Consider the following 53,318-nt stretch of genomic DNA (forward strand, 5'->3'; position numbering starts at 1 on the left):
GACTGCCTTGCCGCGCTGTATGCCCGGCTCGGCGATGAAACCGCCGCCGGGAGGCGTGCGGACACGGAGGCGGCCGCGTGAAGGCGGCGCGACACGACGAAGATCAGACCAGACCCAGGGAGCCCGATAACGTGAGCCAGGCATTCAAGACAAGCATCGACGGCGGCATCGCCGAACTCGTCATCGACAAAGCGCCGGTCAATGCGCTCGACAGCAGCGAGTGGTTCGCGCTGGCGCGGCGCATCGACGAACTCGGCCACGACCCCGAAGTGCGCGTGATCGTGATCCGCGCCGAAGGCCGCGGCTTCTGCGCCGGCGTGGACATCAAGGAACTCGATGCCCACCCCGAGCGCATCGTCGCCGTCAATGGCGGCAACTACGCCACTTTCAAGGCGGTGCACCGCAACCCGGTGCCGGTCATCGTCGCGGTGCACGGTTTCGTGCTCGGCGGCGGCATCGGCATCACCGGCGCGGCCGACATCGTCGTCGCCTCCGACTGCGCCACTTTCGCGCTGCCCGAAGTCGATCGCGGCGCGATGGGTGGCGGCGCCCACCTGCAGCGCCTGTTCCCGGTGCAGAAGGTGCGCTATCTGTTCTTCACCGGCGACAAAATCGGCGCCGCCGAAGCCGAGCGCTACGGCTTCATCGAGCGCGTCGTGCCGAAGGCCGAGCTGCGTAAGGCCGCGCTCGAGATCGCGCGCAAGATCGCCGCCAAGAGCCCGGCCATGATCCGCATCGCCAAGGAGGCGCTGAACGGCATCGAGGACGGCAACCTGGAAGACAAGTACCGCTGGGAACAGGGTTTCACGCTGCAGGCCTACACCAGCCCGGACTCGGCGGAAACCCGCCGTGCCTTCGTCGAGAAACGCGAAGCCCAGTTCTGAGGACACCATGGATCTCGCCTACACCCCCCGGCAGAAAGCCTTCCGCAAGGAAGTGCGCGCCTGGCTCGCGGCCAACCTGCCGCGCGAGCCGCTGGCCAGCTACGACACCCGCGAGGGCTTCGAGCAGCACCGCGAATGGGAGCGCAAGCTGTTCGACGCCCGCCTGTCGATGGTGATCTGGCCCGAGGCGCTCGGCGGCCGCGGCTGCGACCTCATCGAATGGCTGATCTTCGAAGAGGAGTACTACGGTGCCGGCGCGCCGATGCGCGTCAACCAGAACGGCCAGCTGCTGCTCGGCCCGACCCTGATCGAGTTCGGCACCGAGGCGCAGAAGGCGCGCTTCCTGCCGCGCATGGCTTCGAGCGAGGACATGTGGGCGCAGGGTTGGTCCGAGCCCAATGCCGGTTCCGACATGGCGGCGATCACCAGCAAGGCGATCCTGTCGGCCGACGGCAGCCATTACCTGCTCAACGGCCAGAAGACCTGGTCGACACGGGCGAGCTTCGCCGACTGGCTGTTCGGCCTGTTCCGCAGCGACCCGACCTCCAGCCGCCACCACGGCCTGTCCTACCTGGCGGTGCCGCTGGACGCGCCCGGCGTGACGATCCGCCCGATCCAGGCCCTGAACGGCAAGCAGGCCTTCGCCGAGATCTTCTTCGACGACGTCAAGGTGCCGGTAGACAACCGCATCGGCGAGGAAGGCCAGGGCTGGCATGTGGCGATGGCCACTGCCGGCTTCGAGCGCGGCCTGCTGCTGCGCTCGCCGGCACGCTTCCAATACACCGCGCGCAAGCTGGTCGAGCTGTACAAGGCCAACCGCGAAGTGGCCGACCGCGACCCCGCCATCCGCGATGCCGTCATCGAAGCCTGGACCGGCACCGAAGCTTACGCACTGTCGGCCTACCACACCGTCGGCCGCCTGGCGAAGGGCGCGCGCATCGGCGCCGAGGCCAGCACCAACAAGATCTTCTGGTCCGAACTCGACCTGAAGATGCACGAAACCGCGATGCGCATCCTCGGTGCCCGCGGCGAACTGACCGGCGACGCACCGGCGTCCGTCGATGCCGCGCGCTGGCTGGACGGCTTCCTGTTCGCCCAGGCCGGCCCGATCTATGCCGGCACCAACGAGATCCAGCGCAACATCATCGCCGAGCGCATGCTCGGCCTGCCGAAGTAAGAAGAGGCCGGCCATGGACTTCACTTTCACCGACGACCAGCTCACTTTCCGCGAGGCGGTGAGCCGTTTCCTGATGACCGAAGCCGCGCCCGAGATGCTGCGCGAGATCTGGGAGACCGACAGCGGACGTTCTCCCTCCCTGCGCAAGAACATCGCCGAGCAGGGTCTCACCTCGCTGTCGGTGCCCGAGGACTGCGGCGGCCTCGGCATGGACGATGTCGCCTGGGCGCTGATGACGCAGGAACTGGGCTACTACGCCATTCCCGATTCGCTCGCCGATACCGCCTATGTCGCCGCCGGGCTGATCAAGACCTTGGCGGAGGGCGCCGGCGCACGCGGCGAATGGCTCGGACGCATTGCCGAAGGCAGCATCCGCATCGCCGTCGGCCATCCGATCAACCCGCTGGTGGCCGACGCCAGCCCCGCGGACCTGCTGCTGCTCGCCCATGGCGATGAAGTGCATGCGGTGCCGCGCGCCGAAGTCGGGATCGAGGCCAATCCCAGCATCGACCTGTCGCGCCGCCTCGCCCGCGTGAGCTGGGCGCCGGCCGCGGCCACCATGCTCGCCGACGGCGATGCCGGCCGCGCGCTGTGGGCGCAGACGCTGAACCGCGGCACCCTGTCGGTCGCCGGCCAGCTCCTGGGCCTGGCGCAGCGCATGCTCGACCTGTCGGTCGATTACACCGCCCAGCGCAAGCAGTTCGGCAAGCCGATCGGCAGTTTCCAGGCCGTCAAGCACCACCTTGCCGATGTCGCCACCCGCATCGAATTCGCCAAGCCGGTGCTGTACCGCGCCGCCTACGCACTCGCCCGCGACGAAGCCGGCGCCGACGCGCGCGCCTCGCATGCCAAGCTCGCCTGCGGCGAGGCCGCCTGGCTGGCGGCGCGCCATGGCATCCAGGTCCATGGCGCGATGGGCTACACCTGGGAAGTCGATCTGCAGATGTTCATGAAGCGCGCCTGGGCGCTCGATGCATCCTGGGGTGACCGCGGCTTCCACAAGTCCCGCGTCGCCGACGCGATCCTGGCCGACGGCGCCGCTCTCGGCCCGGGCCACACTTTCGAGGAATGAAGATGGCGCAAGCCTACATTGTCGATGCCCTGCGCAGCCCCACCGGCAAGCGCAAGGGCGGCCTGTCCCACGTGCATGCGATCGACCTCGGTGCGCATGTCCTGCGCGCGCTGGTCGAGCGCAACGCGATCCCGGCCGAGGAATACGACGACGTGATCTTCGGCTGCGTCGACACCATCGGCTCGCAGGCGGGCGACATCGCGCGCACCGCCTGGCTGGCCGCCGGTCTGCCGCTGAACGTGCCCGGCACCACGGTGGACCGCCAGTGCGGATCGTCGCAGCAGGCGCTGCATTTCGCTGCCCAGGCGGTGATGAGCGGCACCCAGGACGTGGTCGCGGTCGGCGGCGTGCAGACCATGACGCAGATCCCGATCTCGTCGGCGATGCTCGCCGGCCAGCCGCTCGGCTTTCCCGACCCGTTCTCGGGCAGCAAGGGCTGGAAGGCGCGTTTCGGCGACCAGCCGGTCGACCAGTTCTATTCCGCCCAGCGCATCGCCGACCACTGGCAGCTCAGCCGCCATGACATGGAGGTGTTCGCGCTGGAAAGCCATCGCCGCGCGCTGGCCGCGATCGCCGAAGGCCGCTTCGAGCGCGAGATCGTCGGCCTGGAAGGCGTGGACAAGGACGAGACGCCGCGCCTCACCACGCTGGAGAAGATGGCCGGACTCGAGCCGGTCGGCCCGGCCTATCCGTCGATCACCGCCGCGGTGTCGAGCCAGACCTGCGATGCCTCGGCCGCGCTGCTGGTGGTGTCGGAGGCCGCGCTGAAGCGCTACGGCCTGACGCCGCGCGCCCGCATCCATCATCTGTCGGTGATGGGCGACGACCCCATCTGGCACCTCACCGCGCCGATCCCCGCCACCCGCGCCGCGCTGAAGAAGGCCGGCATGGGCATCGGCGACATCGACGTGGTCGAGATCAACGAGGCCTTCGCCTCGGTCGTCATGGCCTGGCAGAAGGAGCTGGACTGCGACCCGGCGCGCATGAACCCGAACGGCGGCGCCATCGCCCTGGGCCATCCGCTGGGCGCCACCGGCGCGCGCCTGATGACCACCCTGCTGCACGAGCTGGAGCGCAGCGGCGGGCGCTACGGCCTGCAGACCATGTGCGAAGGCGGCGGCCAGGCCAACGTCACCATCATCGAGAAACTGTGAGCGGAGAAGACTGCAATGGGAATGTGTGAAGGACGCACCGTCATCATCACCGGCGCCGGCGGCGGGCTGGGTCGCGCCTATGCGCTGGCCTTCGCCGCCGAGGGCGCGAACGTGGTGGTCAACGACATCCGCAGGGAAGCCGCCGACGCGGTGGCGGCGGAGATCGCCGCCGCGGGCGGCAAGGCCATCGCCAACGCCGACGACATCACCCGCATCGAAACCGCGCAGTGCATCGTCGATGCCGCACTGGCGGCCTTCGGCGAAGTGCATGTGGTGGTGAACAATGCCGGCATCCTGCGCGATCGCATGTTCGTCAGCCTGTCCGAGGACGACTGGGACCAGGTCATGCGGGTGCACCTGAAGGGCCATTTCTGCCTGGCGAACATCCTCGGCAGGCGCTGGCGCGACCAGGCCAAGGCCGGCAACAGGATCGCCGCGCGCATCATCAACACCAGTTCCGGCGCCGGCCTGCAGGGCTCGGTGGGGCAGTCGAACTATTCCGCGGCGAAGGGCGGTATCGCCGCGCTGACCCTGGTGCAGGCGGCCGAGATGGCGCGCTACGGCGTCACCGCCAATGCGCTCGCGCCGTCCGCACGCACTTCGATGACCGAGAGCGCGATGGCCGACGTGGTGAAGAAGCCCGAGGACGGCAGCTTCGACCTGTGGGCGGCGGAGAACGTCGCGCCGCTGGTGGTGTGGCTGGGCAGCGAGCTGTCCGCGCACGTCAGCGGCCAGGTGTTCGAGAGCCAGGGCGGGCGCATCTCGGTGTGCGACGGCTGGCGCACCGGCCCGCAGCAGGACAAGGGCGCGCGCCTGACGCCGCTCGAAGCCGGTGCGATGGTCGACGAACTGATGAAGCAGGCCGTGCCGGCGCAGAAGGTGTGGGGTAGCTGAACATGACCGGGCAGGCGCCGGCGCAGGGGCGCCGTGACTTTCTGAAGGCCGGCGCGGCGCTGGGCGGCGCCGCCGCAAGCGGCCTGGGGCTTGCCGGGGCGGCAGCGGCTGGCGAGGTCGCGGCCTTGCCGCTGCCGGAGTACGAAAGCTGGGATGCGATCGGGATCGCAGGCCTGATCCGGCGCGGCGACATTCGCCCCGGTGAAGTGCTGGAAGCCGCGCTCGCCCGCGTCGAAGCCCGTTCCGCCATCAATGCCGTCGCCGTGCCGCATTACGAACTCGCCCGCGCGCATGCGCGGGCGCTGGACGGCGCCGGCAAGGCCGAGCGCGAAGCGCGTCCGCCGCTGGCCGGCGTGCCCTTCGCGCTGAAGGACCTCGGCGTCGCCCTCGAAGGCACGGTGACCACCAACGGCTGCGCCTTCTTCAAGGATGCGATGGCCGACCACGATTCCACGCTGGTGCAGCGCTATCGGACGGCAGGGCTGAACATCTTCGCCAAGCTCACCAGTCCCGAGTTCGGCCAGACCGCGACCACCGAGTCCCGCCTGTTCGGGCTGACGCGCAATCCCTGGAACCTGGCGTACAGCTCGGGCGGCTCGTCGGGCGGCTCCTCGGCGGCGATCGCCGCCGGCGTGCTGCCCGCAGCGCACGCCAGCGACGGCGGCGGCTCGATCCGCATCCCGGCCTCGCACTGCGGCCTGTTCGGGCTCAAGCCCAGCCGCGGCCTGATCCCGATGGGGCCGCGCGCACTGGAAGGCTGGCTGGGGCTGTCGGCGCACAACGTCATCAGCCGCAGCGTGCGCGATACCGCGCTGCTGATGCAGCTCAGCCAGGGGCCGGAGGCCGGCACGCGCACCGCGCCGTCGGTCACCGACCTGCTCGCCGCGCTGACGCAGGCGCCGCGCGGGCTGCGCATCGGCCTGTTCGAGGCCAACCTGTTCGGCATGGGCGTGCATGCGGAATGCCTGGCGGCGGCGCACAAGGCGGCGACGCTGTGCGCCGGGCTCGGCCACCATGTCGAGCCGCTGTCGCTGGAGGCGCTGCCTTTCCTGGAAATGGCCGGCAGCATGGGCGTGGTCACCGCCAGCGGCATGCTGCACACCGTGCGTGTGCGCGAGAAGGCGCTCGGCCGCGAGGCGCGCGAGGACGAATTCGAGCCGCTCGACTGGCAGAGCATGCAGAAGGCGAAAAACTACAGCGCCGGGCAGATACTCGGCGCGCGCGCGGTCTTCGACCAGGCCGGCCGCATTCTCGACGAAGTGTTCTCGCGCTACGACCTGATCCTGTCGCCGACCACCGCGGCGCTGCCGCCCAGGCTCGGCGAACTCTCGCTCGACCAGCCTTTCGACGACTTTGCCCGGCGTGCGGTGCTGGCCTCGGCGTTCACGTCGATGTTCAACATCAGCGGCCACCCGGCGATGTCGGTGCCGCTGCACTGGAGCGCCGAAGGCCTGCCGGTGGGCGCGCAGTTCGCCGCGCCTTTCGGCGGCGAGGCAAGGCTGATCGCGCTGGCGGCGCAGCTCGAAGAGGCTGCGCCGTGGGCGGACCGTCGTCCGCCGCCGGTCTGAGACGGCACGATACAAGGCGGCATTCGGGCCGCAAGGAGATCCGATGAACACATCCCCATCCCGCGGCGTTGCCGTCGTCACCGGCGCGAGCCGCGGCGTCGGCCGCGGCATCGCCGAGGCGCTGGGCGCCGCCGGCATGACCGTCTATGTGACCGGGCGCAGCACTGTGGAGGGCAGTGTTCGCCTCGGCGACGAGGTGCTGCACGGCACCATCCACGATGCGGCAGCGGCCGTCACCGCCGCCGGCGGGCAGGGCATCGCGGTGCACTGCGACCACGCCGACGATGCCCAGGTGCAGGCGCTGTTCGAGCGCGTCGGCCGCGAGCAGGGCCGCCTCGACATCCTGGTGAACAACGCCATCCACATCGACGACAGCCTGATCGACCCCGGCCCCTTCTGGACCAAGCCGCTCGCCCAGGCCGGTATCTTCGGCGTCGGCCTGCGCTCGAACTACGTCGCCGCCTGGCATGCCGCGCCGCTGCTGCTGAGGGCGGGGGGAGGGTTGGTCGCCTTCACCTCGTCGTATGGCGCCGGCTGCTACATGCACGGCCCGGCCTACGGCGCGCAGAAGGCCGGCTGTGACAAGATGGCCGCCGACATGGCGGTGGATTTCGAGGGTACGGGCGTGGCGGCGCTGTCGCTGTGGCTCGGCGTGCAGCGCACCGAGCGCACCGAGATCGCCGCCCGCCGCCGCAGCGACGCCTACGGCGACTTCATGGCGCGCAGCGAGAGCCCGCAATTCGTCGGCCGCGTCATCCACGCACTGTGGCGCGATCCCGAACTGGCCGCGCTGTCCGGGCAGACGCAGATCGCCGCCGAACTCGCGCAGCGTTACGGCGTGCGCGACGAGGGCGGGCGCGAACCGCCGAGCTGGCGCAACATCCTCGGCGCGCCGCCGGCCTTTCATCCGGCGCGGGTGAGCTGAAGGGAGCACACGATGGAACTCGAACGACGCATCGCCCGCCTCGAAGCGCTGGAGGCGATCCGCAGCCTCAAGCACCGCTACCTGAATGCCTGCGATCTGAAGGAGGTGGAAAGCATCCGCGACTGCTTCGCCGCCGGCCCCGTCGTCATCGACTACGAGGCGGTCGGCCGCTTCGAGGACCGCGACGCCTTCGTCGCGCTCTACCGGTCGCTCGCCTGCCACCCGCGCGTGCGCGACAGCCACCACGGCGCCAACCCGGAAATCGAGCTGCTCGCCGGCGATCACGCCCGCGGGCGCTGGGCGCTGTCCTATTTCAACCTCGACGCCGAAACCGGCGCGACCCGCCGGCTGGGCGTGATGTACGACGACGAGTACCGCCGCATCGACGGGGCGTGGAAGATCGTGGCGACGCGCTCGCGGATTCTGGCGGTGGAGTGCGGGCGGGATGAAGCCACGCCCCTTCCTGCGGCATAGCCTGTGAGCTGCATCGGCCGCGCTTCGGCGCGCGCCCCGTTCAGCCGCCCGTCCCTCGGCCTCGCCGTGGCGCAGGCTTCCGCTTCGAACTCCTCCGCGCCGGATCAGGCAAGGCCGAGCTTCTGCAGCCAGGCTTCGACTTCATCGCCGCTGCTCATGTCGGCGGCGACGAGGCCGTCGATCATGAAGGTCGGCGTGGCGTGGATGCCGTTCTGGCGGATCTTGATCGTGAGCTGGTCCTCGCTGGCGCATTCGAGCAGAGCGTCGAGCTTGGCGAACGCCCGTGCCGAGAACGGGCAGGTGGGAGAAACGCCAGGTGACCGGCCCGGCGGCAGCTCAGTAGCTCGCCGCCGTCGCGGCCTTTGCCGTGTCCGGCTTGTAGGTCGCGCATAGCTGCGAAGTCGCGGCCGACAGGATCATCGAATCGACGCCCACCGCGACGAAGCGCGCGCCGGCGGCCTGGTAGCGCTGCACCAGCGCGCGGTCGCCGCACAGCACGCCGCCCCAGGTGCCCTGGGCGCTGACCCGGCGCAGCCCGTCCTCGATCATGCGCACGATGTCGGGATGGTCGGCCTCGCCCGGCAGGCCGAAGGAGGCGGCGAGGTCGGCGGCGCCGAAGAAGATGCCATCGACGCCCTCCACCGCGCGGATGGCGTCGAGGTTCTCCAGCCCGGCGCGGGTCTCCACCTGCACCAGCAGGCACATTTCGTCGTTGGCGGTGTGCATGTAATCGCCGATCCGTCCCCAGCGCGAGGCCCGCGCCAGTGCGCTGCCGACGCCGCGTATGCCGTGCGGCGGATAGCGCATCGCCTGCACCAGATGCGCGGCCTGCGCCGCCGACTCCACCATCGGAATCATCAGGGTCTGCACGCCGGTCTCGAGCAGCTGCTTGATCAGTACGTGGTCGCCGTGGGGCGGGCGCACCACAGGGTGCGAGCCGTAGGCGGCGATGACCTGCAGCTGGGCGAGGATGCTGCGCAGGTCGTTGGGGCCGTGCTCGGCATCGATCAGCAGCCAGTCGAAGCCGGCATCGGCGCAGATCTCGGCGCTCAGCGTCTGCGCCAGGCCCAGCCACAGGCCGTATTGCTGTTCGCCGTGCAGCAGGCGCTGCTTGAATTCGTTGTGCGGGATGTTCATGTCGGACTCCGTGCCGTGGGATTTTCGTCGCTTGCTGATACGGATCAGCCTATCAGGTCTTGCTCTCCTGCTTCCACATCTCCGGCCCGGAACCGCGGGGCCCAAGGCCAATACTGCTTGATTGAGCCAATACCGTTCGGGCTGAGCCCTTCGACTGCGCTCAGGACAGGCCCTTCGGCAGGCTCAGAGCGAACGGCGCCAAGGAAACAGCATTGGGCCTAACGCAGGAACGAGATGCTGCGGAGCATCAGGCGGATCAGGTCGGCCTGGCTGGCGATGCCCATCTTGGCGTAGATCTTCTTCGAGTAATTGCGCGCCGCAGTTTCGGCGATTCCCATCTGCTGCGCCGCTTCGGCGATGGTGTTGCCGTAGGCGAGGAACAGGGCCAGCGCCGCTTCCTGCCGGGTGAGGCCGAACAGCAGGCCGATGCGCTTCAGGGACTGGGCGTGGGTGGGGCGGAGGGCCTCGAGGTTTGCCGTGAGGTCCGACAGGTAGATGACGGCGCAGGGAGCCTGTCCTCCGCGGTAATAGTGCAGCAACGGTGCCGGATAGACGAGGAGGGCGATCAGCCGGCTCTGGCAGCCGCCCAGACGCACCAGCTCTCCGCCGTCGCCGGAGCCCGCCTGCAGGCGCGCGGAAATCACCTTGTCGATGGCTTCGCTCAACATCGCCTGGGCCGACCGGTCGCCCAGCCTCAGTTGCCTGCGGACGAGCGCCACGTCCGGGCTCAGCTCGATGATGGAAGATGCCACGCGGTTGATGTGGATGGCTTCGCGCTTGTCGTTGAGCAGGACGCAGCCCAGGGCGAAGTGCTCCACCATGTTCTCGTAGATGGCTTTCTCGGTTTCCTGCCGCTTCAGCTGGGCATAGAGCCCGAGCGCCCGCGTCAGGTGCGGCAGCAAGGCCCGCATCAAGGCAAGGTCGGCCGCGCTGAACGATGGGGCGGGGTGCCGGATGCTCCGGACCACGTCGATCCAGCATTTGATGCCGCCGGGTTCGGCAACGCAGGCCCGCAGGCTCCGGGCGATCTGCAGGTGCTCGAAAAGGACGTGCCGCCTTGAGCCGCCCTGCGAGGGTTTCAGCAGGCCCAGCTGCCCCGGCTCCATGCTGCCGGGCCGGAAGGGGTCGTCCTCCATGAACTCTGCCCGGTAGGTGCTCTCCACCGCAACCCAGTCGACGTCGTCCCCGGGCTCGCAGGCGCCGACGAAGATGTCGTGGCCGCCGTCGTCGGCATGGTGCAGCGTGACGAACACGTTGCGGGCGCCGAGCGCCACCCGCAAGCCTTCGGCAAAGCCCTGCCAGGGCACGGCATCGGAAACGCCTTCGTAGATCAGGCCGGTCAGGGCGGAAAGACTGTCGTTCATTCGTGTTCCCTTGGCGAGGCGGGCAGTTTGCATGAGCGGCAGCGCAATGGCCATGGGGCCGGCAGCGGCCGTCATCGGCATGTCCGGCATGTGCGTGAAATGGATGCCGTGCCCGGTACCAGGTGGTACTTGTCCGGCTTCAGGCGCCTTGGCTAGCATTCCCATCGCCGAATCCAGCCCTTTTCCTCGGAACGAATCTCCGCTCCGGCGCAATGGCATTTGCCTTGCAGCGGAATCCTCTGCAAACGCAATCCGCTGCAGATCCACTTCGCTTTTCCCGAGCCATTCATGCAGGCCGCCAATCGATGACACGCTTCGCCAATTCCAATTCCAACTCCAGTTCCAATTCGAATGGAGCCTGGACGCTGGTTCTGGGGCTGGGAATTGTCATGAGCATCAGCTTCGGCTTCACGCTCAATGCATTCGGTATCTTCACGCTGCCGATCATCGAGATGTTCCAGTGCAGTCACGAACAGGCGGCCCGCATCGCCACGGTATTCATGGTCTCCATGACGCTGGCCATGCCGGCGGCGGGCTGGCTGCTCGATCATGTCGCGCCGCGGCCGGTGATGGCCACCGGCGGCCTGGTCACCGGGCTGGCCTACCTGGCGGCCGCCCACAGCGCCGATCTCGCGTCATTCACTGCCGCCATCGCCCTCTGCGGCGCCGGCGTCGGCGCATCGACCTACGTGCCGTCCTTCATCCTCGTGTCGCACTGGTTTTCGCCGAGACGGCAGGGCCTGGCATTCGGCATCCTGCTCGCCGTGGTCGCCGCCGGAGGCACGGTGCTGCCGATCGGGCTCAATCGCATGGTCGAAGTCCTGGGCTTGCGCGTTGCGATGCAGGCCGGGGCGGTCACCATCCTCGCCGTCTGCGTGCCCCTGCTGCTGGGCCTGGTGCGCATGCCCGCACGGGCATCGGGCGCGGGCGGCGCGGCGGCGGCCGAGACAGGCGGGCGCGGGGCCGGCGAGGTCCTGCGCATGCCGCACTACTGGCTGTGGATCGCAATGTTCCTGCTGGTCACGCTGAGCGGCCTCAGCATCCTGATGGGCCTGGTTCCCTATCTGGTGTCCGTCGGCTACTCGGCTGCGCAGGCTGCCGCGGCCTACGGGGCGATCGCCGCGGCGACGATCGCCGGCAGCCTGTCGTTCGGCGCGCTCAGCACGCGGCAAGGCGCGGGGCGCACCCTGGCGCTCGGCATCGTCATCGGCAGCATCGGCCTGCTGTGCCTGCTGCAGGCATCGCATCCGGGCTTTGGACTGGCGGCGATCGTGCTGTTCGTGCTGGCCTGGGGGACGACATTCAATCTGGTCAACCAGATGTCGCCCACCCTGCTGATGGAATTCGCCGGGCAGCGCAGTTTCGGCAGCCTGCTCGGGATCGGCAACCTGATCTCGGGCCTCGGCGCTGCGCTCGGCCCCATGCTTTTCGGCCATCTGGTCGACACCACGAAAAGCTACCTGCTGCCGGTGTCGCTGTGCGCGGCGCTGATGGCGCTGGCCCTGCTGCCGCTTGCCATGCTGCGCCGCGCGCCGCGCCGGATGCAGCACGGCGTCGCATTCGAGAACCACGGGAAATGAGCACCGGCTGCCTTTTCCGGTGGGGCTGCGGCATTGCCGCTTGCGGGCTTCCCGGTCGTTCACGATCGGCATCGTGAGCGCCGAAACCATTTTTTCCAAAGGTCTCGGTGCGCCTGCCGAGACGCTTTCGTCCGCCAGGGAGGTGGCTAGGACATTCCATGGTCAGGCGCCGGGGAACTGAACAATCAAAAGAACGGTTCAGGAAATGCGAAAACCAAAGGAGCGAACGATGAGAAGGACCAGAGCGCTATTCGTATTGTCGACATCCGTCGGGCTCTTGTGCACGAGTACCAGCGCATTGTCCAGGGTGGATGCCGCCGAGGCCGCGAAGCTCGGCAAGGAACTCACCTGCATTGGGGCCGAGGCCGGCCCGAATGCCGACGGCAGCATTCCCGCATTTTCAGGGAAATGGCTGGGAACGCCGCCGCACGTCCAGTATGAGCCATACACCGGTCAACATCCGGTCGACCCGTATCCCGACGACAAGCCCGTCTTCGAGATCACTTCGGCCAATTTCGACAAGCATGCGGATAAATTGACCGAAGGCCAGCAGGAGATGTTCCGTCGCTATCCCACGTTCAGGATCCCAGTGTACGAGGGCAGGCGCGACTTCAGGTACGACGACAAGGTCTGTGAAGTCGCGCGCAGGAATGCGCTCGAGGCGGAGCTGATCGGGAGCGGCCCGGGATACACCGGCTACCAGGGCACGCCGCCCTTCCCGATTCCCGGGCAGGCCATGGAATTGCTCGTGAACACGACCTTCCCCGCCATCGCCTTCACCGAGGACATCCTGCGCGACATTGCCAACGTGCAGTCGACGGGCGAAGTCTTCTGGGGCCAGCAGCGCAACCTGAACCTTAACGTCGTCACCGAGCCCGAGGAGCTCGGCAAGCCGATGGGGAAGATCATGGCGTATGCGATGACGCTGACGATGCTTCCCGTGCGTGACCGCGGTTCGGTGTCCTCGGCCGTGGAGCCTGTCGACCTGGGCAAGGACAAGCGCCTTGCCTGGAACTACGACTCGGGCACCCGCCGCGTCAGGCAGCTGCCGATATACGGCTACGACATGCCGCTTTCAGGCACTTCCGGGCTGATGACGATCGACCAGGACCGGCTGATGAACGGCGATCCCGGCCGATACGAATGGAAGATGCTGGGCAAGCGGGAGATCTATCTTCCGGCCAACACCTATCGGCTCCATGGCAAGGACGTCAAGTACGCCGATCTGCTGAAGCCCAATCATGCCAACCCGGACTATCTGCGCTACGAGCTGCGCCGCGTCTGGGTGCTCGAGGGGAAGCTGAAGGAAGGTTTCCGCCACGTTTTCGGCAGGCGCGTCCTGTTCCTCGACGAGGATAACTGGCAAGCCTCGGTATCCGACTATTACGACAGCCGGGGCGCGCTCTGGCAGCACGCTTTCATCGCTCACTACTACGCATTCGATCTCAAGGGCTGGCACGCCGGCAACAGCTTCTACCACGACCTGAACACCGGGGGCTACATCGCCCACAACCTTTTCCAGGAACGCCCGATCGGCCCGATCCTGAATGCCGGAAAGATGAACCCGACGATGTTCGGCCCGGAAGCCTTGCGCCAGGTCGGCAACTGAGCAGGAGACCGAAATGAGCAAACAGATGTTCAAGCTGTCCCCCGTCGCCGCCGCAGTCCTGGGCGCCGCCCTTTGTTCGCCCGCAGCCGCCGGCGAGCCCATCGTCTACGACAACGGCGTGAAACTCGACTGGAAGGCGACCGCGACCTATACCCTCGCGACCCGGCTGAAGTCGCCCGATCCGCTGCTGCTGGACGTCGATGGCAACAAGAACTTCGACAAGGGCGCCCTCACCGCCAACCGCCTGGGCCTGCTGCTCGAAGGCAAGCTGTCCAAGGACAGGAGCGGCTTCGTGTTCTCGGCCAGCACCTTCTACGACGACGTCTACCACCGCGGCACGGACAACAAGGGGCCCTTCCTCAATACTGCCGATGCGCCGGGAAGCTTCAGCGACAAGGCGCGCCGCTACCACGGCGGCTACAGCCGCATCCTGGATGCCTACGCCTTCACCAGCTTCGGCGTAGGCGATGGCGATGCGACGCTCCGCCTCGGCAGGCATGTCGTGTCCTGGGGCGAGGCGTTGTTCTTCCCCGCGATTTCCCTCGCCCAGGGGCCGGTGGATGGCTCGAAGAGCGACATCCCCGGTACCGAAACCAAGGATCTGCTGCTGCCGGAGGATCAGGTTTCGCTGATCTACCGGCCGATGCCGAACTGGACGCTGATGGCCCATGCGCAGTACGGCTGGCACCCGACCGTGAGCGCCGCGCCCGGCTCCTTCCTGAATTCCGGCGACTCGTCCGGTCCCGGAAACTCCTGCCTCGGCCCCTACCTGCCCAATGCGGAGGGCGGCTATACCTGCTCCTTCGGTGAGCGGCAGGGCGACAAGAAACCGGGCAGTACCGGGCAGTGGGGCGTGGGCACGCGCTATCGCGTCACCGAGGAAACCGAGCTGGGCCTGTACTACCTCAACTACCACGACCGCATCGCGCTGCCCGAGATCGATGTCTTCGGTGCCGGCAATGCGCTCGAAGGCGGCACTTACCGGAATCGCTACTTCGACGACGTGAAGCTCATCGGCGCTTCCTTGAGCACGACCCTGGGCATGGCCACGCTCGCCGGGGAGATCGCGTACAAGAGAGGGGCGCCGGAACTGGTCGACGCCGTGGTCGACCCGGAGTCGGGCTATGGCATACCGACGCCGAGCCGGGCGAACGTGCTCCAGACCAGCATCAACTCCTTCATCAACTTCGGCCGCTCGGATCTTGCCGATGGCGCGCTGCTCCTGGCCGAGGTCTCCTACATCGACGTCAGGAGCGTGAAGAAGATCAAGGCGCCGGGCGTGGCTTCGCTGGGACCGATGGCCGACTACTTCCCGGCCTCGGGCAAGCTGAGCATGTCCGGGCACGGGCTCGGCATCTCCACCTCCCTGTACCTGAACTACGACGGCGTCTTTCGCGGCTGGGACCTGGAAATCCCGATCAGCTATTCGCAGCAGCTGAGCGGCCGGACCCTGATGGGGCCGGTGGGCGGCGAAGGCGATCGCCGTTTCAGCATCGGCGCGACGCTGACCTACAACCAGAACCTGAGCTTCGAGCTGACCTATCTGGATTTCCTCGGCAAGGCGAACACCGAGCTGAAGAAAGAGAGAACGCTGACCGACCGCGATCAGCTGTCCCTGGTCGTCAAGTACAACTTCTGACGGCAAGTCCATGACCCAGCAACACATCGAAGCAGTTTGCGGACGGCCGGCAGCGGCCGATCCGTACGAAACGGGGAGCGTGCCGGTCGAACGCAGCGTGTGGTCGCTCGACCACACGCCGCCTGCATACCGCCGGCTGGACGCCGACCTGGAAGCCGACATCGTCGTCGTCGGCGCGGGCGTGGTGGGGGCATCGCTGAGCCTGCATCTGGCCGAGCAGGGCGTGGATACCGTGCTCATCGATGCCGCCCAGCCGGCCGATGCCGCGTCGGGGCGCAATGCCGGGCACGTGCAGCCCTACCTGCTGTCGCTGGAGCCGCTGGAAGCGCTGCCCGGCAAGGGGCGGCCCTTGCTGGACTGCCTGATCGAAAACCGCAACATCGTTTTCGATCTTTGCGCGCGCCATGCCATCGATGCCGACCAGGTGCACTCCGGGCTGCTGGAAGTCGCGCGCAAGAAAAGCCCGGAGCTCGAAACCAAGGCGCAGCGCTGGGCCGCGCTGGGCCTCGAGGTCGAGATCCTCGGCCCCGAGCGGCTGCGTCCGCTGCTGGGGACCGAGCGCTATGTGTCCGGAACGCTGTGGCGCAACGGCGGCTGCGTCAATCCTTTCCTGTTCACCAACGGCATGGTCGGTGCCGCCATCGACCAGGGCGCCCGGGTGTACGGCGACTCGCCGGCACTGGCCTGCGAGCGGCACGGCGGGCGCTGGAAGCTGCGCACGGCGTCCGGCAGCGTGCTCGCCGATCGCGTGGTGCTGTGTACCAATGGCCATGTGGGCGCGGGCTTCCATCCGCAGCTGGCGCGCACCCAGTTCCCGCTGCTCGCCTGCGGCCTCGCCACGCGCCCCTTGCCGCAGGCGCTGCTCGAGCTCATCAACCCCACGCGGGTGGCGCTGAGCCAGCATCCCGCGGGGCTCTATCCGATGGTCGTCGATGGCAAGGGGCGCCTCATCACCGCGACCATTCCCGGCGTCGGCCGTGCGCACCGCAGCGACATCCATTTCCGCTATTTCCTCCGCCATCTGCGGCGCGTCCATCCAGAGGTCGGAAACCTGCGCATCGAGCTGGAAACCTACTGGACCGGCATGACGCACAACTCCTCGGCAGTCTACGAGCGCGCCTACCCCAAGTTCTACCGGGTGGAGGAGGGCGTGTTCGCGCTGATGAACTTCGGCTCCTGGGGCAATCAACTGGGGCCGATGATGGGCATGGACGTCGCCCGCGCCCTCGCCGCGGACCGGCCCGACAACGCCGTGCTGGGCTGTGAGCGCCCGGCGGAGGTCCGCTTCCCCGGGCTGTTCAGCACCAAGCTCCGGCGTTTCCTGATTCCGGCGGCAAGGCTGGCCGACCGCTTCGATCTGGTGTGAGCCCCGACGCAGAGGTGCGGGAAATCTCAATGAAATACAGGGGAAGCCGCAATGCCGTTTCCTTGGCACCGTTCGCCCTGAGCCTGTCGAAGGGCCTGTCCTGAGCGCACTCGAAGGACTCAGCCCGAACGGTATCGGTTTGATCAAAAAGTATTGGGGGAAGCCGTGTCCATTCGTGAAGAATATGATTTCATCGTCGTCGGTGCCGGGTCCGCGGGCTGCGTGCTGGCCAACCGGCTGTCGGCCAATCCGCAGCACAGGGTGCTGCTGCTGGAGGCCGGCGGCCCCGACAAGAGCCCGCTGATCCACATGCCCGCGGGCTTCTTTCCGATGCTGCAGGGCGGGATGTTCAGCTGGCACTACGAAACGGCGCCGCAGAAGCATCTGAACGGCCGCGTCCTGTCCGACGTGCGCGGCAAGGTGCTGGGGGGCAGCAGCTCGATCAACGGCATGTGCTACAGCCGCGGCGCGCCGGAAATCTTCGATCTGTGGGCCAGCCTCGGCAATGCCGGCTGGTCCTACGCCGAGGTGCTGCCCTATTTCAAGCGTGCCGAAAGCAACGAGCACGGCGAAAGCCGCTTCCACGGCGGCAGCGGCCCGCTGCCGGTGACGCAGGCCCGCATCGCCAACCCGGCACAGCAGGCCTGGATGGAAGCGGCGCGGCAGGCGGGCCACCCCTACAGCGACGACCACAACGGCGCCAGACCCGAAGGCTTCGGGCCGTCCGAGCGCACTATCAAGGGCGGGCGCCGCATCAGCACCGCCGTCGCCTATCTGAAGCCCGTCCGGCGGCGGCCCAACCTGCGCATCGAGACCGGCGCCCATGTCACCAGGCTGCTGTACGACGGCGGGCGCGTCGCCGGCGTCGAATACCGCCAGTCTTCGGAAACGAGGAAGGCCCGTGCCGGCAGGGAGGTGATCTCGTGCGGCGGAACTTTCCAGTCGGCACAGCTGCTGATGCTGTCGGGCATCGGCGATGCGGATCATCTGCGCCCGCTCGGCATCGAGCCCGTCGTCGACCTGAAGGGCGTGGGGCAGAATCTTCACGACCATGTCGGCACTTCGGTGCAGGTCGCCTGTCCGCTGCCGGTGACCGACTACACCCTGGTCAGCAGCAATCTCGCAAAGGCGAAAGCCGGCCTGCAGTATCTCCTTGCCCGCCGCGGCCCGCTGGCGGGAAACAGCACCGACGCCGTGGCCTATCTGCGCTCCGGCGCCGCGGGCCATGACGAGCTCGACCTCAAGTACTACCTGCTGCCGCTGCTGGTCGGCATCGACGGCGCGCTCCCCGGGGAGCATGGCGTGACCAACCTGGTCATCCTTACGCGGCCGGAAAGCCGCGGGCAGATGCGCCTGCGCTCGGCCGATCCGCTGGACAAGCCCGTCATCGACACCAATTACCTGAGCGAAGCGCGCGACCGCGAAGTGCTCAGGCGCGGCGTCAGGATGGCCCGCGAGGTCTTCGCCCAGCCGGCCTATGCGCCATACCGCGGCCGCGAATGCTTTCCGGGCGCGCATTGCACGAGCGATGCCGATCTCGACGCGTTCTTCCGCGACACCTGCAGGGTCAACCATGAAGCGGTCGGCACCTGCCGCATGGGCAATGACGCGCTGGCGGTGGTGGACGACAGGCTGCGGGTTCGCGGCGTCGACGGGCTCAGGGTCGTCGATGGCTCGGTGATGCCCAGGATCACGACCGGCGACCCCAGCGCGACGATCATCATGATCGCCGAAAAGGCCGCCGACCTGATCCTCGGCGCCTCCCCGCCCGACCGTGGCACAGCCTGAGCCGCAGCGCCGGCCCCCCTTCCTGCCCGTACCGGGAATCCCCCGGCGGGCCATTCCTGCCGCCCGTGCCATCGGGCGGCCCAATCCCACATGAGGCGGACCATGCCCGTTCAACGCATCAATCCAGACAAGCTGCTGAAATTCGACCGACTCTCTCAGGTGGTGGTGAGCAGCGCCGGGAAAATGGCGTTCATCGCCGGCCAGTCGGCGCTCGACGAGAATTTCGCCCTCATCGGCGGCGACGACCATTTCGCCCAAGCGGTACAGGCGCTGCGCAATCTGCGTACCGCGGTGGAGGCGGCCGGCACTTCGGTCGATCGCGTGCTCAGCAGCACCGTGTATCTGAAGAACCTGACGCCGGCGGTGGGCGAGCAGTTCATGCGGGCGCTGGGCGTGGCGCTGGAGGGCGCGCCGTTTCCGCCCCATGCGTTCTCGCTGGTCGGCGTCCAGGCCCTTGCCGGCCCCGACATCCTGGTGGAGATATCGGCCATCGCCCTGATCGACTCCTGAAGCGCTGCGGCGGCGGCGGGGGAGCCGATGGGCGGTAGCCTCGCGCGGGGAATGCCGCCTGCGGCGGAAACGGCCGCCTTGCCGCCGGCCGGGTCTTGCCGGGCACCGTCCGTTTTGACGATGCCGCCTTCCGTGAGCCCCCCTATAAATGGCGGCGTATCCACCCTTCGAGGTCTGCGTCGTGAAAGAAGCGCCCCCCTATGTGCCCGGCCACCAGCTGCTTGCCGGCAAGTCCGTCCTGATCACCGCCGCAGCCGGCGCCGGCATCGGTTTCGCCGCGGCGAAGAAGAGCGCCGAGGAAGGCTGCCGCGCGCTGATGATCTCCGACATCCACCCGCGCCGGCTGGAAGAGGCAGTGGCGAAGCTGAAGGCCGACACCGGGCTGCAGAACGTGTGGGGCCAGCTGTGCAATGTCACCAACGAAGAGGAAGTGCAGGCCCTGGTCGCCGCCGCCGAGGACAGGCTGGGCGGCGTCGACGTGCTGATCAACAACGCCGGCCTCGGCGGCGAGAAGCGCGTTGCCGAGATGACGGACGAGGAGTGGAGCCGGGTGCTCGACATCACCCTGACCGGCACTTTCCGCATGACGCGCGCGATGCTGCCGCACATGGAAAAGCGCGGCCGCGGCGCCATCGTCAACAACGCCTCGGTGCTCGGCTGGCGCGCGCAGAAGGGCCAGGCGCACTACGCCGCGGCCAAGGCCGGGGTGATGGCGCTGACGCGCTGTTCGGCGCTGGAGGCGGCCGAGCACGGCGTGCGCATCAACGCGGTGTCGCCGTCGATCGCGCTGCACGAATTCCTCAAGAAGGCCTCCAGCGAGGAACTGCTCGCCCAGCTCGCCGGCCGCGAAGCCTTCGGCCGCGCCGCCGAAGTGTGGGAAGTGGCCAACGTGATGGTCTTCCTCGCCAGCGACTACGCCTCGTACATGACCGGCGAAGTGCTGTCCGTCAGTTCGCAGCACGCCTGACTACCCGCGCATGGATCCATTGCGCGTCCCGATCTCGCGACTCCGGCACGCGCTGTACGGCAGTACGGCTCCGTTCCCGGTCACGACCTCGGGCCTGCTCGCGACGATCCCTTCGCGGGCAATCGGAGGATGAAGATGACAAAAGTGTTTTCCAGTGCGGACGAGTTGTTTGCCGCCGACCCCGACCTGGGCGTGACCGGCTGGATCGAGATCCGCCAGGAGCGCATCGACCGGTTTGCCGATGCCACCGACGACCACCAGTGGATCCATGTCGACCCCGAGCGTGCCAAGGATGGCCCCTTCGGCGCCTGCATCGCCCACGGCTACCTGACCCTGGCGCTCGCCAACCTGTTCCTGCCGCAGCTGATCCGCGCCGACAACCTGAAGATGGGCGTCAACGTCGGCTGCGACCGCGTGCGCTTTCCGGCGGTGGTCAAGGCCGGCAGCCGCATCCGCGGCCGCGGCGAGATCCTGAAGGTCGAGCGTATCAAGGACGCGGTGCAATCGACCGTGCGCGTCACCATCGAGATCGAGGGCAGCGAGCGCCCGGGCTGTGTGGTCGACACCATCAGCCGCTACACCTTCAACGACTGAGCGCACTGCAGCAGCGCGTTCCCATCCTGCCACCCGAATTCCCGGAGAGAGCATCGCCATGACCGAAGCCGTCATCGTTTCCACCGCGCGCACCGCGCTGACCAAGTCCTTCCGCGGTTCCTTCAACGACACCGAGGCGCCGGTGCTGGGCGGCCACGTCGTGCGCGCCGTCGTCGAGCGCGCCGGCATCGAGCCGGAGGCCGTCGAGGACGTGATCATCGGCGCCGCCGTGCAGCAGGGCACCCAGGCCTACAACATCGGCCGCCTGTGCGCCTACACCGGCGGCCTGCCCGACAGCGTGCCGGGCATGGCGCTCGACCGCATGTGCGCCTCCGGCCTGATGACGATCGGCGTCGCCGCCAAGAACATCCTCGCCGGCGAGATGAAGATCGCGGTCGCCGGCGGCGTCGAGTCGCTGTCGCTGACCCAGACCAAGCACAAGAACAGCTACCGCGCGCAGTCCGAGGCGGTGAAGGCGATCGTGCCCGCCGCCTACATCCCGATGCTGGAAACCGCCGAGATCGTCTCGGCGCGCTACGGCATCTCGCGCGCGGCGCAGGACGAATTCTCGCTGCAGAGCCAGCAGCGTACTGCTGCGGCGCAGGCCGCCGGCCTGTTCGACGACGAGATCGTGCCGCTGGCGGCGAGGAAGCTGCTGTTCGACAAGGAAGGCAAGCCCGTCGGCCACGAGGACGTGATCGCCACCCGCGACGAATGCAACCGCGCCTCCACCACGCTGGAAGATCTCGCCAAGCTGCAGCCGGTGGTCAAGGAAGGCCAGTGGGTGAAGCAGGGCGAATACGTCACTGCCGGCAATGCCTCGCAGCTGTCGGATGGCGCCTCGGCCGCGCTGGTCATGAGCCGCGACGAGGCCGAGCGCCGCGGCATCGCGCCGCTGGGCATCTACCGCGGCATCGCCGTGGCCGGCTGCGCCCCGGACGAGATGGGCATCGGCCCGGTGTTCGCGATCCCGAAGCTGCTCGACCGGCACGGCCTCACGGTCGGCGACATCGGCCTGTGGGAGATCAACGAAGCCTTCGCCTGCCAGGTGCTGTACAGCCGCGACAAGCTCGGCATTCCCAACGACCGCCTCAACGTCAACGGCGGCGCCATCGCCATCGGCCATCCTTTCGGCATGTCGGGCGCGCGCATGGTCGGCCATGCGCTGATCGAGGGCCGCCGGCGCGGGGTGCGCTACATCGTGGTGTCGATGTGCATCGGCGGCGGCATGGGGGCGGCCGGTCTGTTCGAGGTGTGCCGGTGAGCAGCCTGGCCCTCAACGACGAGCAGCGCGCACTGCGCGAAACGGTGGCGGATTTCCTCGCCGGGCACGGCAATGCGCGCAAGGAGGCCGACAGTGACGCCGGCCTGTGGCGCAGCATCGCCGAACTGGGCTGGGCCGCGGTACAGGTGCCGGAAGAGTTCGGCGGCCTCGGCCTGGGCGCCGTGGAGCTGGCGCTGCTGATGGAGGAAATGGGCCGCAGCCTGGCGCGCACGCCTTTCTTCGCCACCGTGGTGCTGGCGCAGGGCGCCCTGCTGCACGCGGCCGGCGAAGCGGCCCGCCAGCGCTGCCTGCCGGCGCTGGCCGAAGGCACGCGCAGCGCCACGCTGATCCTGGGGCCGGGCCTGGATGCGCGCGCCGGATCCCTGACGCTGCATGCACGGCGCGACGGCGAGGGCTGGCGGCTGGAAGGTGAATCCGCCCAGGTGCTCGACGGCAGCAGCGCGGAGCTCGCCTACGTTGCCGCACGCGTCGAGGGCGGCGACGGCGTGGCCCTGTTCGAAGTGCCTGCCGATGCAGCCGGCCTGCAGCGCACGGCGCTGGAAGTCTGGGACCTCACCCGGCCGCAGGCGCATTGGCGCTTCGCCGGCGTGAGCCTCGATGCCGCGGCGCGCCTCGACGTGCCGGGCAGCGCCGCGGCCGGCCTGGCGCGTGCGCAGGCGCTGGCGATGCTGCAGCTGGCGGCGGAGCAGGTGGGCGGGGCGGCGCAGTGCCTGGCGCTGACCACCGCCTATACCGCCGAGCGGGTGCAGTTCGGCCGCGCGGTGGCGAGCTTCCAGGCGGTCAAGCACCGCTGCGCGGAGATGATGGTGCGCATCGAGACGGCGCGCTCGGTGGTGCGCGGGGTGGCGGCGCGCGTCGCCGCGGCGAGCCTGGATGATGCCGCGCTGGCGGCGGAAGCCGCCGCCGCGCGCGTGCTCGCGACCGAGGCCTACCGCTACTGCGCGCAGGAGGCGATCCAGCTCCACGGCGGTGTCGGCTTCACCTGGGAATACGACCCGCAGATGCATTTCAAGCGTGCGCAGTGGGCGAGCCAGTGGCTCGGCACCCCCCGTCTGTTGCGCGAAGCCCTGGCGGCGCAACTGCTCGACGCCGCCTGAGCGCGGTGCGGAAGGAATCTCGACATGGATGAATCGACGTTTCGCAAGGAAGTCGCCGACTGGATGGCAGCCCGCCTGAGCGGCCGTTTCGCCTGCCTGAAGCATCGCGGCGGACCCGGTGACGAGGAAGCCTGGCCGGCGCTGCGCAAGGAATGGGAGCAGGAGATGGCCGCCGGCGGCTGGGTCGGCCTGGGCTGGCCGCAGGCGCACGGCGGCCGCGACCTGCCGCTGGCGCTGCAGCTCGCCTTCCACGAGGAATACGTGCGCGCCGGCGGGCCCGGGCGCATCGGCCACATCGGCGAGACGCTGCTGGCGCCGACGCTGATCGCGCTCGGCACGCCCGAGCTGCAGCGCCGCTTCCTGCCCGGCATCCGCGAGGGCCGCGAATACTGGGCGCAGGGCTATTCGGAGCCGGGTGCCGGCTCCGACCTCGCCGCCATCACCACGCGCTGCTGGCAGGACGAGGACGGCAACTGGCGCCTGCAGGGGCAGAAGGTGTGGACCTCGCTGGCACACGAGTCCGACTGGATCTTCGTCCTCGCCCGCAGCACGCCGGGTTCGGCGGGGCGGGAGGGGCTGAGCTTCCTGCTCGTGCCGCTCGACCAGCCAGGCATCGAGATCCACCCCATCCGGCAGATGACCGGCGAGGCCGAGTTCAACTCGGTGTTCTTCGACGGCGCGGTCACCGATGCCGACTGCATCGTCGGCAAGCCGGGCGAAGGCTGGAAAGTGGCGATGGCGCTGCTCGGCTTCGAGCGCGGCGTGTCCACGCTGGGCCAGCAGATGCACTTTTCCCACGAGCTGCAGCTGCTGATCGATGCCGCGCGCGCCAACGGCGCGGCACGTGATCCGGTGATCCGCCAGCGCATCGCCGATGCCTGGATCGGCCTGCGCGGCCTGCGCGACAACGGTCTGCGCATGCTCGAGGAGGATACCGGCTCGACCACGGTGCGCCCCGAGGCGCTGATCTACAAGTACGCCTGGTCGAACTGGCACCGCGCGCTCGGCGAACTGGCGATGGACGTGATCGGCGTCGCCGGCGACGTGCGCGCCGGCGAGGATGCCGGCAGCGATGCGCTGCGCCGCCTGCAGCAGGTGTTCTTCTTCTCGCGCGCCGACACCATCTATGCCGGCACCAACGAGATCCAGCTCAACATCATCGCCGAGCGCGGATTGGGGATGCCGCGCGGCTGAGCGTCTGCGCCTGCCTGCGGCCGTCGGCCCGACGATTTTTCCAAGGGGGTAGCGGGATGCCCATTCCCGAGATGTTTCGCGGGCGGCTCGCGCTGCCGCTGATCGGTTCGCCGATGTTCCTCGCCAGCGGCCAGGAACGGGTGCAGGCCGGCGCCGCCCGGGCACCGGCAGGCGCCTCGGCATGAGCGCGCAGTGGAAGATGATCTACCTGGCGAAGCGCAACCCCGCGCTGGCGCCGGAGGACTTCCCGCAGGCCTGGCGCGGGCACTCCGCGCTCGGGCGCCAGTGCCGCAACGTCCAGGACAAGGTCAGGGCCGTGCGCCAGTGTTCGCGCGTGCTCGACCGGCCGGACCTGCCGCGCGGCGCCAGCGCCGGCTACGACGGCGTCAACCTGCTGTCGCTGCGCGACCGCCAGGCGGCTGACGACATCTGGAACGACCCCGAAACGCTCGCCATCATGCGGCCGGACGAACCCCGGGTGTTCTCCACCTATGTGCGTAATTTCACGCTGGTGGCCGGCGAGCGGATCCTGATCGAAGGTGCGGAAACCGGCGTCTGCGTCGTGCTGTTCCTGTCAGCGGCGCCGGGGCGGCGATTGGCGGAGGACGATTTCGGGGTGCTGTCCGGCACACCCTGGGCAGCGGCTGCGCGCCTGGTATGGAACGGCGTGGCGGGCGAGAGGCCGCCAGGCTACGAATACGACGCGGTGGTCGAGGCCTGGTTCGCCTCGGTCGATGCGGTCGCCGCCGCTTTCGGCGGCACCTCGGTGTGGGCATGCCTGCCGGGCGGGGTGTCGGAACGGACCGATGCCGCGCGCTCGGTGTGTCTGCTGACCCATGTCACCCACCGCCGCCCCTGAAAAAAAACGGCCTGTCGCGAGGACAGGCCGTGTCGGCGCCGGCAGGCCGCCGCCCGTGCTGCGTCAGACGGTCGCGGGGGCGTCGGTGTAAGGCACTGCCCCCTTGGGCACGTAGTAGCCTTCGCACTGCTCCAGGTATTCCTGCGCCTTGGCGCGGGGGTTGAAGAACTGCTTGTACCAGATACGCGCCTTCATGAAGGGTCCGTCGCTGGGGATGAACAGGCCGTTCAGGCAGGGGCCCTTGTTGGTCCAGACTTCGAAATCCTGCGCGAAGGCCAGGCGGCTGGATTCCTGGAACTGGCGCGCGGCGATGGTATCGGGCTGGGTGACGACGGCGTTGCCGTTGGGCGACTTGACCAGCAGCGAATGCCAGACCTTGATCGAACCGTCCTCGACCGGGGTGTGGGTGATCATCAGCACGGCGTCGTACAGGCCGGTGAGGTGGGAGATCAGCACGCCGGGGCCGTGGTAGACGGTGATGGTGTGCAGGATCGGGCTGACGCCGTCGGCGCCGACCAGGGTGCGGTGCGGGCCGCACTGGCGCTGGATGGCGTAGTGGCCCTTGAATTCATTCTCGTACCTTTCCACCGTCGAGCCGTGGATCGGGCTCAGGTGGCCGTAGTCGCAGATGTTGTCGATCACTTCCTGCGGGTGCTGGTTCAGGATGCCGAGGTGGTCGAACTTCCAGCGCACCCACGAGGGGTCGTCCCATTCCTTCAGGCTGGGCGCCTCCCAGTCCGGATCGCCGCCTTCGGGGTCGTGCCAGACCCAGATGGCGCCCAGGCTTTCGACGACCGTCCACGACTTCACGCAGGCATTGGCCGGAATCGGCCCCTGGTGGTAGGGAATGTCGTCGCACTTGCCGTCGGGGCCGAAGCGCCAGGCGTGGTAGGGACAGCGGATGCCGTCGCCTTCGACGTTCGAGCCGCCGCCGTCGATGACCACGTAGGAGGTGGTGTTCGGTGCGGCGAGGTGGGTCTTCATGTGCGGGCAATAGGCGTCCAGCAGCACGACCTTGCCGGTGGCGCGGCCGCGGTAGAGCGCGAAGTCCTTGCCGAAGAAGCGGACCGCGAGCGGCTTGTGGGTGTTCAGCTCTTCTGCGTCGGCGATCATGAACCAGCCGCGCGGGAAGGTGTATTCACCGATGCGATAGTCTTTCGTTGTAGCCATGTGAGTTGTCTCTCCTCTTCGTCGTGATGGAGCCGTGGTGATCCGGCGGGCCGCTGCCGGCTGCTGGGGCAGGCTTGCGAGCGTGGCCGATTCTGTGGGGCAGGGCGGTGGCCTGCATCCCCTGTTCGGACGATGGGGCCATCGTCGGTCCGCCCGGCCACGCAGGCATCGTCCTTTTGGACGTGTCCGCGTGCGGGGCGCGCGCCTAATGTGGGATACGAACAAGAACAGGGCCGCACAACGGTCAACAGACAAGAATGGAGACGACATGATGCAAGCTCCAACGCAAGCCGTGCCCGGGAGCGGCGACCGGATCGAATTTCCGTTCGAACCGCCCCGGCCCGATGGCGAACTGCTTGCAGTGGCGCCTGGGGTGTTCTGGGCGCGGATGCCGATGCCGATGCAGCTCGACCACATCAACGTCTATCTGCTGCGCGACAGCGACGGCTGGTTCATCGTCGATACCGGGCTCAACCTGCCGCGCACGCGGGAGCTGTGGGAACTGGTCGTCGAGCGGCATTTCGACGGCCTGCCGCTGAAGGGCCTGATCTGCACGCATTTCCATTACGACCACGCCGGGCTGTCGGCCTGGCTGGCCGAGCGTTTCGATGCGCCGCTGTACATGACCCACGGCGAATACTTCACCATGCGCACGCTTGCCGGCCCCCCGCCCGAGCCGCTGCCCGAAGCCCTGGTACGCTTCTACCTGCGGGCGGGCATGCCGCGTCCGCGCGTCGAGGAGATGTTCGCCAAGCTGCGCCGCGATCCTTTCATGCCGCCGCACCCGACCTCCTTCAACCGCCTGCGCGAAGCCCAGGTGCTGCGCATCGGCGGGCGCGACTGGCGGGTGGTGATCGGCGAGGGGCATTCGCCCGAGCATGCCTGCCTGTATTGCGCGTCCGACCGCCTGCTGATCGCCGGCGACCAGCTGCTGCCGCGCATCACGTCGAACGTGCTGGTGTCCGACATCGAGCCCGAGGCCAACCCGCTCAGGCTGTGGCTCGATTCGCTCGACCGTCTCGCTGCGCTGGCGCCGGACACCCTGGTGCTGCCCTCGCACGAACGCGTGTTCCGCGGCCTGCGTCCGCGTGTGGCGGAGCTGCACGCGCATCACGCGGAACAGTTCGACATCGTGTGCGCCCATCTGCGCGAAGCCGGCGCAGCCACTGCGTTCGAAACCAAGGGCAGGCTGTTTCCGCGCCAGCTTAGCGCGGTCGAGGACATGATGGCGCTGGGCGAAGCCATCGCCCACCTGTCCTGCCTGCGCTACTCGGGCCGGGTCCGGCGCGTGCTCGATGATGACGGGCTTTACCGCTTCAGCCTTGCAAACTGATTTTCAGGAGTGATCGATGTCCCAGCTTTCCGACTTCGCCAACAAGGTTCGTGCTCAACTGACCTCGCCCGGTGCGCCTTTCGAGGTGGTCGAGGCAAGCGTCGGCGGCCGTTCCGCGCGCCTGTACCGCAACGCCTTCGCCACCTTGCCGCAGCTGATCGCCAGCGCACGGGCGCATGGCGACAAGCCCTTCATCACCTGGCAGGGGGAGACCTGGTCCTTCGACCGCTTTTTCGCCGAGGCCGATGCAGTCGCTGCCTGCTTGCGTGACTGGGGCGTGCAGCCGGGCGATCGGGTAGCGATCGCGATGCGCAACCGCCCCGAATGGGCCGTGGCGCTGGTGGCGAGCGTGATGGTCGGCGCGGTGCCGGCGCCGCTCAACAGCTTTGGCCTGGGCGAGGAACTGCACGATGCGCTGGCCGCGGTCGAGCCGCGCGTGTTCGCCTGCGACGGCGAACGCCTGGCCCGCATCGGCGGAGACACCCGTGTGGCCGGCTGCCGCATCCTGTGCGTGAGCGAGGCGGACGTGCCCGAAGGGGCGGCCGACTATCGCGCGCTGGCCAGCGTGCGTGCCGAAGCCGCGCCGATGCCGGCGCTGGACCCCGACGATGCGGCGCTGATCCTGTTCACCTCCGGTGCGACCAGCCGCGCCAAGGGCGTGCTGTCGACGCAGCGCGCAGTGTGCCAGGCGCTGTTCAACATCGATTTCATCGGCGCCTTCTCGGCGATGACCTCGCCCGATGCGGTCGCCGCGCTGATGAAAAGCGGGCTGGCGCCGACCACGCTGACCGCAGTGCCGCTGTTCCACGTCAGCGGCCTGCATGCCCAGCTGCTCAGTGCGCTGCGCAACGGGCGGCGCCTGGTGTTCGTGAGCCGCTGGGACCCGGCGCAGGCCATCGATGTCATCCGCAGCGAGCGCGTCACCCAGTTCAATGGCGCGCCTTCGATGGTCATGCAGCTGCTGGCCCAGCCCGGTTTCGACGATCCGGCACAGACGGGCACGCTCGCCGGACTCGGCTTCGGCGGTGCGGGCCTGCCGCAGCGGCTCATCGACGAGGTGATGAGACGCCGTCCGGATTCGCTGTCGGGCATCGGCTTCGGCCTGACCGAGACCAATGGCGTGGGCGCGGCGGCCTCGGGCGCGCTGTTCGCCTACAAGCCGCGAAGCTCGGGTGTCGTTTCGCCGATCATCGACGTCAGGGTGGCCGACGCCATGGGGCAGCCGCTGCCGCCGGGCACGCAGGGCGAGATCTGGCTGCGCGGGGTGACGGTCATGAGCGGCTACTGGCGCGATGCGCAGGCCACTGCCGCGGCCATGCAGGCCGACGAGGGCTGGTTCCGTACCGGCGACGTCGGCTATCTGGACGACGAGGGTTTCCTGTTCATCGTCGACCGCATCAAGGATGTCATCAACCGCTGCGGAGAGAAGATCGCCGCGGCCGAGGTCGAGTCCTGCCTGCTGCAGCTGCCGGATGTGCTCGAGGCCGCAGTGTTCGCCGTGCCCGACGAGGACACCGGGGAGGCGGTGGTGGCCGTGGTGTCGGTGCGCGAGGGCTGCGGCCTGGATGCGCAGGCGCTGCAGGCGCATGTCGGCGCCCACCTGGCGGCCTACAAGGTGCCGGCCAGCATCCACGTGCTGACCGAGGCGCTGCCGCGCAACCCGGCCGGAAAGCTGCTCAAGGCGCAGCTGCGCAGCACCTTCGTTGCGGCACGGGACTGAGATATCCGGGCTGCCGCCGCCAACTTAGTCCCATCGGACGATGTAGCGAGTGAGGCGAAAAAAAACAATGCACACGGATGCAGGAGCGGCACGACGGAATGGGAAGCCCCCCGCATCCGATTCGCTGGATCAATCGGGACACAGTGAAATGCCCACCAGGAAGGAGACTTAAATGATTAAAACCCGTGTCTGGGTGCCGGCCATGACGACGATCGCGTTGTCGATGGCCGCCGCCAATGCGATGGCCAAGGTGACCGAAGCCGAAGCCGCCAAGCTTGGCAAGGAGCTCACTTGCGTCGGCGCAGAGGCTGGTCCGAATGCGGACGGCAGCATCCCCGCTTTCTCGGGCAAGTGGCTGGGCAAGCCGCCGCACGTCGAATACACCCTCCATGCCGGCCAGCATCCGGTCGACGTGTACCCGGATGACAAGCCCTTGTTCGAGATCACCGCAGCGAACATGGACAAGTACGCGGACAAGCTCAGCGACGGCCAGAAGGCGATGTTCAAGCGCTTTCCGGACACCTTCCGCATGCCGGTCTATCAGAGCCGGCGCGACTTCCGCTATCCGGACGTGATCTGCGAGGTGGCCAAGAAGAACGCGCTCGAAGCCGAACTGATCGACGGCGGCCTGGGCTACACCGGCTACAAGGGGCCGGTCGGCTTCCCGATCCCGAAGCAGGCGATGGAAGTCCTGGCCAACATGAACTTCCCTTACCGTGCCTTCACCGAGCACGTGGTGAAGGACATCGCCGACGTGTCGTCCAACGGCAGCATCACCTGGGGGCGCCAGATCAACAAGAACCTGAACATCGTCACCCAGCCCACCGAGATCGGCAAGCCGATGGAAGGGCTGATGGCGTATTCGCTGAGTTCCGGGCTGCTGCCCGAGCGCGACCGCGGCAGCTTCACCGCTTCGCAGGAGCCGGTCAACTTCGCCAAGGACAAGCGCCTGGCCTGGCAGTACGACCCGGGCACCCGCCGCGTGCGCCAGCTGCCGACCTACGGCTTCGACTCGCCGATGGTGGGGACGGGCGGCAAGCTGACGATCGACCAGGACCGCCTGATGAACGGCGATCCCAGCCGCTATGAGTGGACGCTGCACGGCAAGCAGGAGCTGTACATCCCGGCCAACTCGTACCGCGTCCACTCCAAGGGCGTGAAGTACGCCGATCTGCTGCAGAAGGGTCATGCCAACCCGGATTACATCCGTTATGAGCTGCGCCGCGTCTGGGTGCTGGAAGGCAAGCTGAAGGACGGCTACCGCCATGCCTTCGGCAAGCGCGTGATGTTCATCGACGAGGACAACTGGCAGGCCTCGGTCGGCGACTACTACGACCAGCGCGGGGAGCTGTGGCAGCACGCCTTCATCAACCACTACTACGCCTTCGATCTGAACGCGTGGCAGGCCGGCACGTCCTTCTACCACGACCTGAACTCCGGCGCCTACGTCGGCTTCAACCTGGTCCAGGAGCGCGACAAGGCCTGGGTCCTCAACGCCGGTGACCTCACCCCCGACATGTACACCCCGGCCGCCCTGCGCGCCCTGGGCCAGTGATCGACTCGTTATCCAGGGAGTACGCAGCATGAAACTGCACAAGAAGATGAAGCCGATCGCGCTGGCGGTGGTCGGCTTGGGGATGGCCGCGCCGGCGCTGGCCTTCGAAGAAATCGAATTCGACAACGGCGCGGTGCTCGAGTCGCGCCTGACCACGACCTACACCTTGTCCACCCGTCTGGAGGATCAGGACAAGCTGCTGGCGAACAACGCGGGCGGCAACGACGGCAACAACAACTTCGACAAGGGGGCGCTGACCTCGAACCGGGTCAGCCTGTTGCTCGACGCCCATCTCAAGAAAGGAAACTCAGGCTTCATCCTGTCGGCAAGCACTTTCTACGACGACGTCTATCACGGCAGCAACGACAACAGTGCTGCGACGTATCCGAACAAGAGCGGCCCGGCGAATCGATTCTCGAGTCGCACCAAGCGTTATCACGGCGGCTACAGCCGGATTCTCGACGCCTATGGCTACACTTCGTTCCGTCTCGGCGACGGCCGGGCGACGGTTCGACTCGGGCGCCATGTGGTGTCGTGGGGCGAAACGCTGTTCATCGGTGGCATCTCGGCGGCCCAGGGGCCTGCCGACGGCACCAAGAGCGGCGTGCCGGGCACCGAGGTCAAGGACCAGTTGCTGCCGGAAGACCAGATTTCGGTGCTGTACGAAGTCAACGACAGGCTGTCGCTGATGGGACATGCGCAGTACGGCTGGCACGAGACCATCGTCAATGCGCCGGGCTCGTTCATGAGCACCTCCGACATCGTCGGTCCCGGCGCCACCTGCCTGAGCTACATGCAGATCGGCGGCCAGCGCGTGTGTACGACACCGCGCGGCAAGGATGTCACGCCGGGCAAGACCGGGCAGTGGGGGGTGGGCGCCAAGTATCGTCTCACCGACGAGACCGAAGTCGGCCTGATCTACCTCAACTACCATGATCGCGCGCCGAACGTCGACATCAACTATCTCGATCCGGCAGGGCCGAATTTCCGCCATCGCTACTTCGAGGACATCAAGATGCTGGGCGCGACCTTCAGCACCAGCTTCGGCGTGGCGACGCTCGGTGCCGAAGTGTCGTACCGCAAGGACGCGCCGGCACTGGTCAACACCCGGGCCAATCTCGGCGGCCAGTTCGTCACGCTGCCGACTTCGACGAAGGCGGACGTGCTCCAGACCAACGTCAATACCTTCATCAACCTCGGCCGCACCTTCCTGGCGCCGCAGGGCAACTTCCTCGCCGAGATTGCCTACACCGACGTGCGCAACCCCGAAGCGCGCCGCGTGCCTGGGGCAACGTCGATCACCAATCAGTTCGGCATCACCCCGCTGTCCGACGAGCTCAACTTCGGCAGCTACGGCATCGCCTTCTCCTCGACGCTGAGCCTGACCTACCCCGGCATCATCGAGAACTGGGAACTGGGCGTGCCGATCAGCTATTCGCGCCAGTTGAAGGGCCGCACGCTGCAAGGCAACCTGGGCATGGGCGAGGGCGACCATCGCCTGAGCGTGGGCGCGACGATGACCTATCGGCGCAACCTGCAGGTCGGCCTGACCTACCTGGGTTACTTCGGCGAGGCCAGCCTGGACCCGGTCAAGAACCGCCAGCTGACCGACCGCGACCAACTCTCGCTGGTGGTGAAGTACACCTTCTGAGCATCCGCTGCCGCAAGACGAGCCGCCCGCCGGTGCATCACGCCCGGCGGGCTTTTTCGCGTCCGTGTGTTGCCGGATGGGCGCGGACGTTGCTGCTCAGGGGACGCCGGGGGGCGGGCATGCCGCCATGTGTTGCCTCGTGCGGTTTCCTCCGGCGGCCATTGCCGCCCAGCCGCCGGGCCGCGCCTTCCGGCGCTCCTATACAGCGCGGCTTCGATTTCCGGGCAGGAGCGCCGGAAGGCGCGGCCCGTGGTGCCGAAAACCAGGACGTGGTCCCCGGCAAGGCGCGATGAACCAAAAAAAACGCCACCGGCGAGGTGGCGTTCGATGGGTGGCCGCGTCGTGCCGGGCAAGCCGCCCCGGCGCAACGGGCGGCAGCTCATCCGGCGGCCGCTGCGGCGGACGAGGCGTTCTGCGCCACTTCCTTGGCCCACACGTAGTTCGCCTTGCCGGCCGCCGACCGCAACACCTCCGGCACGGTGACGATCTCCTTCGGGACCTTGTAGCCCGCCAGGTGTTCGCGGCACAGCGCCCGCAGCGCATCGACGTCGAGCGCGGCGCCGGGGCGCAGCGAGATGACCGCGGCCACCTTCTGCCCCCAGCGCGGGTCGGGCAGGCCGACGACCACCGCATCGAGGATGTGCGGACTCATGTGCAGCACTTCCTCCACTTCTTCCGGGAAGACCTTTTCGCCGCCGGTGTTGATGCAGTTGTTGCCGCGCCCGAAGACGATGATCGAGCCGTCCTCGGCGATGGCGGCGGCGTCGCCGGTGATGGCGTAGCGCGTGCCGGCTATGGTGACGAAGGTCTCGGCGGTCTTCACCGGGTCGCGGTAGTAGCCCAGCGGCAGGTGGCCGCTGCGCGCGAGGATGCCCGCTTCGCCCGGCGCGGCGATGCGCTGGCCGTCGACCACGACCTTGAGGTCGGGGCGGGCGGCGATCTTGATCATGCCGCCTTCGGTGGGCTTGGCGCCCATGCCGAGCTGGCCGCCCTCGGACGAGCCGATGCCGTCGCTGAAATACACGTTCGGGGGCAGGAAGGGCTTGAGCGCTTCCTTGATGTGGGCGGACATCACCGCGCCGCCGTTGCCGAACAGGAACAGCGAGGACAGGTCCCAGCGGCCCGGCTGGGCCTTGAGCGCGTCGAGGATGGGGAGCGCCATCGCGTCGCCGACGATGGTGATGCCGTTGAGCTTGTGCGCGGCGGCGATGTCGAGCACGTGTTCGGCATCGAAGTGGTGCTGGTCGTTGAGCACCACGGTGTGGCCGGCGAACAGCGATACCATGGTCGCCCAGTGCGCGGCGCCGTGCATCAGCGGGGCGACCGGCATGAAGCGCAGCGGATGGGCCTTGCGGATGCGGTCGGCGAGTTCGGCCGGGGCCTTCACCGGGCCGTCGGCCGGGGCGTAGAAACCGCCGCCGCCCAGGCAGCCGAAGAACAGGTCCTCGTGCGGCCACATCACGCCCTTGGGCTTGCCGGTGGTGCCGCCGGTGTAGAGCAGCGAGATGTCGTCGCCGCTGCAGCGGATCGCATCCAGGGCGGCGGTGTCGTCGAGCTGCGCTGCCTCGTAGGCGGTGGCGCCGGCCAGCGCAGGCGTGCCGCCGCTGGTGCGCACCTTCACCTTCAGCTCCGGCGCGGCGTCGAGCGCCTCGGCCACCGCCGGTTCCAGTTCGGCACTGTAGAACAGCGCCTTGACCGCGGCGTTGTCGTAGATGTAGCGCAGCTCGTCGGCGACGTAGCGGTAGTTGATGTTGGCCGGCACCGCGCGCACGCGGCAGGCGGCGAGGAAGGCTTCGAGGTATTCGGGCGAGTTGTACATCTGCAGGCCGACGACGTCGCCCTGGCCGATGCCCCGGGTGTGCAGCCAGGCGGCCAGGCGCTCGACGCGCTCGGCCATCTGGCGGTAGGTGCGCCGGGTGTCGCCGATGACCAGCGCGTCGCGCTCGGGAACGGTTTCGGCGGCGATCGCGAACAGGTCCGCGAGGCTGAAGCTGCGTGGATTCATGGTGTCTCCGTCGTTGTGGTCGTTGTGTCTGGAAGCGGGCTGGGCGGCGTCGTCAGAGCGCGCCGGCGGATTTCAGCGTGGCGATCGCTGCTTCGCCATAGCCGAGTCCGCGCAGCACGGCCTCGTTGTGCTCGCCGGCCGCGGGCGGCGGGCGGTCGAGCGAGAAGGCGTAGTCGCTCATCTTCACCGGGAAGGCGAAGTAGGGCACGGTACCGCCGTCGGGCAGCGGGGTGGGCACGGCCATGCCGCGCGCCTGGGTGTGCGGATGGGCGAGCACTTCGTCGATGCGCAGCACAGGGCTGACGCAGGCGTCCACGCCGGCCAGTGCCGCGGTCCATTCGGCCAGCGTGCGCGCCTTGATGATCGCGGCCACCTGCGCCTTCACCGCGGCGCCGGACTTGCCTGCCGCCCAGCCGCTCTTGCCCAGTTCCGGGCAGCCGGCGGCGGCGCAGAAAGCCTGCCAGAACTTCGGTTCCAGCGCGCCCACGGCGAGGTGGCGGCCGTCGGCGGTTTCGTAGGTGCCGTAGCAGGGCAGGCCGCCCGACAGCGTGTCGTGGCCGGCCGGCAGCGGCTGCTTCCAGGTGTGCAGGCTGGCCAGGGGCTGCACGTTCAGTGCCATCGCGCAGTCGGTCATCGACACGTCGATGAAGCGGCCCCGGCCGCTGCGCTGGGCGTCGAACAGCGCGGCGAGGATGGCCATCGCCGCCGACAGCGCGCCGCCGGCGAGGTCGGCGACCGGGAAGTTGCCGGGGTGGGGCTTGCCGCCGGGCGCCGCGCTCTGCTCCAGGATGCCGGCGTAGCTCTGGTAGTTGATGTCGTGGCCGCCGAGTTCGGCGAGCGGGCCGTCCTGGCCGTAGCCGCTGATCGCGCAGTACACCAGCTTCGGATTGACCGCCTTCAGTTCGTCGAAGCCGATGCCGAGCCGGCCCATCACGCCGGGGCGGAAGCCCTCGACCACGACGTCGGCGTCCTTCGCCAGCGCATGCACCACCTCGCGCGCGCCGGGCGCGCGCAGGTTGATCGCCAGCGAACGCTTGTTGCGGTTGACCGCGAGGAAGAAGTGCGAGATCGGCGTGCCGGCCGGGCCGCGCCCGGCCTCGCCGCCGGGCGGCTCGATCTTGAGCACGTCGGCGCCCATGTCGGCCAGGTGCAGGGTGCACATCGGGCCGGGCAGGAGCTGGGTGAAATCCAGCACCTTCACGCCGGCCAGGGGTTTGTTCGTCATTGTTCCTGTCTCCTCCGGGTGGGTGCTCAGGCGCGTTCGAGTTCGCGGAACGGCAGTTTGCGGTCGCTGCGGATCTCGCCGGGCAGGCCGAGCACGCGCTCGGCGATGACGTTCCTGAGGATCTCGTCGGTGCCGCCGCCCAGGCGCGCGCCCGGCGAACTGAGCCACAGCCGCTGCATGTAGCGCCAGTCGCCGCCCAGCGCCTGGTGGCCGATCAGCCCCTCGGGGCCGGCCAGTTCCAGCGCGAAGGCGGCGATGTCCTGCATCGCCTTGGCGGCGACCAGCTTGGTGATCGACATCTCCGGGCCGGGCGCTTTGCCCTTCGAGATCGCGGTCAGGCCGCGAGCGATGATCAGTTCCACGCCCTTCTGCTGCAGGTAGGCGTCGGCGATGCGGGCGCGCACGCGGGCGTCCTCGATCGCCGGGCGCGGGCCGCCGTCGCGGTCTTCCCATTCGCACTTCCGCGCCAGCGCGATCAGGTGCTCGTGCAGGTCGGTGGGCAGGTTGCCGCCCACCGACAGGCGCTCCTGCATCAGCGTGCTCAGCATCACCTTCCAGCCGCCGCATTCGGGGCCGAGGCGGTAGCGGTCGGGAATGCGCACGTCGGTGAAGAAGACCTCGTTGAATTCCGCGTCGCCCGACATCTGGTGGATGGGGCGGACCTCGACGCCGGGGGCCTTCATGTCCACGATGAACATGGTCAGGCCCTCCTGCTTGGGCTTGTCCCAGTCGGTGCGCGTGAGCAGGATGCCGTAGTCGCAGAAATGCGCGCCCGAGGTCCATACCTTCTGGCCGTTGACGATCCAGTCCTCGCCGTCCTTCACCGCGCGCGTGCGCACGCCGCCGGTGTCGGAGCCGGCGCCGGGCTCGGAGAAGAGCTGGCACCAGATTTCCTCGCCGGCCAGGCCGGGGCGCAGGAAGCGCGCCTTCAGTTCGGGCGCGGCCCAGGTCATCACCGTGGGCAGGCCCATGCCGATGCTGATCTCGAAGATCATGCCGGGCACGAGGTAGGCGGCTTCCTCCTGCTGGTAGATGACCTGCTGCATCGCGGTGCCGCCGCGGCCGCCGGCTTCCTTCGGCCAGGTGATCGCGGCATAGCCGGCGGCGGCCTTCTTCGCCTGCCAGGCCTTGGCGGCGGCGAGCCGGGCGGCATCGTCCAGCCCTTCGCCGAAGACCTCGTCGGGGCGGCTGCGCTTGTTGCCGTTGGCTTCCAGCCAGGCGCGCACCTCGGCGCGGAAGGCGGCTTCTTCGGGGGTGTCTCTGAAGTCCATGGGGTGTGTTCCGCTCAGGCGGCCTCCTCGATGAGTGCGTCGGCCAGGCGTGCGCGCCAGGCGTGTTCGCTGCCGATCAGTTGCCCGAGATGGCGGGCGCGGCGGTAGTGCAGATGGCAGTCCATCTCCCAGGTGAAGCCGATGCCGCCGTGCAGCTCGATGCCTTCCTCGGCGGCGACGACGTAGGCGCGGGTGGCGGCCACGCGCGCGGCTGCCGCGGCCCTGGGCAGCTCGGGCGCGTCGGACGACAGCGCCCAGGCGCCGTAGTAGGCATGCACCCGGGCGAGTTCGATCGCGGCGTAGATGTCGGCCATCTTGTGCTTGAGGGCCTGGAAGCTGCCGATCTGGCGGCCGAAGGCCTTGCGTTCCAGCGCGTAGTCGCGCGTCTGTTCGAGGATGCGCGCGGCGCCGCCGACCTGCTCGAAGGCCAGCAGCACCGCGGCGCCGTCGAGCACGCGGGCGGCGACGGCGGCGGCATCGGCCGTGGGCAGGCGTTCGGCCGGGGCGCGCTCGAAGCGGATCTCGGCGAGCGGGCGGGTCGGGTCCAGCGTCGGCACCGGCTCGCGGCTGACGCCGGCGCCGGCGAGGCCGGCCAGCACCAGCTCGCCGCCCACCCGCAGCACCGCCAGCCCGGCGATGCCGCCGTCGGCAAGGGCCGGGCTGGTGCCGGTGAGGGTTTCGCCGTCGAAGGCGAGCGGGGCGGGGGCGCGGTAGCGTTCGCGGCTGCCGAGCGCGGCGGTGGCGACGACTTCGCCGCTGGCGATCCGCGGCAGCCAGTGCCGTTTCTGCGCTTCGCTGCCGGCGCGCAGGAGGGCTTCGGCGGCGAGGTAGAAGCTGGAGGACAGCGGCACCGCGGCGAGGTGGCGGCCGGCTTCTTCGGCCACCAGGCATAGCTCCAGATGGCCGAGGCCGGCGCCGCCGTACTGCTCGGGAACGGCGGCGGCGACCGCGCCCATTTCGATCAGGTTGCGCCACGCTGCTGCGCAATGGCTGGCGCGGCCTTCGAGCACCTCGCGCACCGCCTGCGAGGTGCTGGTCTCGGCCAGCATGGTGCGCACTGCATCCTGCAGCAGGCGCTGGTCGTCGGAAAAATCGAAGTTCACTCTGTGCTCCGGGGCATGCCGCCGCCGGCTCCGGGGAGGCGGCGGGCGGGGGTGGCAGGGGCGTTCAGCGCGCGGCGGCCGGCGGCGTGACGCGCCGGGCGCCGTAGAAGGTCTGGCCGCGGGCCGCCATGTCGCGCAGCAGCGCGGGCGCGGCGTACTGCTCGCCGTAGCGCGCGGCGAGGCGGTCGCATTCGGCCACTACCTCGTCGATGCCGATCGTATCCATCATCGAGAACGGCCCGCCGAGGTAGGCCGGGAAGCCGACGCCGAGGATGGCGCCGACGTCGCCGTCGGCCGGGTCGATCAGCACGCCGTCGGCCATCGCCCGCGCGGCATCGACGAGCTGGGCGTAGAGCATGCGCGCCTTCACTTCATCGACCGAGGGCTGCTCGGCGAGGCGCGGGTAGAGCTCGGCCAGGCCGGGCCACAGCTTCTTGCTGCCGTCCTCGGCGTAGTCGAAGAAACCCTTGCCGTTCTTGCGCCCGTGGCGGCCGAGCTCGCCGGCCAGCTTCTCGACCAGGCGGAAGGTGGGCGTGGGCCGGAAGGCCGCGCCCTCGTCCTTCTTGCGCTGCTGGCTGGAGTGCCAGGCGGTGTCCAGGCCGATCTCGTCGGACACGGTGAGCGGGCCGACCGGGATGCCGGCCATCTTCGCCGCGTTCTCGATCAGCGCCGGGTTCACCCCCTCGGCGACCATCGCCAGGCTTTCGTTGATGTAGGCGCCGATGAAGCGGCTGGTGAAGAAGCCGGGGCCGTCGTTGACCACGATCGGCGTCTTCTTCATCGCCTGCGCCAGGTCCAGCGCGCGCGCCAGCGTCTCCGGCGAGGTCTTGCGGCCGCGGATGATCTCGACCAGCGGCATGCGCTCGACCGGCGAGAAGAAGTGCATGCCGATGAAGTTCTCCGGGCGGGCGCCGGCCTCGGCCAGCTCGCTGATCGGCAGTGCCGAGGTGTTGGAAGCGATCACCGCCTGCGGCGGCAGCACGGCGTCGAGCTTGCGCGTGATCTCGGCCTTGATCGCGCGATCCTCGAACACCGCCTCCACCACCAGCTCGACATCGGCCAGGCCGGCGTAGTCGGTGGTGGGATGGATGCGGGCGAGGATGGCGTCGGCCTTGTCCTGCGTCATGCGGCCCCTGGCGATGTCTTTCTCCAGGCGCTTGCTGGAATACGCCTTGCCCTTGTCGGCGGCGGCCTGGTCGCGGTCGATCAGCACGGTGTCGATGCCGAGCCTGGCGCAGTGGTAGGCGATGCCGGCCCCCATCAGGCCGGCGCCGACCACGCCGATCTTGCGGAAAGTCGTCTTCGGCACGCCTTCGGGGCGGTGCATCAGCTTGTCGGCCTTGCCCTTGTTGATGAACAGCGTGCGGATCATGTTGCGCGACACCGGGTCGAGCTGCAGCAGCGTGAAGTACTTGGCCTCGACCTCCAGCGCCTTGTCCATCGGCAGTTGCGGGCCTTCGTACAGGCAGGACAGGATGGCCTTGGGCGCGGGCAGGTTGTGGAAGGTCCTGGCCTGCAGCATGGCGTTGCTGACCACCAGCATCTGCGCCACCGCGGGCGAGGACGGGCCGGCGCCGCCGGGCAGCTTGAAGCCCTTCTTGTCCCACGGCTGCACCGGGTCGCCTTCCTCTACCAGCCAGCGCCGCGCCTCGGCGAGCAACTGCTCGGCCGGCACCACCTTGTGCACCAGGCCCATCTTCAGCGCCTTCTCGGCCGACAGCGCCTGGCCTTCCATCAGCACCGGCATCGCCGCCTGGATGCCGATCATGCGCGCCACGCGCTGGGTGCCGCCGCCGCCGGGCAGCAGGCCGACCTGCACTTCGGGCAGGCCGAGCTGGATGCCCTTCGCATCCGAGGCCACGCGGTAGTGGCAGGCGAGCGCGATCTCGGTGCCGCCGCCCAGCGCGGTGCCGTTGATCGCGCAGGCCACCGGCTTGCCGCAGGTTTCCATGCGGCGCAGCACGCGGGACAGGGAGGCGTTCATCCGCAGGCGTTCGGCCAGCGGCATGTCGTCGGCCTTGTCCAGGCCGGCTTCCATCTCCTTGAGGTCGGCGCCGGCGGCGAACACCGGCTTGCCCGAGGTGAAGATGGCGCCCTTGATCGCGTCGTCGGTGGCGAGGCGCTCGATCGCGGCCTCGATCTCGGCCATGAACTTCGTGTCCATGGTGTTCATGTTGCTGTCGCTGCGGTCGAAGAGCAGGGTGGCGATGCCGTCGGCGTCCACCGTGATGTGGATGACTTCACTCATGACTGTGTCGTTCCTTGAGGTATTCCGGTGGCGCTCAGACGAGCTCGATGATGGTGGCGGTGCCCATGCCGGCGGCCTCGCACAGCGTGACCAGGCCGGTGCCGACCTGGCGGCGTTCCATCTCGTCGAGCAGGGTGCCGAGGATCATGGCGCCGGTGGCGCCAAGCGGATGGCCCATGGCGATGGCGCCGCCGTTGACGTTGATGCGCTCGTGCGCCACGTCGAGGCGCTCCATCAGGCACAGCACGACCGACGAGAAGGCTTCGTTCAGCTCCCACAGGCCGATGTCGGCGGCGTTCATGCCGGCCTTCTTCAGCGCCTTCTGCGCGGCGAAGCTCGGCGCGTCGAGCATCAGCGTCGGCTCGGAGCCGACGGTGGCAACCGAACGGATGCGCGCGCGCGGCTTCAGCCCCGCGCGCGCGCCGGCCTCGGCGTTGCCCACCAGCACCGCGGCGGCGCCGTCGACGATGCCCGAGCTGTTGCCGGCGTGGTGCATGTGGTGGATGGCTTCGAGCTGCGGGTACTTCAGCAGCGCGACGCCGTCGAAGCCGTACTGCGTGCCCATGTCGAGGAAGGAAGGCTTGAGCGCGGCGAGCGATGCCAGCGTGGTGTCGGGGCGGATCGCCTCGTCCTGCGCCAGCACCGGCAGGCCGAGCACGTCCCTGACCGGCACCACCGAGCGGTCGAAGCGGCCCTCGGCCCAGGCCCGCGCGGCGCGGCGCTGGCTCTCCACCGCGTAGGCGTCGCACTGCTCGCGGGTGAAGCCGTGCAGCGTGGCGAGCAGGTCGGCGCTGACGCCCTGCATGGTGAAGTACATCTTGAAGGCCACCTGCGGGTCGAGCGCCATCGCGCCGCCGTCGCTGCCCATCGGCACCCGCGACATGCTCTCGACGCCGCCGCCGATCGCCATGTCGACCTGGCCGGAGGCGACCTTGGCGGCGGCGAAGTTGACCGCCTCCAGGCCCGAGCCGCAGTAGCGGTTCACCTGCATGCCGGGCACGCCGTGGTCGAAGCCGGCCACCAGCGCGGCGACGCGGGCGATGTTGCCGCCCTGTTCGCCCACCGGCACCACGCAGCCGAGCAGCACGTCCTCGACCAGCGTGCTGTCGAGCCGGTTGCGGTCGCGCACGGCCTGCAGCATCTGCGCGGCCAGTTGTACCGGGGTGATTTCGCTCAGTGCGCCGTCGGCCCTGCCCTTGCCACGGGGGGTGCGCACGTGATCGTAGATGAAGACGTCCGTCATGACTGTCCTTTGATGAATGCGGAGATCGGTAGAACGCGCCTGCCGGCGCATGCGGGGTACGTGCCACGAGGCAGTGTCCGCGATCCTGCAGGCGGAATGCTCAGGCCAATCCTAGGGCAAGCGCCAGGCTCGCGCGGAAATATGAGCAGTAAACCGAACATGCTTCGGTTAGTATGCGTAATTGTTTGAAAAGCATGATGTTTTTTGCAATGCAAAAATCCGAACAAATGTGCCGTGAAGCGTTTTGCCCGTGCCGGGTAGACGGTGCCGGCGGCAAGGAGGAGGCATGAGGGAAAAGAACGGCGCGCATGCCGGGTCCGGCAAGGATCGCACCGTGCGCGCACCCCGCGGGCCCGCGGCCCCGGCGGGCGGGGCCGGCGCCGCCCGGCGTGCCGTGCCTTCGCAGGCGCGTGCCCGGTTCACCGTGGAGGCGATCCTCGACGCCGCCGGCGAGATTCTGCGCACGCAGGGCGTCGATGCCGTCACCACGCGCAACGTGGCTGCGCGCGCCGGAGTATCGGTCGGGGCGGTTTACCAATACTTCCCCAACAAGGAGGCGATCCTGATCGAGATCAGCAAGCGCATCATGGACGAGGCGTCCGTCGCGGCCTCGCCGGAACTCTTCCGCCTGCACCGCCAGTCGCTGGACGAACTGCTGCAGGCGCTGTTTCGCCGCACGGTGAGCACGGAGATCCGGCTGCTGTCACTCGGCAAGGATTTTTACCGGCGCTATGCGCGGCACATGCAGTTCGGCCGGGCGCAGGGGCTGGGGCGCGGCGACTGCAGCTCCGAGCAGCTCGTGGCGAACATGGAGCGCCTGTTGCGGCAGCACGCCGACGCGGTCGGCGAGCCGGACACCGGGCTCGCCGCCTTCATGCTGGTGCGCGGCATGCGCATCCTGCTGGCGACCCTCGTCGAGGAGCGCCCGGAGCTGCTCGATTCGCCCTCGCTGGTGCCGATGCTGGTGCGCATCGCGCGGGCCATGGCCGACTCCGGCGGGGAGGCCCCGCCGGGCTGAGCCCGGTTGGCGGCGACGGCAGGAAAAAGGGCGCCGACCATGCCGTCGGCGCCCTTGCGGGATGGGGAGGCCGGGGCCTCAGGAGCGCAGGGGCTGTGCCGCCACGGCGGGTTCGGCGGTGCGCGGCACCGAGGTGTGGGAATCGGCGGTGGCGGAGGCCGTGGTGGTGGCCGGCGCCCGGGCCTTGCCCGCGGGTGTCTCGCGGCCCACGCCCAGCCAGCACGCCAGGGCGGGCAGCAGGAAGATCGCGCCGAGCACGTTCACCAGGAACATGAAGGCCAGCAGGATGCCCATGTCGGCCTGGAACTTCAGCGCCGAGAAGGCCCAGGTGCCGACGCCGATCGACATCGTCACCGCGGTGAACACGGCGGCGGTGCCGCGCTGGCGCATCGCTTCGTAGAAGGCCTCGCGCAGGCCATAGCCGCGCTCGGCCATCTCGTGCTGCAGGCGCTCGTAGATGTAGATGCCGTAATCCACGCCGACGCCGACGCCGAGCGCGATCACCGGCAGCGTGGCGACCTTGAGGCCGATGCCCAGCAGCGCCATCAGCGCGTTGCACATGATGGTCACCAGCATCAGCGGCACGATCACGCACAGCACCGCGCGCCAGGAGCGGAAGGTCAGCCAGCACAGCAGCGAGATCGAGGCGAAGATCGAAGCCAGCATCTGCACTTCGGCCTTCTCGACCGCCTCGTTGGTGGCGATCGCCACGCCCGCGTTGCCGCCTGCGAGGCGGAAGGTGGCGTTCGGCGTCTTGTCCTCGGCGATGAACTTGCGGACTTCGTCGACGACGTGCTTGAGCGTCGGGCCCTGGTGGTCGGTCAGGTACACCGACAGGTGGATCGTCTTGCAGCCGTGCGAGTTGAGGCCGTTCTCGGGGTTGGCGGCGCGGCCGCCGGTGCGCAGCGCCGCTTCGGTACGCTGCAGCGCTGCCCAGCGCGGATTGGCCTCGTTGTTGCCGGCGGCGTACAGCTTGGCCATGCTGGCCACGGTGCTGACCGACTGCACGCCGTCGACGCCGCGCATGCGCAGGTCGAAACGTTCCACCGCGTTCATGACTTCCCAGTTCAGGCAGGCTTCCTCGAGGTTCTCGGTCTCGACGTAGACCGACAGCACGTCCATGCCGATCGAGTAATTGCTGATGATTGCGTCGTTGTCCCGGTTGTAGCGGGAATCGGCGTGCAGTTCGGGGACGCCGCTGCCGATGTCGCCGGTCTGCAGCTGGCGCGAGTACCAGGTGGCGGTGGCCAGCAGGGCCAGCATGACGACGAAGGTGACGAGTGCCGGGCGCGGCTCGGACAGGGCCGACACCTTCCACCACATCGGGTGCTTCTCCTTGTTGTCCACCGGCTGGTCCAGCGCCATGCGCTCCAGGTGCAGGTGCGACAGGATGATGGGCATGAACATCTTGTTGGTCATGATCATCAGTGCGACACCGAGGCAGGCGGTGAGGCCCAGCTCATGCACGATCGGGATGTCGATGACCATGATGACGAGAAAGCCCAGGGCATTGGCGAGCAGTGCCATGATGCCGGGCACCGCGAGCTTGCGGAACGCGCCCTCGGCCGCTTCCATCGCGGTTTCGCCGGCGAGCACGTCCTGCTTCCAGGCGTTGGTCATCTGCACCGCGTGGGAGACGCCGATCGAGAAGATCAGGAAGGGCACCAGCACCGACATCGGGTCGATGCCGTAGCCGATCAGCGGCAGGATGCCCAGCAGCCAGATCACCGGCAGCAGCGCCACGGCGATGGCGAGCACGGTGAGCTTGAGCGAGCGCGAGTACAGCCACAGCAGCAGCGAGGTGATGACGAAGGCGATGGCGAAGAACATCACCACCGTGAACAAGCCCTCCATGACGTCGCCCATGACCTTGGCGAAGCCGACGATCTGGATGTCGATCCTGTCGTCGGCGAACTGGGTGCGGATCGCTTCGAGCTTGCGAGCGACTTCGGCGTAGTCGAGCTTCTCGCCGGTGTCCGGGCTGACTTCGAGCAGATCGGCCTGTACCAGCGCCGACTTGAGGTCGTTGGCGACCAGGCGGCCGACCACGCCCGACTTGGCGACGTTGGTGCGCACCTGGTTCAGGCCCTCGTCGGTGGCCTCGAAGCGGGCGGGGATCACGACGTCGCCGTTGAAGCCTTCCTCGGTGACTTCGATGTAGCGCACGTTGGGCGTGAAGATCGAGCGCACGCTGCCGCGGTTGACGCCTGGAGTGAAGAATATCTCGTCATTGACCTTGCGCAGCACCGGCAGGAAATCGGCGTTGTAGATGTCGCCTTCGCCCTTCCATTGCACGCTGACCAGGATGCGGTTGGCGCCGGAGAACGTGCCCGAGTGCTCCAGGAAAGCCGCCATGTACTCGTGCTTGAGCGGAATCAGTTTGTTGAAGCCGGGGTCGAGGCGGGTGTTGAGCGCCGAATAGCCGAGGCCCAGCGTCAACAGCATGAAGAACAGGCCGAGCGGCTTGCGCCACCGGATCAGCATGCGGGCCATGACGGCGACGAAGGCGTCCGTCCGGGAGGGGGTGTGGGCGTGGCTCATTCGGTGGCTCCGTCTTGCGTGTTCCGTGGGGCGGGAGAGGGCGTGCGAACCTGCAGGCCGCCGTCGCTCGACAGTAGCCAGCGGCCGTCGCGGGCAAGGGCGATGTCGGTCAGGCTGGCGCGGCCTTCGCGATTGGCGATGTCGAAATGCCGGCCGCCGTCCTTGCTCGACAGCACCATGCCGCCCTGGCCGACGAGCAGCAGTTCACCGCCGGGAAGCAGGGCGTGGCCGTAGATCGAGACCGGCGCAGGAATCCTCGCGGCCTGCCAGGAATCGCCGCCGTCGGCGCTGGTGAAGACGTTGCCGCGCATGCCGTAGGCCACCCAGCGTTTGCCGCCGAGGTGGGCCGCGCCATACAGCGAGCCGTTGTAGAAGGGCGGAACGATCTCCCAGTTGCCGCCGCCATCGTCCGAGCGCAGCACGGTGCCGGCCTCGCCGACGATCAGCCAGTGGCGGCCGTCGGCCGACGAGGCGATGTCGTTCAGGTGCCAGTCGCTCAGGTCGGGAAGCGTGTCCGGCGACCAGCTGCGGCCGTCGTCGGTCGAGCGCAGCACCTGGCCGAAGGCGCCGATGGCCAGCCAGTCGCCGGTGGGAAGCCGGCGCGCCGACATCAGCGGTTCGCCGTTGGACTCGGTGAAATGGGTTTCCTGCCAGTTCAGGCCGCCGTCCTCGGTGCGCAGGATCCAGCCTTCATGTCCCAGCGCCAGGCCGTGAATCTCGTCGGCGAAGACGATGCGCGTGATCAGCGCCTGCCTGTCCTGCGACAGCCTGGCCTGATGCCAGCTCCGGCCTTCGTCCGCCGATACCAGGATCGAGCCGATTTCGCCGGCGGTGACGATGCCCGCCTTGCTGCGCTCGATGGTGGTGAGCTGCATGCGATCGACCGGGATGCGGGTCTCCTGCAGCGGCGGCACGTGCCGGGGTGAAAAAGAATAAATGCTGGCAGCTGCGACGATCAGTGCCATGGCCATGCCTACGGGGGCGAGCATGGAGCGTCTCCTTTGTTGTTCCGGATGCCGTCCGCACGGGGGCGGCAGGGTGTGCCCATTATTGGCGCATGGTGGACAGGAACATCGTCCAAAAGGGTTATTGCCGCAACCTGCTTGCGAGCGCAAGCCGCGGATCAGGGCCGATCCGTGCGCCGGGCGCGGTCGCCCCCGGGGTGGCCGCGCCGGCCGTCGCGCCAGGGGGCGGCGACCGCGTCGGATGGGCGGAGGCTGGCAGCGTCCATGTCCGCCGCCGTCAGCAACCGGCGGCGGTAAGTGCCGCCGTTGCCTGCGCGGGGCCGGGCTCCCCGGCGGCCGGCTGGTAGAGGGTCGTGCGCAGGTGCAGCGGGCGGCCGGCAGCGGCGGCGATCGAGCGCATGTCCTCGTCGTCCATGCGCTGGCCGTTGGCGCCGCCGGCGGCACGGGTGATCGATTCGTACATCAGCGTGCCGCCGAGATCGTTGGCGCCGGCGCGCAGGCACAGGGCCGCGCCTTCGCGCCCCATCTTGACCCAGGATGTCTGGATGTTCGCGATCAACTCGCCGAACACCAGGCGAGGCACGGCATGCATCAGGATCGCTTCGCGCAGGGTCGGTCCGGTGCGCGCCTGGCCCTTGTGCCAGCATGGCGACTCCATGTGCACGAAAGGCAGCGGGACGAATTCCGTGAAGCCCCCGGTTTCGGCCTGCAGGCTGCGGATGCGCAGCAGGTGCCGCGCCCAGTGGCGAGGCGTGTCGACGTGGCCGAACATGATCGTCGCCGTGCTGCGGATGCCGGCCCGGTGCGCCGAGCGCATGACCTCGAGCCACTCGGCGGTGTTCAGCTTGTCCGGACAGAGGATGGCGCGCACTTCGTCGTCGAGGATCTCAGCCGCGGTGCCGGGCAGCGAGCCGAGCCCGGCGTCGCGCAGGCGCAGGACGTAGTCGGTGACGGACAGGCCCAGCGTGCGTGCGCCATGGAGGATCTCGAGCGGCGAGAAGGCGTGGATGTGCATGTCCGGCGCCGCGTTCCTGACCGCACGCACCAGTGCCAGGTAGGTATTGCCGTCGTAGTCCGGGTGGATGCCGCCCTGCATGCAGATTTCGCGGGCGCCCTGCGACCAGGCTTCGTGCGCCCGGCGGGCCACCTCGGCGGCATCGAGCAGGTAGGCCGGACCGCGCAGCGTGCTGGCGGCATGGCTCTTGGCGAACGCGCAGAAGCCGCAGCGGTGCAGGCAGATGTTGGTGTAGTTGAGGTTGCAGTTGCGGACGTAGGACACGCTGTCTCCGGCGAGCCGGCGGCGCAGCGCGTCGGCGGCGTGCACGATGGCGGCGAAATCCGCGCCCCGGGCGGAGAACAGCCTGGCGATCTCTTCCTCGCCGGGAGTGCGGCCGGCTTCGGCGCGGGCGAGGATGGCGGCGATTTCCGCGCTGGCACGTACATTCGCGGCGGCGGGCACCAGCGGCGCGTGATCGCCGTCGGGCTTCATGCCGGCGCCGGCAAGCCAGCGGCCCTCGCGCACCCAGCCGTCGGCGTCGACACCGCGCAGCACGGCCTGGCGGATATCGCCTGCGGTCCAGCGTCCGGCTTCGCGCGCGAAGGCGGGGGCGAGCGCCAGGCGCTCGACCAGCCGGCGTTCGCAGGCGGCCGTCTCGATCGCCAGGCGTTCGAGTTCCGGCCAGGCCGCCTCCGGGTTGACGTGGTCGATGGTGACGGGGGAGATGCCGCCCCAGTCGTTCACGCCGGCATCGAGCAGGGCCTGAAGTTCACCCGCGCGCAGGTTTGGCGGCGCCTGGATCGACATGCGGGCGCCGAACACCAGGCGGGCCATCGCGATCGCCCGGGCGTGCTCGGCCAGCGTGGGCTCGGCGGCGCGGGCCATCGGTGTGCGTGGCTTGGCGCGGAAGTTCTGCACGATGATTTCCTGCAGATTGCCGTGATCCTCGTGCAGCGCGCGCAGCGCGAGCAGCGCTTCGACCCGTTCCATGGGCGTCTCGCCGATGCCGATCAGGATGCCGCTGGTCATCGCCACGCCGGCTTCGCCGGCCGCGGCGAGAGTCGCCAGGCGTGCGTCGGGGGCTTTGTCGGGGCAGTTCCAGTGTGCCTGGCCGCGCTCGCCGAGGCGGCTCGCCGCGGTCTCGAGCATGATGCCCATCGACGCGGCGTGCGGGCGCAGCCGGGCGATTTCGGCCGCGCTCAGGTTGCCGGCATTGACGTGCGGCAGCAGGCCGGCTTCCCGGAACACGCATTCGGCCAGTTCGGCGACGTAGTCGATGGTGCTGGCGTGGCCGAGCGCCTGCAGCGCATCGCGGGCGGCGCGGTAGCGCAGTTCGGGCTTTTCGCCGAGCGTGAACAGGGCCTCGCGGCAGCCGGCGGCAGCGCCGGCGCGGGCGATCTGCAGCACTTCCTCGCGGCTCAGGAAGGCGCTCGGCACGGCCCGGGGCGAGGCTGCGAAGGTGCAGTAGCCGCAGACGTTGCGGCACAGGCGGGTGACCGGGATGAAGACCTTGCGCGAGTGGCCGACCAGGCGGCCGTGGCCTTCGAGGGTCAGCGCCCGGGCGCAGGCCAGCAGCGCATCGGCGGGGGCGCCGGCGGCAATGGAACGGAGCTGTGCATCGCTCAGCCGTGCTCCGCTGCGTGCGAGGGCGAGAAATGCTGCGGGCGTGTCGTCCATCGGGTCATGTTCCAGTGCGGGAGGAAGGGCTCGAGCAGGCCGGCCCGCGGGCCGGAGAAGTGCTGCAGGTCGGCCGGTTCGTCGATGTCCACGGCGAAGCCCGGCAGCGTGATGACGGTGTGCTCCCGGGCGCGGGCGCGCGCTTCGTGCAGATGCCGTTCGAAGCTGGCCGCGCCGAAATGGAAGCCGAAGCCGCCCGGCGGGGACAGGAAGATCGCGTTGGTGCCGCTGCCGTGGCGGTCCGGGGCGAAGCCCAGGCCGGCCGGACGGCTGTGCCGCACGAAGGTGTCCACCTCGTCGGCGCGCAGCGACGGCAGGTCGGCGTGGAGGATGAGGATCTCGTCCGCGCCCTGCGCCATCGCCTGGCGGCGTCCGGCGTCGAGCGCGTGGTTGAGGCCGCCGCCCGGATCGGCGAGCGTGATCACGCCGTGCGGGACGATCCCGGGGTCGGGCGTGACCACCGCCACCCGGTCGATCTCGCCGGCGGCTCCGAGCGCATCGAGCACGCGCTCGAACATCGCCCGCACCAGTTGCGTCCGCTGCGTGCCGGACAGGGTGCCGGCGAGCCGGGTCTTGCCCAGATGCGGCGGCTTGAGCGCGAGCAGGGCCCAGCAGCTCATGATCCGGCTCCCGGGCGCGGCAGCGCGGTGAAGCTGGCCCGGGGCAGCATGCTCACTCTGCCGCGGCGCCGATGTCGAGCTGGCCGGTGATCCGGATGCCCGCGCCGTCGACCCGGTAAGTCTTGTTCAGGAAGATCAGCACCGAGGTCAGCGCCTCCGCTGCCGCCGAACTGGCCAGCCCGCCCGCATGCAGGCCGCGCAGCCCGGCACGGTTCGCCAGCTCCACGGCGACTGCGCGGGCCTGCCTGTCGTCGCCGAACACCAGCACGTCGCAGTCCACGGTCTCGTCGGTGGCGAGCTTGTGGGCGGCGACGTTGTGGAATGCGGAAACCAGACGCACGTCCTCGCCCAGCAGCGCGCGGGCGCGCAGCGCGGCACAGCCCTCGGGCGGCAGTTGCACCCGCATGACTTTCGGCGGCACGAGCGGGACCGTGGTATCGATGACGATCTTGCCGGCGACGACCGGGCGGATTTCCTCGAGGATGCCTTGCTGGGAGGCGAAGGGTACGGTGACGACGACGATGCCGGCAGCGCGCGCCGCCTCGAGATTGGTTGCGGCGCGGATCGTCGTGCCCAGCCCGGCGCCGAGGCGCGCGGCCGCTTCGGCGGCCTTGCCAGCGGTGCGCGAGCCGATGATCACTTGCCTGCCGGCTTTTGCCCAGCGGCGGGCGAGGGCGGCACCGAGCTTGCCGGTGCCGCCGAGGACGGCGATCGTGTTTTCCATGATGTGTCTTGCTCCGTGGATTCAGATGCGGCCGGATCGCGGCGCCGGCGATGGATCCGTAGCGCTTTGCCTCAGGCCTCGATCGCACCTTATGCCCGGCCCGGAGCGGCGGCATCGCTTGATTGGGTGATGGGGTGTGTCAAATGCGGACAGCGTTGGTGGCGACCGGTGCGGCCGCCGCGCGGCAGGCTGGGAGAGGAAGAATGCGCAGCTGCGCCGTGGCCTTGGTATCGATTGCGGCCAAAAGACGTGCTCAGCGGGACTCTGCCGCCTTCGCCGCGCCGCCGGCCTGCGCTTCTTTGGCAATGTGTCGGGGAAGCGCAGGGTCGCACCGTCGGCCCTCGGCCTGCCGAAGGGCTGCCCCGGCCGGGACAGGGGCCCGGCGGGCCCGGATGGAGCTGCGTTTTCCTGGTTGAGTCAGATCAAAGGAATGCGTGGTGAAGATGCTTATCCTCGGACAGCGCTGTGACAGGGGCTGCGGCGGCTCGGCCGTCTTCGGGGAGTGGCCTGCTCGTCGAGCCATGGGCGGACGGGGCTGATTTCAGGGGTGTGCTCATGGTCGATACCGAATTGGAAGGCTTGTTCCGGATGTCCGGCCTGCAGGTGGGCGAATACGATCAACTCACCACCCTGATCTATGCCGGGGCGCGGGAGCCGGTCCCATGGACCGCCTTTCTCAATCGCCTGCACGAATTGCTGGACGCGAACTACGTGACGATGATCCTGCGGCTGCCGTCGCCGGAACATTCCTGGCAGGTAGTGTTTGCCGGCGAAGCCAGGCCGGCGATCGCGGAGATGTACAACACCTTCTTCTACGCGGTGGACCCCTTCGTCAACCTGCCCGTCGATCGTGTCGTCACGGTCGAGGAAATCGTCAGGGAAGAGGACTGGCTGCGCAGCGCGATCTACCAGGAGTTCCTGCTGCCGCTGGGCGTGCGCCATTACCTGGGCGCGGACATCGGCGGCGACGGCGAGGTGAGCTGCCGCTTCCGCGTGAGCCGCGCCGCCCGTAGCGGCAACTTCGGCACCCGGGAGCGCGCGATCTGCCAACTGCTGCTGCCGCACATCAAGAGCGCGGTGAAGCTGCGCAGCCTCATCGACGTGGCCGAGGCCGAGCGCTCGCTCTACGCGGGCACGCTGGAGCGCCTGTCGGTCGGTGCGGTGATCCTCGACAAGACGGGCCGGATCCAGCATACGAACAGGGCCGCGGCGCAGATCCTCGCCGACCGCGACGGACTCGGCGTGACCAATGGCGTCCTGCAGGCCTCGCTCGGCCATGAAGGCAGGGAACTGCGGCGCCTGATCGAGGATGCGATCAAGGGCGAACTGCCGCCCGGGCCGCAGGTGGTTTCGGGCATGTCGCTGACGCGCCCGTCCGGCCGCCCGAACCTGGGGATCGTGGTGAGGGCGGCACCGCCCACGGAATGGTCGGAGTCTTCCGATCGGCCGGCGGTCGTCGTCATCATCCGCGACGCCGAGCAGAAGCTGCAGGCATCCCAGAACACCCTCAAGCGGCTGTACGGATTCACGCCGGCCGAGTCGATGATCGTGCTGAAGCTGCTGGAAGGCCTGACGGTGGAAGAGGCTTCCGAGCAACTGGGCATCAGCCGCAATACCGCCCGCTGCCAGTTGCGCGGCGTCTTTGCCAAGACCGGCGTCACGCGGCAGACCGAACTGGTGCGGCTGCTGCTCAACGGGGTGGCGCCGCTGGCCTGAGCGGCCACCGGGGTTTTCGCTGCCGTAGGGCCCGCATGCGGATCGGCGCGGGGCGGCCTGGCCGGATTCCGGCACCGGAAGGCGGAGGCGGGACCACCTCCGGCATGATCCTAAAAACCTCATTTACCCCACGCCACCGGCATGACAGGTCAGCCAACGGAGTGCTTGGGGCGCTCCGTTGGCTGCGAGGGTGCGCTTGAGGTGCTCGCAGCAGCGTATCCAGACCGATCCGGAGCCCAACCGCTCCGCAGTCTCTCTCAAGCACCCCTGAAGCTGGCTGGATACGCGCATGAGCACCTCTCGGGCCTTGCCGAAATAGGCATGTTGGCCGGTGAGCATGATCGTGGTCTGACCCGCATGGGAACTCGCCCGCCCGGTCGCGGTAGAGCTGGCCGAGCGAGAGGACTTCATGCGCCAGGTTGGTGACCAGCACGGCATACTCGTAGCCGGTGATGCGCTTGCCGTCCTTGCGCTTGGCCTCGATGAAGCCCAGCAACTGCTGCCCGCCATCCTCCTCCTGGATGACGAGCAGCTCGCCCTGCAAGGGGCGACGCAGTACGACCACGCGGCGCGTGTCTTCCCAGCCGCTGAGTGCAAGCCGACTGTCGATCCCTTCCCAGCCCTGGCCCGCATCACACCAGCCCGAGCCTCGGAACAGACGCTCGATGTGGCGTTTGACGTTCTTCGACAGACGCAGCTTGAACAGGTAGGGCTGGGCGCGCGCTTCGAGCTCACGCATGATGCCGTCCGAGCCGAAGCCGCAATCGCCACGCACCATCTTCGTGCCTTCGATGGGCGGGCAGTTCATCGAGGAGGCTGAGCAAGCCGGGCAAGGTGTGACTGCCCGAGTGCGCGCTGCCCGCTTTGACCTCGACCCCCATCGCCAGGCGCAGCCCGGCCATCAGGTAGGTGTGGTAACTGTGCGAAGGCCGGCCCGGCTTCTTCGGGTTGTACGACACCACCGCGCCTTCCTGCTTGCCGTACAGCGGCTTGATCGTCGTGTCGATGTCCAGAATCCACGGCACATCGAGCAAGGGCGCGGTGCTCTCGTGCAGATGAAGCCGCGCTGCGTGCTGCGCTGGCTGCCTTCATCGAATGAACCCTGAGGCGGTTCGGCCTGCGTGTCGTTGCGCCTGACGATGGTGCCGGGCCTTTGGCCGATCACCTCGTGACGGGCATGGGCGGTTTCGCCGCCCGCCGATTTCCCCGCAAGCATCGCGTCATTCGAGGCCCCATTCTCGATAGGCAGCATATTCCGGGTGCAAGCCGACCCGCCCGGAGTATGCCCGTAATCTTTTACTATATATCTCTCATATGTTACCGTTATCGCTTCTCATGGATCGATACGGGAGCCACGGCCATGAACCGTCTTCTGGTCGCCCACACCCCCCTTGGCGAT

At 68.6% G+C, this 53,318-nt stretch carries 44 protein-coding genes (1 of these 44 running past the window's edge); 28 read left to right on the plus strand and 16 right to left on the minus strand.

Annotated elements, in window-relative coordinates:
- The 9 genes in view from TBU01S_RS09905 to TBU01S_RS09945 are tightly spaced (at most 50 nt apart) and all read left to right on the plus strand, a layout consistent with a single transcriptional unit that may run on beyond the window.
- On the plus strand, window positions 1-81 hold the 3' end of the coding sequence (locus tag TBU01S_RS09905; RefSeq protein ID WP_068636482.1) for an NAD(P)H-dependent flavin oxidoreductase. Its footprint begins 1,047 nt before the window's first position; 81 of the gene's 1,128 nt are visible here — the last part of the coding sequence; its start codon lies beyond the left edge, outside the window; its stop codon occupies window positions 79-81.
- A 50-nt stretch (window positions 82-131) separates the two neighbouring features.
- The gene (locus TBU01S_RS09910; RefSeq protein ID WP_068636483.1) at window positions 132-884 is read left to right on the plus strand and encodes an enoyl-CoA hydratase family protein; all 753 of its coding nucleotides are present in this window, start codon (window positions 132-134) and stop codon (window positions 882-884) included.
- A 7-nt stretch (window positions 885-891) separates the two neighbouring features.
- Window positions 892-2,061 (plus strand): acyl-CoA dehydrogenase family protein, encoded by a 1,170-nt coding sequence (locus TBU01S_RS09915; protein WP_068636484.1) that lies wholly within the window; start codon window positions 892-894, stop codon window positions 2,059-2,061.
- 13 nt (window positions 2,062-2,074) lie between these two features.
- Entirely contained in the window at window positions 2,075-3,133 is a 1,059-nt protein-coding gene (locus tag TBU01S_RS09920; RefSeq protein ID WP_068636485.1) for an acyl-CoA dehydrogenase family protein, read from the plus strand.
- A gap of 2 nt (window positions 3,134-3,135) precedes the next feature.
- Window positions 3,136-4,287 (plus strand): acetyl-CoA C-acetyltransferase, encoded by a 1,152-nt coding sequence (locus TBU01S_RS09925; protein ID WP_068636486.1) that lies wholly within the window; start codon window positions 3,136-3,138, stop codon window positions 4,285-4,287.
- A 21-nt stretch (window positions 4,288-4,308) separates the two neighbouring features.
- Window positions 4,309-5,181 carry an SDR family oxidoreductase gene (locus TBU01S_RS09930; RefSeq protein WP_245650889.1) on the plus strand — a complete coding sequence of 291 codons (873 nt, stop codon included), beginning with the start codon at window positions 4,309-4,311 and terminating at the stop codon, window positions 5,179-5,181.
- A 2-nt stretch (window positions 5,182-5,183) separates the two neighbouring features.
- Window positions 5,184-6,749 (plus strand): amidase, encoded by a 1,566-nt coding sequence (locus tag TBU01S_RS09935; protein ID WP_068636488.1) that lies wholly within the window; start codon window positions 5,184-5,186, stop codon window positions 6,747-6,749.
- Between the two features lie 43 nt (window positions 6,750-6,792).
- Window positions 6,793-7,674 carry an SDR family NAD(P)-dependent oxidoreductase gene (locus TBU01S_RS09940; protein ID WP_068636489.1) on the plus strand — a complete coding sequence of 294 codons (882 nt, stop codon included), beginning with the start codon at window positions 6,793-6,795 and terminating at the stop codon, window positions 7,672-7,674.
- A 12-nt stretch (window positions 7,675-7,686) separates the two neighbouring features.
- A complete protein-coding gene (locus TBU01S_RS09945) occupies window positions 7,687-8,148 on the plus strand; it encodes a nuclear transport factor 2 family protein (protein ID WP_068636490.1) in 462 nt (153 codons plus the stop codon).
- A 336-nt stretch (window positions 8,149-8,484) separates the two neighbouring features.
- On the opposite strand, the gene TBU01S_RS09950 is transcribed toward TBU01S_RS09945, so the two are convergent.
- Both TBU01S_RS09950 and TBU01S_RS09955 read right to left on the minus strand, forming a co-directional pair.
- Window positions 8,485-9,285, minus strand: coding sequence for an aldolase/citrate lyase family protein (locus TBU01S_RS09950; RefSeq protein ID WP_068636491.1), 801 nt, complete (start codon window positions 9,283-9,285; stop codon window positions 8,485-8,487).
- Between the two features lie 218 nt (window positions 9,286-9,503).
- Window positions 9,504-10,649 (minus strand): helix-turn-helix transcriptional regulator, encoded by a 1,146-nt coding sequence (locus TBU01S_RS09955; RefSeq protein ID WP_068636521.1) that lies wholly within the window; start codon window positions 10,647-10,649, stop codon window positions 9,504-9,506.
- A gap of 389 nt (window positions 10,650-11,038) precedes the next feature.
- On the opposite strand from TBU01S_RS09955, the gene TBU01S_RS09960 reads away from it, so the two are divergent.
- From TBU01S_RS09960 to TBU01S_RS10015, 13 genes are all read left to right on the plus strand, one after another.
- Complete coding sequence (locus tag TBU01S_RS09960; protein WP_068636492.1) at window positions 11,039-12,229, plus strand: MFS transporter; 1,191 nt, start codon at window positions 11,039-11,041, stop codon at window positions 12,227-12,229.
- 307 nt (window positions 12,230-12,536) lie between these two features.
- Window positions 12,537-13,838 carry a DUF1329 domain-containing protein gene (locus TBU01S_RS09965; RefSeq protein WP_245650890.1) on the plus strand — a complete coding sequence of 434 codons (1,302 nt, stop codon included), beginning with the start codon at window positions 12,537-12,539 and terminating at the stop codon, window positions 13,836-13,838.
- Between the two features lie 13 nt (window positions 13,839-13,851).
- Window positions 13,852-15,477, plus strand: a complete 1,626-nt coding sequence (locus TBU01S_RS09970) for a DUF1302 domain-containing protein (RefSeq protein ID WP_068636494.1) — start codon at window positions 13,852-13,854, stop codon at window positions 15,475-15,477.
- A 10-nt stretch (window positions 15,478-15,487) separates the two neighbouring features.
- On the plus strand, window positions 15,488-16,843 hold the full coding sequence (locus tag TBU01S_RS09975) for an NAD(P)/FAD-dependent oxidoreductase (RefSeq protein WP_068636495.1): 1,356 nt from the start codon (window positions 15,488-15,490) through the stop codon (window positions 16,841-16,843).
- Between the two features lie 165 nt (window positions 16,844-17,008).
- Window positions 17,009-18,631: a GMC family oxidoreductase gene (locus tag TBU01S_RS09980; protein ID WP_068636522.1), complete on the plus strand. Its 1,623-nt coding sequence runs from the start codon at window positions 17,009-17,011 to the stop codon at window positions 18,629-18,631.
- A gap of 102 nt (window positions 18,632-18,733) precedes the next feature.
- Complete coding sequence (locus tag TBU01S_RS09985; RefSeq protein ID WP_068636496.1) at window positions 18,734-19,141, plus strand: RidA family protein; 408 nt, start codon at window positions 18,734-18,736, stop codon at window positions 19,139-19,141.
- Between the two features lie 181 nt (window positions 19,142-19,322).
- A complete protein-coding gene (locus TBU01S_RS09990) occupies window positions 19,323-20,108 on the plus strand; it encodes an SDR family oxidoreductase (RefSeq protein WP_174524526.1) in 786 nt (261 codons plus the stop codon).
- Window positions 20,109-20,243: 135 nt separating this feature from the next.
- Window positions 20,244-20,702: a MaoC family dehydratase gene (locus TBU01S_RS09995; protein ID WP_068636523.1), complete on the plus strand. Its 459-nt coding sequence runs from the start codon at window positions 20,244-20,246 to the stop codon at window positions 20,700-20,702.
- A gap of 58 nt (window positions 20,703-20,760) precedes the next feature.
- Complete coding sequence (locus TBU01S_RS10000; protein WP_068636498.1) at window positions 20,761-21,966, plus strand: acetyl-CoA C-acyltransferase; 1,206 nt, start codon at window positions 20,761-20,763, stop codon at window positions 21,964-21,966.
- Window positions 21,963-23,084, plus strand: a complete 1,122-nt coding sequence (locus TBU01S_RS10005) for an acyl-CoA dehydrogenase family protein (RefSeq protein ID WP_068636524.1) — start codon at window positions 21,963-21,965, stop codon at window positions 23,082-23,084. Before TBU01S_RS10000 ends, TBU01S_RS10005 begins: the two co-directional genes overlap by 4 nt.
- Window positions 23,085-23,108: 24 nt before the next feature.
- Window positions 23,109-24,278, plus strand: a complete 1,170-nt coding sequence (locus TBU01S_RS10010) for an acyl-CoA dehydrogenase family protein (protein WP_068636499.1) — start codon at window positions 23,109-23,111, stop codon at window positions 24,276-24,278.
- Between the two features lie 56 nt (window positions 24,279-24,334).
- Window positions 24,335-24,463 (plus strand): hypothetical protein, encoded by a 129-nt coding sequence (locus TBU01S_RS24980; protein ID WP_281178433.1) that lies wholly within the window; start codon window positions 24,335-24,337, stop codon window positions 24,461-24,463.
- On the plus strand, window positions 24,460-25,137 hold the full coding sequence (locus TBU01S_RS10015) for an EthD domain-containing protein (RefSeq protein WP_068636500.1): 678 nt from the start codon (window positions 24,460-24,462) through the stop codon (window positions 25,135-25,137). The genes TBU01S_RS24980 and TBU01S_RS10015 overlap by 4 nt, the downstream gene beginning before the upstream one ends.
- A gap of 63 nt (window positions 25,138-25,200) precedes the next feature.
- Here the strand turns inward: TBU01S_RS10015 and TBU01S_RS10020 are convergent, their stop codons facing one another.
- Window positions 25,201-26,307 carry an aromatic ring-hydroxylating dioxygenase subunit alpha gene (locus tag TBU01S_RS10020; protein ID WP_068636501.1) on the minus strand — a complete coding sequence of 369 codons (1,107 nt, stop codon included), beginning with the start codon at window positions 26,305-26,307 and terminating at the stop codon, window positions 25,201-25,203.
- Between the two features lie 268 nt (window positions 26,308-26,575).
- On the opposite strand from TBU01S_RS10020, the gene TBU01S_RS10025 reads away from it, so the two are divergent.
- The 4 genes from TBU01S_RS10025 to TBU01S_RS10040 all read left to right on the plus strand — a co-directional run bounded on the left by TBU01S_RS10025 (window position 26,576) and on the right by TBU01S_RS10040 (window position 32,566).
- On the plus strand, window positions 26,576-27,640 hold the full coding sequence (locus TBU01S_RS10025) for an MBL fold metallo-hydrolase (protein ID WP_068636502.1): 1,065 nt from the start codon (window positions 26,576-26,578) through the stop codon (window positions 27,638-27,640).
- Between the two features lie 16 nt (window positions 27,641-27,656).
- On the plus strand, window positions 27,657-29,360 hold the full coding sequence (locus TBU01S_RS10030; RefSeq protein ID WP_068636503.1) for a class I adenylate-forming enzyme family protein: 1,704 nt from the start codon (window positions 27,657-27,659) through the stop codon (window positions 29,358-29,360).
- A gap of 172 nt (window positions 29,361-29,532) precedes the next feature.
- On the plus strand, window positions 29,533-30,915 hold the full coding sequence (locus tag TBU01S_RS10035) for a DUF1329 domain-containing protein (RefSeq protein WP_068636504.1): 1,383 nt from the start codon (window positions 29,533-29,535) through the stop codon (window positions 30,913-30,915).
- A 28-nt stretch (window positions 30,916-30,943) separates the two neighbouring features.
- Window positions 30,944-32,566, plus strand: coding sequence for a DUF1302 domain-containing protein (locus TBU01S_RS10040; protein WP_068636505.1), 1,623 nt, complete (start codon window positions 30,944-30,946; stop codon window positions 32,564-32,566).
- 379 nt (window positions 32,567-32,945) lie between these two features.
- On the opposite strand, the gene TBU01S_RS10045 is transcribed toward TBU01S_RS10040, so the two are convergent.
- The 6 genes from TBU01S_RS10045 to TBU01S_RS10070 form a co-directional block, all read right to left on the minus strand.
- The gene (locus tag TBU01S_RS10045; protein ID WP_068636506.1) at window positions 32,946-34,571 is read right to left on the minus strand and encodes an AMP-binding protein; all 1,626 of its coding nucleotides are present in this window, start codon (window positions 34,569-34,571) and stop codon (window positions 32,946-32,948) included.
- Between the two features lie 52 nt (window positions 34,572-34,623).
- Entirely contained in the window at window positions 34,624-35,796 is a 1,173-nt protein-coding gene (locus tag TBU01S_RS10050; protein WP_068636507.1) for a CaiB/BaiF CoA transferase family protein, read from the minus strand.
- Window positions 35,797-35,822: 26 nt separating this feature from the next.
- Complete coding sequence (locus TBU01S_RS10055) at window positions 35,823-37,067, minus strand: acyl-CoA dehydrogenase family protein (RefSeq protein WP_068636508.1); 1,245 nt, start codon at window positions 37,065-37,067, stop codon at window positions 35,823-35,825.
- 14 nt (window positions 37,068-37,081) lie between these two features.
- Window positions 37,082-38,170, minus strand: a complete 1,089-nt coding sequence (locus tag TBU01S_RS10060) for an acyl-CoA dehydrogenase family protein (RefSeq protein ID WP_068636509.1) — start codon at window positions 38,168-38,170, stop codon at window positions 37,082-37,084.
- 64 nt (window positions 38,171-38,234) lie between these two features.
- The gene (locus TBU01S_RS10065) at window positions 38,235-40,418 is read right to left on the minus strand and encodes an FAD-dependent oxidoreductase (RefSeq protein ID WP_068636510.1); all 2,184 of its coding nucleotides are present in this window, start codon (window positions 40,416-40,418) and stop codon (window positions 38,235-38,237) included.
- 34 nt (window positions 40,419-40,452) lie between these two features.
- The gene (locus TBU01S_RS10070) at window positions 40,453-41,661 is read right to left on the minus strand and encodes an acetyl-CoA C-acetyltransferase (RefSeq protein WP_068636511.1); all 1,209 of its coding nucleotides are present in this window, start codon (window positions 41,659-41,661) and stop codon (window positions 40,453-40,455) included.
- A 286-nt stretch (window positions 41,662-41,947) separates the two neighbouring features.
- Between TBU01S_RS10070 and TBU01S_RS10075 the strand changes: the two genes are divergently transcribed.
- Complete coding sequence (locus TBU01S_RS10075) at window positions 41,948-42,679, plus strand: TetR/AcrR family transcriptional regulator (RefSeq protein ID WP_083953550.1); 732 nt, start codon at window positions 41,948-41,950, stop codon at window positions 42,677-42,679.
- Between the two features lie 78 nt (window positions 42,680-42,757).
- Here TBU01S_RS10075 and TBU01S_RS10080 read toward each other — a convergent pair whose 3' ends face one another.
- The 5 genes from TBU01S_RS10080 to npdG form a co-directional block, all read right to left on the minus strand.
- Window positions 42,758-45,220, minus strand: a complete 2,463-nt coding sequence (locus tag TBU01S_RS10080) for an efflux RND transporter permease subunit (RefSeq protein WP_068636512.1) — start codon at window positions 45,218-45,220, stop codon at window positions 42,758-42,760.
- Entirely contained in the window at window positions 45,217-46,209 is a 993-nt protein-coding gene (locus TBU01S_RS10085; RefSeq protein WP_068636513.1) for a WD40/YVTN/BNR-like repeat-containing protein, read from the minus strand. Before TBU01S_RS10085 ends, TBU01S_RS10080 begins: the two co-directional genes overlap by 4 nt.
- 253 nt (window positions 46,210-46,462) lie before the next feature.
- A complete protein-coding gene (gene cofH, locus TBU01S_RS10090; RefSeq protein WP_068636514.1) occupies window positions 46,463-48,859 on the minus strand; it encodes a 5-amino-6-(D-ribitylamino)uracil--L-tyrosine 4-hydroxyphenyl transferase CofH in 2,397 nt (798 codons plus the stop codon).
- Window positions 48,805-49,479, minus strand: coding sequence for a 2-phospho-L-lactate guanylyltransferase (gene cofC / locus TBU01S_RS10095; protein ID WP_068636515.1), 675 nt, complete (start codon window positions 49,477-49,479; stop codon window positions 48,805-48,807). Before cofC ends, cofH begins: the two co-directional genes overlap by 55 nt.
- A 52-nt stretch (window positions 49,480-49,531) precedes the next feature.
- Window positions 49,532-50,203: an NADPH-dependent F420 reductase gene (gene npdG / locus TBU01S_RS10100; RefSeq protein WP_068636516.1), complete on the minus strand. Its 672-nt coding sequence runs from the start codon at window positions 50,201-50,203 to the stop codon at window positions 49,532-49,534.
- A 555-nt stretch (window positions 50,204-50,758) separates the two neighbouring features.
- Between npdG and TBU01S_RS10105 the strand changes: the two genes are divergently transcribed.
- Entirely contained in the window at window positions 50,759-51,919 is a 1,161-nt protein-coding gene (locus TBU01S_RS10105; protein WP_068636517.1) for a helix-turn-helix transcriptional regulator, read from the plus strand.
- On the opposite strand, the gene TBU01S_RS10110 is transcribed toward TBU01S_RS10105, so the two are convergent.
- Together TBU01S_RS10110 and TBU01S_RS24485 are read right to left on the minus strand one after the other, a co-directional pair.
- On the minus strand, window positions 51,894-52,658 hold the full coding sequence (locus TBU01S_RS10110) for a hypothetical protein (RefSeq protein ID WP_157659123.1): 765 nt from the start codon (window positions 52,656-52,658) through the stop codon (window positions 51,894-51,896). The two genes, TBU01S_RS10105 and TBU01S_RS10110, sit on opposite strands and share 26 nt — an antisense overlap.
- Complete coding sequence (locus tag TBU01S_RS24485; protein ID WP_068636519.1) at window positions 52,651-52,953, minus strand: hypothetical protein; 303 nt, start codon at window positions 52,951-52,953, stop codon at window positions 52,651-52,653. Before TBU01S_RS24485 ends, TBU01S_RS10110 begins: the two co-directional genes overlap by 8 nt.
- Window positions 52,954-53,318 lie beyond the last annotated feature (365 nt).

This window comes from Thauera butanivorans NBRC 103042 (assembly GCF_001591165.1).
In the GTDB taxonomy this organism is placed as follows: Bacteria; Pseudomonadota; Gammaproteobacteria; order Burkholderiales; family Rhodocyclaceae; genus Thauera; species Thauera butanivorans.

Bases quoted from the DNA above. Each gene is read 5' to 3' on its own strand.
- cofH (WP_068636514.1), bottom strand. From the start codon at position 48,859: ATGGACGACACGCCCGCAGCATTTCTCGCCCTCGCACGCAGCGGAGCA.
- TBU01S_RS10055 (WP_068636508.1), bottom strand. From the start codon at position 37,067: ATGGACTTCAGAGACACCCCCGAAGAAGCCGCCTTCCGCGCCGAGGTG.
- TBU01S_RS09930 (WP_245650889.1), top strand. From the start codon at position 4,309: ATGTGTGAAGGACGCACCGTCATCATCACCGGCGCCGGCGGCGGGCTG.
- TBU01S_RS10035 (WP_068636504.1), top strand. From the start codon at position 29,533: ATGATTAAAACCCGTGTCTGGGTGCCGGCCATGACGACGATCGCGTTG.
- TBU01S_RS09975 (WP_068636495.1), top strand. From the start codon at position 15,488: ATGACCCAGCAACACATCGAAGCAGTTTGCGGACGGCCGGCAGCGGCC.
- TBU01S_RS09940 (WP_068636489.1), top strand. From the start codon at position 6,793: ATGAACACATCCCCATCCCGCGGCGTTGCCGTCGTCACCGGCGCGAGC.
- TBU01S_RS10000 (WP_068636498.1), top strand. From the start codon at position 20,761: ATGACCGAAGCCGTCATCGTTTCCACCGCGCGCACCGCGCTGACCAAG.
- TBU01S_RS10065 (WP_068636510.1), bottom strand. From the start codon at position 40,418: ATGAGTGAAGTCATCCACATCACGGTGGACGCCGACGGCATCGCCACC.
- TBU01S_RS09955 (WP_068636521.1), bottom strand. From the start codon at position 10,649: ATGAACGACAGTCTTTCCGCCCTGACCGGCCTGATCTACGAAGGCGTT.
- TBU01S_RS09970 (WP_068636494.1), top strand. From the start codon at position 13,852: ATGAGCAAACAGATGTTCAAGCTGTCCCCCGTCGCCGCCGCAGTCCTG.
- TBU01S_RS10110 (WP_157659123.1), bottom strand. From the start codon at position 52,658: ATGCGTGAGCTCGAAGCGCGCGCCCAGCCCTACCTGTTCAAGCTGCGT.
- TBU01S_RS09935 (WP_068636488.1), top strand. From the start codon at position 5,184: ATGACCGGGCAGGCGCCGGCGCAGGGGCGCCGTGACTTTCTGAAGGCC.
- TBU01S_RS10015 (WP_068636500.1), top strand. From the start codon at position 24,460: ATGAGCGCGCAGTGGAAGATGATCTACCTGGCGAAGCGCAACCCCGCG.
- TBU01S_RS10050 (WP_068636507.1), bottom strand. From the start codon at position 35,796: ATGACGAACAAACCCCTGGCCGGCGTGAAGGTGCTGGATTTCACCCAG.
- TBU01S_RS09915 (WP_068636484.1), top strand. From the start codon at position 892: ATGGATCTCGCCTACACCCCCCGGCAGAAAGCCTTCCGCAAGGAAGTG.
- TBU01S_RS10010 (WP_068636499.1), top strand. From the start codon at position 23,109: ATGGATGAATCGACGTTTCGCAAGGAAGTCGCCGACTGGATGGCAGCC.
- TBU01S_RS09985 (WP_068636496.1), top strand. From the start codon at position 18,734: ATGCCCGTTCAACGCATCAATCCAGACAAGCTGCTGAAATTCGACCGA.
- TBU01S_RS10105 (WP_068636517.1), top strand. From the start codon at position 50,759: ATGGTCGATACCGAATTGGAAGGCTTGTTCCGGATGTCCGGCCTGCAG.
- TBU01S_RS10085 (WP_068636513.1), bottom strand. From the start codon at position 46,209: ATGCTCGCCCCCGTAGGCATGGCCATGGCACTGATCGTCGCAGCTGCC.
- cofC (WP_068636515.1), bottom strand. From the start codon at position 49,479: ATGAGCTGCTGGGCCCTGCTCGCGCTCAAGCCGCCGCATCTGGGCAAG.
- TBU01S_RS10025 (WP_068636502.1), top strand. From the start codon at position 26,576: ATGATGCAAGCTCCAACGCAAGCCGTGCCCGGGAGCGGCGACCGGATC.
- TBU01S_RS24980 (WP_281178433.1), top strand. From the start codon at position 24,335: ATGCCCATTCCCGAGATGTTTCGCGGGCGGCTCGCGCTGCCGCTGATC.
- TBU01S_RS10020 (WP_068636501.1), bottom strand. From the start codon at position 26,307: ATGGCTACAACGAAAGACTATCGCATCGGTGAATACACCTTCCCGCGC.
- TBU01S_RS09950 (WP_068636491.1), bottom strand. From the start codon at position 9,285: ATGAACATCCCGCACAACGAATTCAAGCAGCGCCTGCTGCACGGCGAA.
- TBU01S_RS09920 (WP_068636485.1), top strand. From the start codon at position 2,075: ATGGACTTCACTTTCACCGACGACCAGCTCACTTTCCGCGAGGCGGTG.
- TBU01S_RS10075 (WP_083953550.1), top strand. From the start codon at position 41,948: ATGAGGGAAAAGAACGGCGCGCATGCCGGGTCCGGCAAGGATCGCACC.
- TBU01S_RS09995 (WP_068636523.1), top strand. From the start codon at position 20,244: ATGACAAAAGTGTTTTCCAGTGCGGACGAGTTGTTTGCCGCCGACCCC.
- TBU01S_RS10045 (WP_068636506.1), bottom strand. From the start codon at position 34,571: ATGAATCCACGCAGCTTCAGCCTCGCGGACCTGTTCGCGATCGCCGCC.
- npdG (WP_068636516.1), bottom strand. From the start codon at position 50,203: ATGGAAAACACGATCGCCGTCCTCGGCGGCACCGGCAAGCTCGGTGCC.
- TBU01S_RS10070 (WP_068636511.1), bottom strand. From the start codon at position 41,661: ATGACGGACGTCTTCATCTACGATCACGTGCGCACCCCCCGTGGCAAG.
- TBU01S_RS10040 (WP_068636505.1), top strand. From the start codon at position 30,944: ATGAAACTGCACAAGAAGATGAAGCCGATCGCGCTGGCGGTGGTCGGC.
- TBU01S_RS10030 (WP_068636503.1), top strand. From the start codon at position 27,657: ATGTCCCAGCTTTCCGACTTCGCCAACAAGGTTCGTGCTCAACTGACC.
- TBU01S_RS10080 (WP_068636512.1), bottom strand. From the start codon at position 45,220: ATGAGCCACGCCCACACCCCCTCCCGGACGGACGCCTTCGTCGCCGTC.
- TBU01S_RS09960 (WP_068636492.1), top strand. From the start codon at position 11,039: ATGAGCATCAGCTTCGGCTTCACGCTCAATGCATTCGGTATCTTCACG.
- TBU01S_RS09945 (WP_068636490.1), top strand. From the start codon at position 7,687: ATGGAACTCGAACGACGCATCGCCCGCCTCGAAGCGCTGGAGGCGATC.
- TBU01S_RS09925 (WP_068636486.1), top strand. From the start codon at position 3,136: ATGGCGCAAGCCTACATTGTCGATGCCCTGCGCAGCCCCACCGGCAAG.